The 57,671-nt window shown below is 74.2% G+C and carries 30 protein-coding genes and 53 pseudogenes (1 of these 83 running past the window's edge); 54 read left to right on the top strand and 29 right to left on the bottom strand.

All coding sequences use genetic code 11. The features are described from left to right. The 5 genes and pseudogenes from UK94_RS19400 to UK94_RS19385 all read left to right on the top strand — a co-directional run. A protein-coding gene (locus UK94_RS19400; RefSeq protein ID WP_235488788.1) for a HAMP domain-containing sensor histidine kinase crosses the window boundary here: on the top strand, window positions 1-1,406 show its 3' portion. 130 nt of this gene lie to the left of the window's left edge; only the last 1,406 of its 1,536 coding nucleotides appear in the window; its start codon lies beyond the left edge, outside the window; the stop codon is at window positions 1,404-1,406. Window positions 1,407-1,549: 143 nt separating this feature from the next. Next, window positions 1,550-3,296: pseudogene (gene malQ / locus UK94_RS19395) on the top strand (4-alpha-glucanotransferase); the annotation flags it as partial. Window position 3,297: 1 nt separating this feature from the next. After that, a pseudogene (locus UK94_RS58340) lies at window positions 3,298-3,741 on the top strand (hypothetical protein); the annotation flags it as partial. 1 nt (window position 3,742) lies between these two features. Continuing rightward, the coding region (locus tag UK94_RS58335; protein WP_235488737.1) for a hypothetical protein at window positions 3,743-3,979 on the top strand (237 nt) is incomplete at its 5' end. 437 nt (window positions 3,980-4,416) lie between these two features. Continuing rightward, entirely contained in the window at window positions 4,417-4,848 is a 432-nt protein-coding gene (locus UK94_RS19385; protein WP_011603032.1) for a DUF5130 family protein, read from the top strand. A 451-nt stretch (window positions 4,849-5,299) separates the two neighbouring features. On the opposite strand, the gene UK94_RS19380 is transcribed toward UK94_RS19385, so the two are convergent. Then, the gene (locus UK94_RS19380) at window positions 5,300-5,620 is read right to left on the bottom strand and encodes a helix-turn-helix domain-containing protein (RefSeq protein ID WP_011603033.1); all 321 of its coding nucleotides are present in this window, start codon (window positions 5,618-5,620) and stop codon (window positions 5,300-5,302) included. Between the two features lie 267 nt (window positions 5,621-5,887). Here UK94_RS19380 and UK94_RS58330 point away from each other — a divergent pair. From UK94_RS58330 to UK94_RS74390, 4 pseudogenes are all read left to right on the top strand, one after another. Beyond that, window positions 5,888-6,078 (top strand): annotated as a pseudogene (locus UK94_RS58330) (MFS transporter); the annotation flags it as partial. 1 nt (window position 6,079) lies between these two features. Further along, a pseudogene (locus tag UK94_RS58325) lies at window positions 6,080-6,566 on the top strand (MFS transporter); the annotation flags it as partial. 28 nt (window positions 6,567-6,594) lie between these two features. Continuing rightward, window positions 6,595-7,031 (top strand): annotated as a pseudogene (locus UK94_RS58315) (MFS transporter); the annotation flags it as partial. Window position 7,032: 1 nt separating this feature from the next. Continuing rightward, window positions 7,033-7,297, top strand: a pseudogene (locus UK94_RS74390) (MFS transporter); the annotation flags it as partial. A 177-nt stretch (window positions 7,298-7,474) separates the two neighbouring features. Here the strand turns inward: UK94_RS74390 and UK94_RS58310 are convergent. From UK94_RS58310 to UK94_RS58285, 6 pseudogenes are all read right to left on the bottom strand, one after another. Continuing rightward, window positions 7,475-7,939: pseudogene (locus UK94_RS58310) on the bottom strand (ERAP1-like C-terminal domain-containing protein); the annotation flags it as partial. 1 nt (window position 7,940) lies between these two features. Next, window positions 7,941-8,177: pseudogene (locus UK94_RS58305) on the bottom strand (hypothetical protein); the annotation flags it as partial. A 1-nt stretch (window position 8,178) separates the two neighbouring features. Beyond that, window positions 8,179-8,390, bottom strand: a pseudogene (locus tag UK94_RS58300) (ERAP1-like C-terminal domain-containing protein); the annotation flags it as partial. 1 nt (window position 8,391) lies between these two features. Further along, window positions 8,392-9,527: pseudogene (gene pepN, locus UK94_RS58295) on the bottom strand (aminopeptidase N); the annotation flags it as partial. Window position 9,528: 1 nt separating this feature from the next. After that, window positions 9,529-9,655: pseudogene (locus tag UK94_RS58290) on the bottom strand (hypothetical protein); the annotation flags it as partial. A 1-nt stretch (window position 9,656) separates the two neighbouring features. Beyond that, window positions 9,657-10,024, bottom strand: a pseudogene (locus tag UK94_RS58285) (aminopeptidase N); the annotation flags it as partial. Window positions 10,025-11,046: 1,022 nt separating this feature from the next. Here UK94_RS58285 and UK94_RS19365 point away from each other — a divergent pair. The 7 genes and pseudogenes from UK94_RS19365 to UK94_RS19355 form a co-directional block, all read left to right on the top strand. Further along, window positions 11,047-12,204: pseudogene (locus UK94_RS19365) on the top strand (AI-2E family transporter); the annotation flags it as partial. A 1-nt stretch (window position 12,205) separates the two neighbouring features. After that, a partial coding sequence (locus UK94_RS74385) for a hypothetical protein (protein ID WP_268761516.1) occupies window positions 12,206-12,273 on the top strand: 68 nt, incomplete at its 5' end. A gap of 95 nt (window positions 12,274-12,368) precedes the next feature. After that, window positions 12,369-12,513, top strand: a pseudogene (locus UK94_RS58280) (disulfide bond formation protein DsbA); the annotation flags it as partial. A gap of 1 nt (window position 12,514) precedes the next feature. After that, window positions 12,515-12,775: pseudogene (locus tag UK94_RS58275) on the top strand (disulfide bond formation protein DsbA); the annotation flags it as partial. Window position 12,776: 1 nt separating this feature from the next. Beyond that, window positions 12,777-12,850: pseudogene (locus UK94_RS58270) on the top strand (disulfide bond formation protein DsbA); the annotation flags it as partial. Window position 12,851: 1 nt separating this feature from the next. Further along, a pseudogene (locus UK94_RS58265) lies at window positions 12,852-12,991 on the top strand (disulfide bond formation protein DsbA); the annotation flags it as partial. Window positions 12,992-13,010: 19 nt separating this feature from the next. After that, window positions 13,011-13,499, top strand: a complete 489-nt coding sequence (locus tag UK94_RS19355) for a ribose-5-phosphate isomerase (RefSeq protein WP_041939008.1) — start codon at window positions 13,011-13,013, stop codon at window positions 13,497-13,499. Here UK94_RS19355 and UK94_RS19350 read toward each other — a convergent pair. Next, the gene (locus UK94_RS19350; protein WP_157734342.1) at window positions 13,442-13,897 is read right to left on the bottom strand and encodes a hypothetical protein; all 456 of its coding nucleotides are present in this window, start codon (window positions 13,895-13,897) and stop codon (window positions 13,442-13,444) included. The two genes, UK94_RS19355 and UK94_RS19350, sit on opposite strands and share 58 nt — an antisense overlap. Window positions 13,898-14,818: 921 nt before the next feature. Here UK94_RS19350 and UK94_RS19345 point away from each other — a divergent pair. From UK94_RS19345 to UK94_RS58245, 4 genes and pseudogenes are all read left to right on the top strand, one after another. Continuing rightward, the gene (locus UK94_RS19345) at window positions 14,819-16,291 is read left to right on the top strand and encodes a glycosyltransferase family 2 protein (protein ID WP_235488786.1); all 1,473 of its coding nucleotides are present in this window, start codon (window positions 14,819-14,821) and stop codon (window positions 16,289-16,291) included. A 286-nt stretch (window positions 16,292-16,577) separates the two neighbouring features. After that, window positions 16,578-16,856 (top strand): annotated as a pseudogene (locus UK94_RS58260) (alpha-(1->3)-arabinofuranosyltransferase family protein); the annotation flags it as partial. Between the two features lies 1 nt (window position 16,857). Then, window positions 16,858-18,947 (top strand): annotated as a pseudogene (locus UK94_RS58255) (alpha-(1->3)-arabinofuranosyltransferase family protein); the annotation flags it as partial. Between the two features lie 1,921 nt (window positions 18,948-20,868). Next, window positions 20,869-21,228, top strand: coding sequence for a RyR domain-containing protein (locus tag UK94_RS58245; protein WP_313949550.1), 360 nt, complete (start codon window positions 20,869-20,871; stop codon window positions 21,226-21,228). A 24-nt stretch (window positions 21,229-21,252) separates the two neighbouring features. Here UK94_RS58245 and UK94_RS19330 read toward each other — a convergent pair whose 3' ends face one another. Then, window positions 21,253-21,768 (bottom strand): hypothetical protein, encoded by a 516-nt coding sequence (locus tag UK94_RS19330; RefSeq protein WP_011603044.1) that lies wholly within the window; start codon window positions 21,766-21,768, stop codon window positions 21,253-21,255. Window positions 21,769-22,535: 767 nt separating this feature from the next. On the opposite strand from UK94_RS19330, the gene UK94_RS19325 reads away from it, so the two are divergent. Then, window positions 22,536-23,966 carry a condensation domain-containing protein gene (locus UK94_RS19325; protein WP_231861571.1) on the top strand — a complete coding sequence of 477 codons (1,431 nt, stop codon included), beginning with the start codon at window positions 22,536-22,538 and terminating at the stop codon, window positions 23,964-23,966. 53 nt (window positions 23,967-24,019) lie between these two features. Here the strand turns inward: UK94_RS19325 and UK94_RS19320 are convergent. Together UK94_RS19320 and UK94_RS58240 are read right to left on the bottom strand one after the other, a co-directional pair. Then, window positions 24,020-25,423: pseudogene (locus UK94_RS19320) on the bottom strand (glycosyltransferase family 4 protein); the annotation flags it as partial. Window position 25,424: 1 nt separating this feature from the next. After that, window positions 25,425-25,808, bottom strand: a pseudogene (locus tag UK94_RS58240) (glycosyltransferase family 1 protein); the annotation flags it as partial. A 210-nt stretch (window positions 25,809-26,018) separates the two neighbouring features. On the opposite strand from UK94_RS58240, the pseudogene UK94_RS58235 reads away from it, so the two are divergent. The 6 pseudogenes from UK94_RS58235 to UK94_RS58210 form a co-directional block, all read left to right on the top strand. After that, a pseudogene (locus UK94_RS58235) lies at window positions 26,019-26,244 on the top strand (polysaccharide biosynthesis protein); the annotation flags it as partial. A gap of 1 nt (window position 26,245) precedes the next feature. Then, window positions 26,246-26,811 (top strand): annotated as a pseudogene (locus UK94_RS58230) (polysaccharide biosynthesis protein); the annotation flags it as partial. Between the two features lies 1 nt (window position 26,812). Beyond that, window positions 26,813-27,400, top strand: a pseudogene (locus UK94_RS58225) (polysaccharide biosynthesis protein); the annotation flags it as partial. Between the two features lie 1,099 nt (window positions 27,401-28,499). After that, window positions 28,500-28,947, top strand: a pseudogene (locus tag UK94_RS58220) (hypothetical protein); the annotation flags it as partial. Window positions 28,948-29,077: 130 nt separating this feature from the next. Next, window positions 29,078-29,583, top strand: a pseudogene (locus UK94_RS58215) (hypothetical protein); the annotation flags it as partial. Window position 29,584: 1 nt separating this feature from the next. Next, window positions 29,585-30,089 (top strand): annotated as a pseudogene (locus UK94_RS58210) (hypothetical protein); the annotation flags it as partial. A gap of 13 nt (window positions 30,090-30,102) precedes the next feature. Here the strand turns inward: UK94_RS58210 and UK94_RS19305 are convergent. Both UK94_RS19305 and UK94_RS19300 read right to left on the bottom strand, forming a co-directional pair. Beyond that, window positions 30,103-30,591: a GNAT family N-acetyltransferase gene (locus tag UK94_RS19305; protein ID WP_041939011.1), complete on the bottom strand. Its 489-nt coding sequence runs from the start codon at window positions 30,589-30,591 to the stop codon at window positions 30,103-30,105. Window positions 30,592-30,651: 60 nt separating this feature from the next. Then, a complete protein-coding gene (locus UK94_RS19300) occupies window positions 30,652-30,921 on the bottom strand; it encodes a DUF1778 domain-containing protein (RefSeq protein WP_041939012.1) in 270 nt (89 codons plus the stop codon). Window positions 30,922-31,044: 123 nt separating this feature from the next. On the opposite strand from UK94_RS19300, the pseudogene UK94_RS58205 reads away from it, so the two are divergent. The 4 genes and pseudogenes from UK94_RS58205 to UK94_RS58190 all read left to right on the top strand — a co-directional run. After that, window positions 31,045-31,239, top strand: a pseudogene (locus UK94_RS58205) (aldo/keto reductase); the annotation flags it as partial. 1 nt (window position 31,240) lies between these two features. Further along, window positions 31,241-31,550 (top strand): annotated as a pseudogene (locus tag UK94_RS58200) (aldo/keto reductase); the annotation flags it as partial. Between the two features lies 1 nt (window position 31,551). Then, window positions 31,552-31,636: pseudogene (locus UK94_RS58195) on the top strand (aldo/keto reductase); the annotation flags it as partial. A 1-nt stretch (window position 31,637) separates the two neighbouring features. After that, the coding region (locus tag UK94_RS58190) for an aldo/keto reductase (protein WP_235488733.1) at window positions 31,638-31,842 on the top strand (205 nt) is incomplete at its 5' end. 4 nt (window positions 31,843-31,846) lie between these two features. On the opposite strand, the gene UK94_RS19290 is transcribed toward UK94_RS58190, so the two are convergent. The 3 genes and pseudogenes from UK94_RS19290 to UK94_RS58180 all read right to left on the bottom strand — a co-directional run. Beyond that, window positions 31,847-32,632, bottom strand: a complete 786-nt coding sequence (locus UK94_RS19290) for an ABC transporter permease subunit (RefSeq protein WP_011603053.1) — start codon at window positions 32,630-32,632, stop codon at window positions 31,847-31,849. After that, window positions 32,629-33,140, bottom strand: a pseudogene (locus UK94_RS58185) (ABC transporter ATP-binding protein); the annotation flags it as partial. The pseudogene UK94_RS58185 and the gene UK94_RS19290, both read right to left, overlap by 4 nt. A 1-nt stretch (window position 33,141) precedes the next feature. Next, window positions 33,142-33,849 (bottom strand): ATP-binding cassette domain-containing protein (locus tag UK94_RS58180; protein ID WP_235488731.1); only part of this gene is annotated, 708 nt, incomplete at its 3' end. A 510-nt stretch (window positions 33,850-34,359) separates the two neighbouring features. Here UK94_RS58180 and UK94_RS19280 point away from each other — a divergent pair. The 3 genes and pseudogenes from UK94_RS19280 to UK94_RS58170 all read left to right on the top strand — a co-directional run. After that, window positions 34,360-36,309: a SpoIIE family protein phosphatase gene (locus tag UK94_RS19280; RefSeq protein WP_011603055.1), complete on the top strand. Its 1,950-nt coding sequence runs from the start codon at window positions 34,360-34,362 to the stop codon at window positions 36,307-36,309. A gap of 170 nt (window positions 36,310-36,479) precedes the next feature. Then, window positions 36,480-36,725 (top strand): annotated as a pseudogene (locus UK94_RS58175) (DUF4230 domain-containing protein); the annotation flags it as partial. Between the two features lies 1 nt (window position 36,726). Beyond that, a partial coding sequence (locus UK94_RS58170; protein ID WP_235488728.1) for a DUF4230 domain-containing protein occupies window positions 36,727-37,061 on the top strand: 335 nt, incomplete at its 5' end. An 87-nt stretch (window positions 37,062-37,148) separates the two neighbouring features. Here the strand turns inward: UK94_RS58170 and UK94_RS74380 are convergent. From UK94_RS74380 to UK94_RS74375, 5 genes and pseudogenes are all read right to left on the bottom strand, one after another. After that, window positions 37,149-37,263: pseudogene (locus UK94_RS74380) on the bottom strand (hypothetical protein); the annotation flags it as partial. Window position 37,264: 1 nt separating this feature from the next. Further along, the coding region (locus tag UK94_RS58165; protein WP_268761514.1) for an alpha/beta fold hydrolase at window positions 37,265-38,219 on the bottom strand (955 nt) is incomplete at its 3' end. A gap of 41 nt (window positions 38,220-38,260) precedes the next feature. Beyond that, a pseudogene (locus UK94_RS58160) lies at window positions 38,261-39,404 on the bottom strand (AMP-binding protein); the annotation flags it as partial. A gap of 1 nt (window position 39,405) precedes the next feature. Beyond that, window positions 39,406-39,783, bottom strand: a pseudogene (locus UK94_RS58155) (AMP-binding protein); the annotation flags it as partial. A 1-nt stretch (window position 39,784) separates the two neighbouring features. After that, window positions 39,785-39,878, bottom strand: a 94-nt coding sequence (locus UK94_RS74375) for a hypothetical protein (protein ID WP_268761513.1), incomplete at its 3' end; no start/stop codon positions are given. Window positions 39,879-41,018: 1,140 nt separating this feature from the next. Between UK94_RS74375 and UK94_RS19265 the strand changes: the two genes are divergently transcribed. Then, on the top strand, window positions 41,019-41,675 hold a 657-nt coding region (locus tag UK94_RS19265), incomplete at its 5' end, for an Hsp20 family protein (protein WP_313949549.1). A gap of 160 nt (window positions 41,676-41,835) precedes the next feature. Here UK94_RS19265 and UK94_RS58145 read toward each other — a convergent pair. The 4 genes and pseudogenes from UK94_RS58145 to UK94_RS58130 all read right to left on the bottom strand — a co-directional run. Further along, window positions 41,836-41,992 (bottom strand): annotated as a pseudogene (locus tag UK94_RS58145) (exodeoxyribonuclease III); the annotation flags it as partial. A gap of 13 nt (window positions 41,993-42,005) precedes the next feature. After that, a pseudogene (locus UK94_RS58140) lies at window positions 42,006-42,372 on the bottom strand (exodeoxyribonuclease III); the annotation flags it as partial. A 1-nt stretch (window position 42,373) separates the two neighbouring features. Continuing rightward, window positions 42,374-42,446 (bottom strand): annotated as a pseudogene (locus UK94_RS58135) (hypothetical protein); the annotation flags it as partial. A 1-nt stretch (window position 42,447) separates the two neighbouring features. After that, window positions 42,448-42,732: endonuclease/exonuclease/phosphatase family protein (locus tag UK94_RS58130; protein WP_235488727.1), on the bottom strand; the 285-nt coding region annotated here is incomplete at its 3' end. Between the two features lie 59 nt (window positions 42,733-42,791). Between UK94_RS58130 and UK94_RS19255 the strand changes: the two genes are divergently transcribed. The 15 genes and pseudogenes from UK94_RS19255 to UK94_RS19220 all read left to right on the top strand — a co-directional run bounded on the left by UK94_RS19255 (window position 42,792) and on the right by UK94_RS19220 (window position 51,914). Then, window positions 42,792-43,529, top strand: coding sequence for a dihydrofolate reductase family protein (locus tag UK94_RS19255; protein ID WP_011603061.1), 738 nt, complete (start codon window positions 42,792-42,794; stop codon window positions 43,527-43,529). A gap of 115 nt (window positions 43,530-43,644) precedes the next feature. Continuing rightward, on the top strand, window positions 43,645-44,514 hold the full coding sequence (locus tag UK94_RS19250) for a DUF1206 domain-containing protein (protein WP_041940298.1): 870 nt from the start codon (window positions 43,645-43,647) through the stop codon (window positions 44,512-44,514). 171 nt (window positions 44,515-44,685) lie between these two features. Next, window positions 44,686-44,975: pseudogene (locus tag UK94_RS58125) on the top strand (MFS transporter); the annotation flags it as partial. Window position 44,976: 1 nt separating this feature from the next. Then, window positions 44,977-45,109: pseudogene (locus tag UK94_RS58120) on the top strand (hypothetical protein); the annotation flags it as partial. A 1-nt stretch (window position 45,110) separates the two neighbouring features. Beyond that, window positions 45,111-45,478: pseudogene (locus UK94_RS58115) on the top strand (MFS transporter); the annotation flags it as partial. A gap of 1 nt (window position 45,479) precedes the next feature. Then, a pseudogene (locus tag UK94_RS58110) lies at window positions 45,480-46,056 on the top strand (MFS transporter); the annotation flags it as partial. A 110-nt stretch (window positions 46,057-46,166) separates the two neighbouring features. Next, window positions 46,167-46,861, top strand: a pseudogene (locus UK94_RS58105) (type III glutamate--ammonia ligase); the annotation flags it as partial. A gap of 1 nt (window position 46,862) precedes the next feature. Beyond that, a pseudogene (locus UK94_RS58100) lies at window positions 46,863-46,964 on the top strand (hypothetical protein); the annotation flags it as partial. A 35-nt stretch (window positions 46,965-46,999) separates the two neighbouring features. Continuing rightward, a pseudogene (locus tag UK94_RS58090) lies at window positions 47,000-47,456 on the top strand (hypothetical protein); the annotation flags it as partial. After that, a complete protein-coding gene (locus UK94_RS58085) occupies window positions 47,441-47,590 on the top strand; it encodes a hypothetical protein (RefSeq protein ID WP_235488720.1) in 150 nt (49 codons plus the stop codon). The pseudogene UK94_RS58090 and the gene UK94_RS58085, both read left to right, overlap by 16 nt. A gap of 69 nt (window positions 47,591-47,659) precedes the next feature. Then, window positions 47,660-48,420, top strand: a pseudogene (locus UK94_RS19235) (glutamine amidotransferase); the annotation flags it as partial. A gap of 27 nt (window positions 48,421-48,447) precedes the next feature. Then, window positions 48,448-49,188, top strand: coding sequence for a glutamate synthase (locus UK94_RS19230; RefSeq protein ID WP_200912858.1), 741 nt, complete (start codon window positions 48,448-48,450; stop codon window positions 49,186-49,188). Between the two features lie 12 nt (window positions 49,189-49,200). Further along, window positions 49,201-49,880: pseudogene (locus UK94_RS74370) on the top strand (glutamate synthase-related protein); the annotation flags it as partial. A gap of 1 nt (window position 49,881) precedes the next feature. Next, window positions 49,882-50,658, top strand: a 777-nt coding sequence (locus UK94_RS58075; RefSeq protein ID WP_235488718.1) for a glutamate synthase-related protein, incomplete at its 5' end; no start/stop codon positions are given. Continuing rightward, the gene (locus UK94_RS19220; protein ID WP_055750950.1) at window positions 50,655-51,914 is read left to right on the top strand and encodes an FAD-binding oxidoreductase; all 1,260 of its coding nucleotides are present in this window, start codon (window positions 50,655-50,657) and stop codon (window positions 51,912-51,914) included. The genes UK94_RS58075 and UK94_RS19220, both read left to right, overlap by 4 nt. Before the next feature lie 29 nt (window positions 51,915-51,943). On the opposite strand, the pseudogene UK94_RS58070 reads toward UK94_RS19220, so the two are convergent. The 4 pseudogenes from UK94_RS58070 to UK94_RS74360 form a co-directional block, all read right to left on the bottom strand. Then, window positions 51,944-52,085: pseudogene (locus UK94_RS58070) on the bottom strand (DNA-binding protein); the annotation flags it as partial. Between the two features lies 1 nt (window position 52,086). Next, window positions 52,087-52,192 (bottom strand): annotated as a pseudogene (locus UK94_RS74365) (DNA-binding protein); the annotation flags it as partial. A 47-nt stretch (window positions 52,193-52,239) separates the two neighbouring features. Continuing rightward, window positions 52,240-52,470 (bottom strand): annotated as a pseudogene (locus UK94_RS58060) (helix-turn-helix transcriptional regulator); the annotation flags it as partial. Window position 52,471: 1 nt separating this feature from the next. Further along, window positions 52,472-52,768 (bottom strand): annotated as a pseudogene (locus tag UK94_RS74360) (hypothetical protein); the annotation flags it as partial. Between the two features lie 2,798 nt (window positions 52,769-55,566). Here UK94_RS74360 and UK94_RS19205 point away from each other — a divergent pair. The 4 genes and pseudogenes from UK94_RS19205 to UK94_RS58045 form a co-directional block, all read left to right on the top strand. Then, on the top strand, window positions 55,567-56,184 hold a 618-nt coding region (locus UK94_RS19205), incomplete at its 5' end, for an Hsp20/alpha crystallin family protein (RefSeq protein WP_235488715.1). A gap of 125 nt (window positions 56,185-56,309) precedes the next feature. Then, window positions 56,310-56,600, top strand: a pseudogene (locus tag UK94_RS58055) (FHA domain-containing protein); the annotation flags it as partial. Between the two features lie 96 nt (window positions 56,601-56,696). After that, window positions 56,697-57,230: pseudogene (locus UK94_RS58050) on the top strand (FHA domain-containing protein); the annotation flags it as partial. A gap of 1 nt (window position 57,231) precedes the next feature. Further along, window positions 57,232-57,671 (top strand): ABC transporter ATP-binding protein (locus tag UK94_RS58045; protein ID WP_235488713.1); only part of this gene is annotated, 440 nt, incomplete at both ends.

The raw sequence follows: 57,671 nt of genomic DNA, 5'->3' as shown, positions 1-57,671 counted from the left end.
ACTCGCTGGGCCTGGGACTCGGCCTGCAGGCCTTCAGCTTCGGCCTGGAGGGCCAGTTCCTCGACGCCGGCGGCAACCCGCTGCAGAACGCCGTGTCGTCCTGGAACAGCGTGCGGATCCCGGTCGACGCCGCCGACGCCGAGGTCGCCCGCCGGGAACGGACCCAGAACCTGCGCACGATCACCGTCGACGGCCAGTCCTACCGGCTGGTCACGGTCCCGCTGCAGCGCCCGGCGTCCGGCGGGGCACTCCAACTCGCCCGTCCGACCACCGATGTCGACCGGACGCTGCGCGATCTCGGGCTGGTGCTGCTCGTCGTCGGGGTCGTCGGGGTCGTCGGCTCGGCGCTGGCCGGGCGGATCGTGGCCCGGGCGGCCCTGAAACCCGTCGACGCCGCCGCCGCGGCCGCCGAGGAGGTGGCCCGCACCCAGGACCTCTCGGCGCTGATCCCCGTCACCGGGGCCGACGAGATCACCCGGCTCGCGGAGAGTCTCAACAGCATGCTGCGGGCCCTGGAGGCCTCCAGGGCCCGCCAGCGCCAGCTCGTCGACGACGCCAGCCACGAGCTGCGCACCCCCCTGACCAGCCTGCGGACCAACATCGAGCTGTTGCTGCGCGCCGAGGCGAACCCGCACCGTGCGCTGCCCGCGGCCGACCGCGCGGCCCTGCTGCGCGATGTGGACGCCCAGATGCGCGAGCTGTCCGGGCTGGTCAGCGAGCTCGTCGAGCTCGCCCGGGACGAGGTGCCCACCGAGGATGTGGAGCGGCTCGACCTGGCCGAGATCGTCGCCGCCGCCGCGGAACGCGTGCGTCGACGCGCCACCGGCAAGGGCATCCGCATCGAGGTCGACGCCGCGAGCTCCCCGGTCGACGGCCGGGCGAACATGCTCGAACGAGCCGTCACCAACCTGCTCGACAACGCGGTGAAGTTCTCGCCGCCGGCGTCGGTCGTGCGGGTGCGCACCCGCGACGGCGAGGTCACCGTCGCCGACGACGGCCCGGGCATCGCCCCGCAGGAGCGGGCTCAGGTCTTCGATCGGTTCTACCGGGCCACCTCGGCGCGTGGGCTGCCGGGATCCGGGCTCGGCCTCGCGATCGTCGCCGACGCCGTGCAGACCCACGGCGGCACCGTGGTCGCGGAGGGCTCGCCGAGCGGCGGGGCCCTGCTACGGATGCGGCTGCCGCCGGCGATCCCCGACCCCTCGGACCCCCGAGACGCGCTGACCCTCGCGGGCGGCCTCTCGGCCACGGATGCCGATCTGGCGTGGCGGCCGCCGCCGTCTCCCGACCCGGTCTCCTCACCCTGGAGCCGCACCGGCGCCGCTCCTACCACAGGCTCGCCGGCCCCGACGCCGGCGGACGGTGCGTCCCGGCCGGGTCCCGCGGCGGAGAATCCTGGTCCGTGAGCCCAGACGATTCCGCCCGGTCCGTGCCGCCCGACCATTCCGTGCCCGTGCGGTCACGTGCGGCACCTGGGCCGGGAGCACCTGGGCCGGCGGCGGNCGGTCCGGTGGCACCGGCCCCGGCGGCCCTGGGTGTCGATGCGGCGGTGGCGCAGCCCGCGGACCCGGCCGAGGAGTGGACGGCACCGGCCGTCCGGGAGCTCGCCGAGCTTGCCGAGGTGGCCGGAGTCGCGACCTCGTACCGCGACGCCGAGGGGGCGCTCGTGCGGGTCGCGCCGCAGACCGTACGGGCGGTCCTGCGTCTGCTGGGGATCGACCCGAGCGACCCGGCGGCGGCCCTCGCCGAGGCCCGGGAGGCGCCCTGGCGGCGCCGGCTGCCAGCCTGCGCCGTGGTGTCGGCCGCTGCGCCGCGCCCGGTCGTCGTGCACCTGCCCGCGGGCGCCGTGGCACGGGCCGAACTGGAACTCGACACCGGCCGGCGGATCCCCCTCGACCCGCCGGGCGAGCCCACCGAACGCCGCAGCCTCGACGGCGAGTCGTGGGAGGCCCGGCCGCTCGCCCTGCCCGCCGGGCTGCCGCTGGGCGACCACGTGCTGCACGTCGCGGTGGGGGCGCGGCGTCTGCGCTGTGCGCTCGTCGCCGTGCCGGACGCGGTGCCCGGGCCCTCGGCGCTCGCCGAGCCGGCGCGGGCCTGGGGCTGGATGATCCAGCTCTACGCGCTGCGGTCGGCGTCCTCCTGGGGCATGGGTGACTACGCCGACCTCGCCGACCTCGCCGACTGGTCCGGCCGGGCGGGTGCGGACGTGCTGCTCGTCAATCCCCTGCATGCCGCCGCCCCGACCCTGCCGGTCGCCGCGTCGCCCTACTCACCGGTCAGTCGCCGCTTCGCCGCGCCGCTCTACCTGCGACCCGAGGCGACGCCCGAGTACGCGCGGGTCGACGAGCAGACCCGGGCCGCCGTCGACGAGCTCGCCCGTGCGGCCCGCCGGGACGGTCGTCCGGACGGCCTGCTCGACCGCGACGCCGTCTGGCGGGCGAAGTCCACCGCGCTGGAGCTGCTGTTCCGGGCCGCGCGCGGCGCCGCCGACCCCGACGCCGTCGACCCGCAGGCCGTCGACCCGCAGGCCGTCGACCCGCAGGCCGCCGACACGGATGCTGCCGTTGCGGGGCTGGCCGACTTCGCGACCTGGTGCGCGCTGGCCGAGCGGCACGGGCCGGACTGGCGGGCGTGGCCCGCGCAGCTCGCGCATCCCGGCACACCCGCCGTCGCCGCCGCCCGCGTCGAGCTGGCCGACCGCATCGCCTTCCACGCCTGGCTGCAGCGGCGCTGCGACGACCAGCTCGCCGCGGCGCAGGCCGCCGCCCGCGGCGCCGGGATGGCCGCGGGGATCGTGCACGATCTCGCGGTCGGGGTCGATCCGGGCGGGGCGGACGCCTGGGCCCTGCAGGACGTCCTCGCCGTCGACGCCACGGTGGGGGCCCCACCCGACACGTTCAACCAGCAGGGCCAGGACTGGGGACTGCCGCCCTGGCGACCGCAGGCGCTGGCCGACACCGGGTACGCACCGTTCCGGCAGATGGTGGCGGCGGTGCTGCGCCGCGGCGGGGGGCTGCGGGTGGACCACATCCTCGGCCTGTTCCGGCTGTGGTGGATCCCGTCGGGGGCCGGAGCGGCGAACGGCACCTACGTCCGGTACGACGCCGAGGCGATGCTCGGGCTGGTTGCCCTGGAGGCCGCGCGGACCGGTGCCGTCGTCGTGGGCGAGGATCTGGGCACCGTCGAACCGTCCGTGGCGACCACGCTGGCGCGTACGGGGGTGCTCGGGTCCACGGTGCTGTGGTTCGAGCAGGACGACGCCGGCCGCCCGCTGCCGCCGGCGCGGTACCGGGCGGNGACGATGGCCAGCGTCACCACGCACGACCTGCCCACCGCGGCGGGCTATCTCGAAGGTGAGCACGTGCGGCTGCGGGCCGGGCTGGGCCTGCTCGGACGGTCCGAGCAGGCGGAGACCGCCGGCTGGCGCGCCGAGCGGGACGCGTTGCTCGACCTGCTGCAGGCCGAGGGGCTGACGGGGCTGGCCGAGATGACGGGGCTGGCCGAGATGACGGGGCTGGCCGAGGTGACGGGGCTGGCCGAGGTGACGGGGCTGGCCGAGGTGACGGGGCTGGCCGAGGTGACGGGGCCGGCCAAGGTGACGGGGCCGGCCGAGGTGACCGGGGGCGGGGCGCAGTTCACGACAGCGGCCCGTACCGAACTCGCCTTCGCCCTGCACCGGCTGCTGGTGCGCTCACCGTGCCGCATCGTGCTGGCCGCCCCCGGCGACGCCCTCGGCGACCTNCACCAGCCCAACCTGCCCGGGACGGTCGACGCCTACCCCAACTGGCGGCTGCCCGTGCGCGACGCCGACGGCGAGGAGGTCACGGTGGAACGCCTGCGCACCGACCCCGCGGTGGCGCGACTCGGCGCGTTGCTGGCCGAGGTCCGCGGCGCATCCGGTACCGGTGGGGCCTTTCTCACCCCCGGGCGGGGACCGTCGGCACCCCTGAAAGAGGACCCTCGACCCACTTCCCGGTAACCTTCGCTGCGTGACTCCACGTCAACCGCGCTGGTCCCGCTGGCTGCCCCTCGCCGGTATGTTCCATTCGCCGCGAGGGTCGGGCGGCCGCCCGGCGTCGCGTCGCGGCACCGCCCTGCGCCGGGTGTTGACCATCGGCGGCCTGTCGCTGTTCGCGCTGCCGGTCTTCGCGGCCACCGCCTCCGCGGGGGAGATCGGGACCAAGTACAACCCCGACCCGCTCACCGCCCTGCAGACCTGGGGGATCTACGGTGGCGCGATCGTCGGCGGGTTCCTGGTCGCGATCCTGCTCGCCGCCTGGTCCAGCCGCAAGAGCGGGCCGACGCGCTACCGGCCGGGTCAGNCCTGGGAGCACGACGAGGTCTGGATCGGCACCAAGCCGGAGGAGATCGAGGGCGAGCGGACCCCCAGGGCCGTCCCCGGCGCGGGTGGTGCCAGTGGCAACTGGTGAGGCGTTCACCTCGGAGCAGCTCGAGCGGCTGAACCGGGCGCTGGAACTCGCCCAGAAGCACAGCGGCGTCCGCTTCGGCGTCCGGCTCGGGTCGGTGCGCGGCGACGTGCGGCTCGCCGCGGAGCGGATCCTGTCGACCCTCGTCGAGGACCCGGCCCGGGATCCCGCCGTGCTCATCCTCGTCTCGCCGGGGCAGTGCTTCGTGCGGGTCGCCACCACGCCGGCCGCCCGCAAGCGCATCAGCGACTCCGCCTCCGGGCTCGCCGCGCTCACGATGACGTCCAGCTTCTCCCTGGGAGACCTGGTAGGCGGCCTCACGACCGGCATCCGCCAGCTCGGCGAGGCGGCCGGCCCGGCCGCCCCCGCCCACGCAGCCCCCATCTCGTCCCCCGCCGCCGGCAGCCCGGCGGCCCACTGACGCGGCGAGTCGCGCCGGGCCCACCGCCCGGCGACTCGCTCGTCCGCACCTGACACGCGCGACGACCGTCCCGCCTGCCACGCGCCGCGATCGCCGCGTCGGCCTCGCGGTCGTCCCGGGCCGGTGCACCACCGCGGGTTTCTCGGACCCGCTGGATTGCTGTGCCCTCCGGAGTGACCATCGTCGACGCCGGCGGTGTACTCCCTGGGGCTTCACCGCCAGTTCCTTCTGCTCGCTGTCCGCCGATCCGCCACTGGCGCTGGTCTGCCTGACCAGGACCGCACAGTGCCACGTCGCCTTCGCCACCGCGACCCAGTGGGCCAGCCAGGTGCTGGCAGACCGGCATGCCGGCCTGCTTCGACGGTGCGCGACCCGGGATGCGGACAAGTCCGCCGGCGTTGAGTTCCGGCTGGACGGACGCGGGGTGCCGGTCCTACCGGGCGCCGTGGTCCTACTGGCCGGCGCCGTCGGAGCGCAACACGGCCTCGAGCAGACCTGGAAACCTGACGGCGAGATCTTCCCGACGCAGAGAGAGCAGGTTCTCCCGGCCGGCGGGGCGCTGCCAGATCACGCCGCTGTCGCGGAGCACCCGCCAGTGATGGGTCAGGGTGGACTTGGAGATCTCGGTGCGCAGGCTCGCCCCGACGGTGCCGCAGGAACGCTCGCCCTCCTCGTCGAGGATGCGGACGATCTCCAGCCTGATCGAGTTGCCCAGCGCCGTCAGGACGCTCTCCAGCCGGATCTGCTCACGGAGCGGGTGCTGGCTCAGCATGACGGCCAGCGTAGTCGAACGATACGACGGTACGCGAACGGCAGGACTGCAGGGAAGCGGTCGCGGCGCGGATAGACCGCCGTCCGAGGACACTGCGTCGACATCGACCTGCGTCACGGTCGAGTCAATTGTACGTTTGAACTCGTACAGTCGTACTGACAACGGATCTCGTCGAACAGGGGTGCCCGCGACATGTCCACGCCCTCGACCGCGCCGGCCGGCTCGCCCACGACCGGTCATCGCCATCTCGGACTGAGNCTCGCGCTGTTGGCCCTCGCGCAACTGATCTTCTCGCTGGACCTGAACATCGTCTTCGTGGCCCTGCCCGACATCAAGGAGACCCTGCACTTCTCGGGGCAGACGGAGCAGTGGGTGGTCAGCGCCTACGCCGTGTTCGCCGGGGGGTTCCTGCTGCTGGGGGGTCGGGCGGCCGACCTGCTGGGCCGGCGTCGCATGTTNGTGCTGGCCCTGGCCATCTACGCCGTCTCCTCCTTCGTCGGCGGCCTGGCGGGCGCGCCGGCGGTGCTCGTCGTCGCCCGCGCGGTGCAGGGAATCGGCGCCGCGTTGCTGCTTCCGTCGACGCTGTCCCTCATCAACACCCTGTTCGAGGAGGGTCCGCGGCGAAACCGGGCGCTCGCGGTCTGGGGCGGCGCCGGAGCCAGTGGCCTGACGGTCGGCGCGGTGCTCGGCGGCGTCCTCACCCAGGCGTTCGGGTGGTCCGCCGTCTTCTTCGTCAACGTGCCGCTTGCGGTCCTCGTCGCCCTGGCGGCCCTCGCCGTCATCCCCGCCGACGCGCCGCGTCACGCCGCCCGGCGCTTCGACCTGCCCGGGGCTCTGACGGTGACGGCGGGCGCGACGATGCTGGTCTTCGTACTCGTCCAGGGCCCGGAGTCGGGCTGGACCTCGGGTGGCGTCGTCGCCGGCGTCGTCGCCGCCGCGATCCTGCNGCCCGCATTCGTCGTGCTGGAGGCCCNCACTGCGGATCCCCTGCTGGCGCTCCGGTTGCTGCGTAACCGCCCGCTGACGGTCGCCATCACGGTGACCTTCATCTACATGGCCACGTTCGGTACGTTGCCCTACTTCCTGACGCTGCTGCTGCAGGAGGTGCACGGCTACAACGCGCTGCGCACCGGCCTGGCCTTCCTCATCCCGTCCGTCGCGATCGCCACGGGCACCCAGGTGGGCGAACGGATGACGAACGCCGTCGGCGCCCGCCTCACCCTGCTGGCCGGGTTCGCCTTCGGCGCGGTGGGAACCGCCGTGCTCGCGCTGGGCTTCGACAGCGCGCGGTCGTTCTCCGTCCTGCTGCCCGGGCTGATCCTTTCCGGCATCGCCCAAGGCGTGGTCTGGACGGCGATGTGGATCGCGGCCGCCTCGGGAGTGGCAGCGCGGGAACAGGGCGTCGCCTCCGNCATGGCCTCCACCACCCTGAACATCGGCAACGCCGTCGGGCTCGCCGTCCTCGTCGCCGTCGCCACCGCGGACATAGCCGACCAGCAGGGAGATCGCCTGCGCGCCGATCTCGCCGACGGTGCGTTCACCGCGGTCCTGCTCACGGCCGCCGGTATGGTCATCGGCCTGCTCCTGGTCGCGTTCGCTCTGCCGCGGACACCGGCGGCGGCGACCGTGCCGGCGCTCGACCTCGACGAGCCGGTCCCGGTCACGGAGGCGAGGTGACCCCAGCGGTGGGACACGCCGGCGGGGCGGACCCCCCGACCCTGCGGATCGCCCTCCTCGGCCGCCCGGCTTCCGCACGCCCGCACGGCGGGCACGCACGATCGGTTCCGGCCCGCTCGACGTCGGCCGAGACGCCTGCTACGGCGTCTCGGCCGACGTGGGCCGAGTCGCGGTCGCCTACGCCCCGGCGGCGGCGTCCTTGGCGCGGGCGGCCAGCGCCCGGACGAGGCCGTCGCGGCCCTCGAGCAGGGCGCGGCGCAGCGGCGGTGTCGGGTTGCGGTCGGCGAGGTACGCGTCGACCCTGGCCACCGTCTCCGGCTCGATGACGGAGGACGGGAAGAGCATCTGGGTGATGGTCGAGGCCGTGTCGAAGCTGCGGGTCTCCCAGATCCCGCCGATCTCGTCGAAGTAGCGGTCGACGTACGGCCGGGTCACCTCGAGCTGGTCGGAGATCCAGAAGCCGCTCATCGTCGCGACGGCCAGGTGGTTGGACAGCTCGTCAGAGTCCATCACCGCGGACCACGCGGCGGCCTTCGCCTCGGCGCTCGGGCGGGCGGCCCGCGCGGTGGCCGCGCGCTTCTCGCCGGTGGCGGTGCGGTCGCGGGCGAGCTCGGCGTCGATCTCGGCGTCGCCGTAGACGCCNCGGGCCACGAGCTGGGTCAGCAGCGTCCAGCGCAGCTCGGTGTCCAGGACGAGACCCTCGATGACGTCGGTGCCCTCGAACAGTGCCCGCACCCGGGCCACCTGGTCGGCGTCCTCGGCGCGGGCGAACGTGGTCGTGTAGACGAGCTGCACGTCGCTGCCGGGCGGCGCGGACCGGGCCAGCTCCTCGGCCCGCTCGGTCAGCGCCCGCAGGGCCGGCGTCCGGTTCGCCGGCTCGNCGTAGGCGTCGATGGTGAGGTCGGCCTTGGCAAGCAGCGACTGCACCACGCCGATGTCGTCCTCGGCGGTCACCCCGGACAGCACGAGCCGGACGTAGTCGCGCGCGGCGAGCTCCGCGTCGCGCGTCATGTCCCACGCCGCCGCCCAGCACAGCGTCCGCGGCAGCGACTGGGAGATCGCGCCGATCGACTCGACGAGGGTGGCCAGCGAGNGCTCGTCGAGCCGGACCTTGGCGTAGGTGAGGTCGTCGTCGTTGAGCAGGATGAGATCCGGCTGGCGGGCACCGACGAGCTTGGGCACCTCGGTCAGCTCGCCGGTCACGTCCAGCTCGACCCGTTCGCGGCGGACGAGCGCACCGAAGGTGTCGCGGTCGTACAGGCCGATCGCGAGCCGGTGGGGACGCAGCGCCTTCGACGCGGTCGGCGGGGCGCTCGGGGGCTCCTGCACCACGTCGAACGAGGTGAACAGGCCCGAGGAGTCGGTGAAGAAGCGCGGGCGCAGCGTGTTGACGCCCGTCGTCTCCAGCCACTCGGCGGACCAGCTCGTCAGCTCCCGGCCGCTGGCGTTCTCCAGCTCGTCGAGCAGGTCGCGCAGGGAGGTGTTCGCGTACTCGTAGCGGCGGAAGTACGTCCGCAGCCCGGACAGGAACTCCTCCTGCCCGACCCAGGCGACGAGCTGCTTGAGCACCGAGGCGCCCTTGGCGTACGTGATGCCGTCGAAGTTCGTGCGCACCGCGTCCATGTCGGGGGCGTCGGCGACGATCGGGTGGGTGGAGGAGAGCTGGTCCTGCCGGTAGGCCCAGCCCTTCTCCGCATTGGCGAAGGTCGTCCAGCCGTTGGTGAACCGCGTGGAGCTCACCTGCGCCAGCACCGACATGTAGGTGGCGAACGACTCGTTGAGCCACAGGTCGTCCCACCAGCGCATGGTGACCAGGTCGCCGAACCACATGTGCGCCATCTCGTGCAGAATCGTCTCCGCGCGGCGCTCGCGGCGGGCCTCGGTGACCTTGGCCCGGAAGACGTACTCCTCCAGGAACGTCACGCAGCCGGCGTTCTCCATCGCACCGGCGTTGAACTCCGGCACGAAGAGCTGGTCGTACTTGCCGAACGGGTACCGGTAGTCGAACACGCGGTGGTAGAAGTCGAAGCCGGCCTTGGTGATCTCGAAGATCTCCGCCGGGTCGAGGAACTCGGCCAGCGAGCGCCGGCAGTACAACCCGAGGTCGATGCCGTCGTGGCGGTCGCGGACCTCGTGGTAGGGACCGGCGACGAGCGCGGTGATGTACGTCGAGATCACCGGCGTCGGGAGGAACCGGATGGTGCGCACGCCGATCGCGGCCTCCGCGACCNCCGCGACCGCGCTGTTGGAGATGGCCGACCACTCGGCCGGCACCGTCACCGTCAGCGTGAACGTCGCCTTCAGGTCGGGCTGGTCGAAGCAGGCGTACATCCGGTGCGCGTCGTACGTCTCGAACTGNGTGTACAGGTAGACGGCCTCGTCGACCGGGTCGACGAAGCGGTGCAGCCCCTCCCCGGTGCGCGAGTACACGCCGTCGCCCACCACGGTGAGCCGGTTGGACTCGGCGAGGTCGTCGAGCCGGATGCGCTCGCCGTCGAACACGGCGGCGGGGTCCAGCGACCTGCCGTTGAGCACGACCTCGTCGACCTTGGCGGCGGCGAGCTCGACGAACGTCGACGCCCCCGGCTCGCGGGCGGTGAAGGTGACCGCGGTCGACGTGCGGAAGGTCCCGGGGCCGGTCGTCAGGTCGAGTTCGACGTCGTAGGACGCCACGTTGAGCAGGCGGGCGCGCTCGCGCGCCTCGTCGCGGGTGAGATTGTTGGGCACCCGGTTCCTCTCGGCAGGCACGGACTTCTCGGCTGGCACTGCATTCCCGCGAAACGTACCCGCGAACGGGCGCGTTCGGCGTGTTGTCGGGCACGCAACCGCGCCGGCCGGGGCGACCCGCCGCGGCGGCCCGTGGCCCCGGACCCGCACTCCCGCGCCCTGGACCCGCGTGTTCCCCCACGGCGCGCCGCCACGTGGAGTTTTGCCGCCACGTGGAACACCTGCCGCCGCACGGACCCGCCGCCGCGCGGACCCGCCGCCACACGGACTCGCCGGCGTCGGTCGGCCCAGGTGGCCGCGGCACGGTCGTTGCCGTCGGCCCAGTCTCCCACGCGACGGGCAGGGTCTCCCGTGTGACGGGCGGGGCCGGCCACGTGACGGGCGGGGTCGGCGGGGTGACGGACGGGGTCGCTCACGTGCCGGGCCGGTCCGGATGCCGCCGGTGGAGGTGGTCCGCCGGGGCCACGCCGGGCGGCGGTGCGCCGGGGCAAGCTCCGGATTGTGGNGATTCACGCGGGGTAGGTCCTCCGTCCCCGGGCCCGGTGCGGCACCATGGCGACATGTCCCGCACGCGCGGGGCGCTGTGGGTACGGGAGCCGGAGGGGGCGCGGGTGAGGCGGGTGGCCGGGCTGGGCCGCGTGCCCGTGCGTCGGCGTTCGGACGGGTCCGGGACGGGTGCCGGGGGAGCGCCGGCCGGCCGACCGGACCCGGGCACCGGCGGCGCGCCACCGGACTCGCGTGGGAATGCAGGTGCCGCAGCGGGCGGCGGTCCGGGCACCGGTGGCGGGCCCGAGTCGGCCCCCGGNGGTGGTACTGCTGTCGGCGGCGGTACTGCTGCTGGCGGTACTGCTGCTGGCGGTGCGGCTGCCGGCGGTGCGGCGGCGGAGGATCCCGCGCGTTCCACGGCGCACACGAGCTCCGGGGCGCATTCGATGAGCTCTGGGGCGCATTCGGCGAGCTCTGGGACGCATCTGGCGACCGAGGCCGCGGGCGATCCCGGGTCCGGGGCCACCGTGGCCGGGGTGGGCAGCGGCCTGCGGCAGGGGATCGTCCCGCGCCGGCTGCGGATGCTGCGGGCCGCTCGGGCGGCCCGGCTGGACGAGTCGGGCGAGACCGGGTCGTCGGCCGCCATCAGCTCCGCACAGGGCGCCGCCGCCATCGGCTCCGACTCGTCACCGTCGACCGCCGCTCGCGCCGAGGAGCACATCCCGGTCTCGCTGCGGGTGTCGGCCGGCTGGTCGTGGCGCCTGATCATCATCGGCGCGGCCGTCTACATCCTGCTGATGGCGATCGGCCGGGTCCGGGTCGTGGTCATCCCGATCATCGCCGGGCTGCTCATCGCGGCGCTCATCCACCCGCTGGCACATCGGTTCCAGCGGCTCGGCCTGCCGCGGCTCGGTGCGGCGTTCGCCGCGCTGTTCGTCTTCTTCGCCGTGCTCGCGGGGGCCGCCGTCGCCGTCGGGTTCAACGCCGCCAACGAGATCCCGACGGTCAGCGACCAGGTCAGCGAGGGCGTCGAGCAGATCCGCGGCTACCTGACCAACGGGCCGTTCCACCTGTCCCAGAGCCAGATCGACGATCTCGTCGACGACATCCGTCGCAACCTGGCGAACAACCGGGGACGGCTGGTCTCCGGGGTGATCTCCGGCGCGTCGGTCGCGGCCGAGGTGATCACCGGTCTGCTCGTCGCGCTGTTCTCGACGTTCTTCTTCCTCTACGACGGCGATCGGATCTGGGACTGGATAGTCACCCGCTTCCCCGCGGGGGCGGAGGACCGGGTGCGCGGTGCCGGCCGGGAGGCCTGGCTCACGATCACCGGCTACATCCGCGGGACCGTCTTCGTCGCCGCCGTCGACGCCTTCGGCATCGCGATGGGGCTGGTCGGTGTCGGCGTGCCGCTCGTCGCGCCGCTGGCGCTGCTGACCTTCTTCGGCGGTTTCGTGCCGATCATCGGGGCGACGGTGGCCGGCGTGGCGGCGGTCCTGGTCACGCTCGTCTCGGGCGGGGTGACCGACGCCTTGATCATTCTGGCCGTCGTGCTGGCCGTGCAGCAGATCGAGGGGCACCTGCTGCAGCCGCTGGTCATGCGCCGGGCCGTGCGGCTGCATCCGCTCGCGATCGTGATCGCGCTGTCCGCCGGCGGCGTGCTGGCGGGCATCCCCGGGGCGATCGCCGCCGTGNCGTTCGTCGCCGTGGTGAACCGGGTGGCCGGATATCTCGCGGCGACCGGGAAGCGTCCACCGCCCTGACCGGTTCTACCCCGGCGAGCGCAGTCGTCGATCGAGGAGGCCTTCCATGACCACCGAGACCCTGTCCACCCCGGCGCCCGCACCGGGAGCGGCGNCAGCCGAGGACGATCCCGGCACGGTTGTCGCCGACCTCTGGTTCGACCCGCTGTGCCCGTGGGCGTGGTTGACGTCGCGCTGGCTGCTGGAGGTGGAGAAGGTCCGCCCGGTCCGGGTCCGCTGGCACGTGATGAGCCTCTCCGTNCTCAACGAGGGGCGCGACGACCTGCCCGAGCAGTACCGGGAGTTGCTGGCGAAGGGGTGGGGCCCGGTGCGGATCTGCATCGCCGCCGCCGAGCGGCACGGTGAGGGCGTCCTCGCCGCGCTGTACACCGCGCTCGGCCGCCGCCGGCACGTGGAGAAGGCCGAGTTCGACGAGGCGACCTTCGTCGCCGCCCTGACGGAGGCGGGCGCGGATCCCGCGCTCGCCGCCGCGGCGAGCTCGACCGAGTGGGACGCGAAGGTGNGGGCCAGCCACGCCGACGGCATCGGCCGCGTCGGCATGGACGTCGGCACCCCGGTCGTCGCGGTCGGCGAGAACNCGTTCTTCGGGCCGGTCATCACCCCGGCACCCAAGGGCGCAGACGCCGGCCGGCTGTGGGACGGAGTGCTGCTGGTCGCAGGCACGCCCGGCTTCTTCGAGCTCAAGCGCTCCCGGGACGTGGCACCGATCTTCACGTGATCAGGCATGATGACGCATCATGCGCGTCCATCTAGGTTCCGACCATGCAGGATTCCACCTGAAGGCGGCGCTCGCCGAGCGCCTGGTGGAGCTGGGCCATGCGCCTGTCGACCATGGTCCCGTCGAGTACGACCCCGACGATGACTACCCGCCGTTCGTCCTGGCGGCGGCGCGGGCCACCGCGGCCGAGCCGGACAGCCTCGGCATCGTCATCGGCGGTTCCGGCAACGGCGAGGCGATCGCGGCGAACAAGGTCGTGGGGGTGCGCGCGGCGCTGGTCTGGAGTGAGCAGACCGCGACGCTGGCCCGTCAGCACAACGACGCCAACGTGCTCAGCCTCGGTGCCCGCATGCACACCGTCTCCGAGGCGCTGGCGTTCGCGGAGGTCTTCCTCACGACGCCGTTCAGCGGCGAGCAGCGGCACGTGCGCCGGCTGCGGATGCTCTCCGCCTACGAGCGCACGGGCGAGGTCCCCTCGGCGTCCGGCACCGCCTCCTCGGCGTCCTGACCGGCCGGCCGACCCGGCGGGGCGGGGGCCGGCGGGCGGGGCGCGGGCGCGGGTCGGCGAGGTCCGGCGGACCGCCCATCGGGTCGCCGCGGTGGCCGCGGTCGGCGGCCTTCGCCCCGTCCGTCCGCCGCAGCCTGCCCGTCCGCCGCGGCTGGCCCGGCGGCCGTCGCCTGCCCGGCGGCTACCGGGGTGGTGCGCTGGCCACGGCGCAGCACGACCACCCGCTCCGCGTCGGCGAGGTCGTCCTCGCTGGGCTGGGCGGCGTCGCGCGCCCGCATCGCCGTCGCCGGGGGCAGCCGCGAGCGTCCGGCGCCGACCAGGCCGCGTAGCTGCGCGTCGGAATCGCCGACCTGGGGCGAGCGCACGCGCGGGCGGCCGGCGCGTTCCGACTGCGGCATGGACCCTCCTTCGGCTGCCGCCCCGCGGCGCCACCGGGCGGGCGCGGCCACCTCGACGAGTCTCGCGCCGGCCGCCGGCGACGTGATCGTAGCCCGCGGCCGTGTGATACGCCGGTCACATGAGCGGAATCGGGGTCCGATATGGCGCCCCGCGCTGATGACGCTGATGACGCTGATGACGCTGATGACGCAGTGCGATGCCAGCTGCCGTTCTCGTGCCTCGTCGGAGGTCCCGCCCTCGCTCGCGGGCGCCCGGACGCCGGGGCGGGAGACCGCGTCGAGCTCGGTGCGGCCGCTGTGATCGGGCTCGAGCGGCGTGGGTGACGTGGTCGTCCACGGCGGGCGTCGGCCCTGGCGGCGTCGGTCTGCCGGCAGTCGGGACGCCCCTGCCGCGGTGGGAGGCCGTGGGAGCGGCGGATTCCACCAGCCCCGTGGCCGTGGTGAATCGGCGCGAGGAATGCCTGCATAGTGCTCCAGGTGGTCATTCCTTGTTGGTGGGGAGACCGGGCGGATATCTGACCGTCGGGAGTTCGTCGCTTTCCGTGATTGATCATTCTCGTCCGCCCGCCCTGGCGCCGTCCACCCGCTGTCCGATCTGTTCTTCGGTGTCCGTATGCTGGGCGCCGCTGGGACGCCCGATAAGCAATGTATGGCCGATAAGTGCCTGTCGCGGATTCTTCGGTGTCCGTATGCTGGGCGCCGCTGGGACGCCCGATAAGCAATGTATGGCCGATAAGTGCCTGTCGCGGAGCGAAGGGGACGAAGGTCGGGATGGTGGACTTTGGTGCTCATACATTGACACTCTTGGTGAATCGTCTGAAACTGCATGNTGATCTCGTCCAGCCGTCACCAATCGCTGCGCCCTCGTCGGCGTCTGTCACCGGTCCGCCGTCGCAGCCTAGGAGTTGAGTCTTGGACAGCGTGCCCGTCAGCGTCATCATCCCGGCCTACAACGAGGCGATGCGCCTGCCCGGTTTGCTGGCCGAGCTGGTGTCGGTGATGCGCAAGATTCCCGACGCCGAAGTGATCTTGGTTGACGATGGGAGTACCGACGGCACCGCCGCCGTCGCGGAGGGGTATCTCGCCGAGGTGCCGGGTGGCCGGGTGCTACGGCTGCCGTGGAACTCGGGCAAGGGTGCGGCGGTGCGCGCCGGTGTGTCGGTTGCGCACGGTGCCTCGATCGTCTTCATGGACGCCGACGGCGCCTCGGACGTCAACGACCTGCCGTTGTTGCTGGCCGCTCTGGAACATGCCGAGGTGGCGCTCGGCTCGCGCCGCATCGGCGCCGGCGCGGTGCGTAGCAGCGGTCGCCGGGTCGGTAGCTGGGCCTTCAACCAGATCACCCGGTCGCTGGCGAGCCTGGATGTCGCCGATACCCAGTGCGGATTCAAGGCGTTCCGGGGGCAGGAGGCGAAGCTGCTGTTCAGCCTCGCCCGCTCGACGGGATTCGGCTTCGACGTCGAGGTGCTCTCGATCGCCCGCTCGATCGGCTACCGCATCGCCGAGGTCCCGATCCACTGGGCGGAGATCCCCGGCGGCACGTTCCGGGTGACCCGGCACACGCCGGCGATGATCGTCGACGTGGTGCGGGCCCGCCGCTACCTGGGCCGCGCCGCGCCCGGCCTCGTGGTGCCCGCCAACCCTGTGTCGACCGTCCAGCCCGTCCCGACCGTCCAGCCGGTCCGGCCCGAGTCGGCCGTCCAGCTCGGTGCGGCCGGCCAGAGCCACTCGCCTGCCCAGCCCGCTACGGCCGCTCAGCCTGCCTCCGCTGTCCCGCCCGTCTCCCGTGACCCAGCCGTGTCGCGTGGCCCGGCGGTCCCGTCCGACTCGTCCGCTGCGCCGGCGCGCGGGGGCGCGGCGCGGCGCGGGGCCCCGGCGGCGCGTCCCGACCGTGCCGATGGGCTCGGTCGGCCGGTTGTCGGCGCGGTTGCGCGTGGCCCGCTGTCGCCGCCGCGCCGCCCGAGGCCCGAGACGGTCCAGCCGGCGGCGGCGCGCCGGGGGGACCCGCCTGCGGGCGTTGCGGGCTCCGATCGCTCCGCGGCGGACCGCTCTCCGGCGGACCGCTCTCCGGCGGACCCGGTCGTGCTCGGCTCGGCCGCCGAGCCCGCCGGCGCGGGCCGCACGTCGGACGCCGGGGGTGCCGCGTTGGTGCTTCCGAGTGCCACGATGAGCCTCCCGAGCGCGGGTGTGAGCCGGCTCGCTGGCTCGAGGGTCGCCCTCGCGCACCCCGGGGAGACCGTCGAGGAGCCCGTCGTGACCATCCCGACGCCGGGCGGGGAGCCGACGACCGCCGCCACGGCCGCGCTGGCCGCGGTGCTGGCGACGACGGTGGGCCGCGGCGAGCTGTCGGCGCGTCCCGCGCCCGAGCGGGACGGCGCGGCCCGCTCGTCGTAGCGGTCGCCCCACCGGCCGCCCGACCGTCGTCGCCGTCGTTGCTTCCACGCCGGGACGAGATGCCATCGGGTGTTATCGGCCGGGGAGGGGCGAGACATCCCGGTTCCGGTGCCCTGGGTAGGGTCGGGCATACCTGTTCTCGACCCTGGAGTCAGCGATTCTCTCCCCCGCCCGCGGTCCCGTCGCGACGNCGACCGGCCCGCGCGCGTACCGGTCATCCGCCGCCTTCACCTCCGCCGCCTCGTCGCCGCGCGCCCGCCGGACCTCGCGGTGGCCGCTGCTCGGGATGGCGGTGGGGTTCGCGGTGCTCTACCTGCTCCAGGCGCCCGGCCGGCTGACCGCGGACACCAAGCTGGACGTCCCCCTCGACCCGTGGGGCTTCATGGGCCGGGCCACCCATCTGTGGAACTCCCTCGCCGAGTTCGGGTACCTGCCGAACCAGTACGTCGGCTACCTGTTCCCGATGGGGCCCTTCTTCGGCCTGGGCAAGCTGGTCGGCCTGCCGCCCTGGGCGACGCAGCGGCTGTGGATGGCGCTGCTGCTCACCGTCTCGTCGTGGGGCGTCNTGCGCCTCGCCGACGCGCTGCGCCTCGGCGTGCCCGCCACCCGGGTGCTGGCGGGGCTCGCCTACACGCTGTCGCCGATGTTCCTCGGCAAGATCGGGGCGACCTCCGTCGCGCTCGCGGGCGCGGCGATGCTGCCCTGGATCACCCTGCCGCTGATCCTCGCGCTGCGCCCCGACGGCGCCCTCGGCGCGGACACCGGCACGGCCGCGGCCCCCGGCCCGCCGGACGGCTACGGGTATCCCGACGGGCAGGATCCGGCCGCCGACCCGGCGCGGCGACTGTCCGCGCGGCGCGCCGCGGCGCTGTCGGGCCTCGCCGTCGTGGGGACCGGTGGCACCAACGCCACCGTCACCCTGTGCGTGCTGCTCTGTCCGGCGGTGGTGCTCGCGTTCGCGGGCGGGACCCGCCGGGCCTGGGCGCTGCGGGCCTGGTGGGTGGTCGCGGTCATCCTCGCCACGATGTGGTGGCTGCTGGCGCTGATGGTGCAGGGCCGCTACGGGCTGAACTTCCTGCCGTACACCGAGACCGTCCAGACGACGACGGCGACCACGTCGGTCGCCGAGACGCTGCGCGGCGCGACGGACTGGATGGCCTACCTCCAGCTTCCGCGTCCCTGGCTGCCCGCGGCGACCGAGTACGTCTCCCGACCGGTGCCGATCGTCGGCTCCGCCGCCGTCGCCGCGATCGGGTTGTGGGGCCTGTCCCGGCCGGACCTGCCGGCCCGCCGGTTCCTGCTGGTGACGCTCGCCGTCGGCACCGTCTCCGTCGCCGCCGCCTACCCGGGCGACCCGGGCAGCCCGCTGTCGGGCGTGGCGCGCGACCTGCTCGGCAACCAGCTCGGCTTCCTGCGCAACGTCTATAAGTTCCAGCCGGTGGTGCGGCTGCCGATCGCGCTGGGCGTCGGGCACGCGCTGGTAGCCCTGCCCGTCCGGGTCCGCCGCGCGCCCACGCGGCTGCGCCGCGCCGCCGGCCGGCGGGGCTGGGCGCGCCCACGGGCCGGCGTCACGACGGCCGCCGCCGCGGTGACGGTGGCCGCGCTCGTCTGCGGCATGACTCCCGCGCTGTCCGGCCGCGCGTTGCAGCCCCGCCCGTTCACGCAGGTGCCCGACTACTGGGTGCAGGCCGCCGACTGGCTCGGCGGGAACCCGCAGGGCGGCCGCGCGCTGGTGCTGCCCGGTTCGCCGTTCGCCGAGTACGACTGGGGCCGCCCCCTCGACGAGCCGCTGCAGTGGCTGGCGAAGACACCCTGGGGGGTTCGCAGCCTCATCCCGCTCGGCGGAGCCGGGGTGACCCGGCTGATGGACGGCATCGAACGCGAACTGGCCGCGGGCTCCGCGCCGGGGCTCGCCGACGCCCTGGCCCGGGCCGGCATCGGGCAGATCCTGCTGCGCAACGACCTGGAGCAGAAGGACTGGGACATCCCCCCGTCCACCGACGAGCTGCACCGGGCGCTGCGTTCCTCCGGACTGACGCTGGCCGCCTCCTTCGGCCCGCAGGTGCCGGCACGCGCCTCGGCGAAGGAACGGCTCGTGCCGGAGCTGCGCAACCCGAAGCAGAAGGTGCCGGCGCTGGAGATCTGGACGGTGCCGACGGGCGCGAAGCTTGTCCAGTCCTACGCCGCCGACAGCGCCGTCGTCGTCTCCGGCGGACCCGAGGCGACGGTGCAGCTCGCCGCGCAGGGCCTGCTCGGCGCGGACCGGCCCGTCGTGCTCGCCGCCGACCTCGCCGGCCCGTCGGCCGCGGCGACGGCGCCGACGAGCCCGAACGCGATCAAGGTTGCGCCGGGGGAGGTGATCGGCCCGTCGACCGCCTGGGTCGACACGGACACCCTGACCCGCCGGGACAGCACGTTCGGCATCGTCCACGACGCCACCTCCTACCTGCTCGGGCCGACCGGCAACGCCGTGGGCAGGACCGGGGAGCCCAACCAGTGGGCCGAGGACGACGTGGCCGGTCACCAGACCGTCGCCGGCTTCGTCGGTGGCATGTCGGTCACGGCCTCCTCCTACGGCTACGACCTGCTCGCCGCGCCGGATCTCGCGCCGCCGGCCGCCGTCGACGGGTTCACCGCGACAGCCTGGACGGCGATGNGCAAGAAGGGCACCACCTCCGCCGGCCAGTGGATCCAGCTCGACGTCGGTCACCGGATGGCCGTGCCCTACATCGACATCCGGCTGCTGTCGGAGGGCCCCTGGCGACCGGCCGTGCGGGCGATGCGGGTGACCAGCGAGTCCGGTGCGGTCGTGACCGAGGTGTCCCCGGTGGAGGACGTCCAGCGCCTCGCCGTCCCGCCGGGGGAGAGCCGCTGGTACCGGATCACGTTCGAGCGGGTCGACCGGGAGAACGACGACACCCTCGGCGCCGGCATCCGGGAGATCACCATCCCCGGGGTCACGTTCGAGCACTACGCGCAGCTCCCCGACGACNTCGGCCGGCTGTTCGCCGGGGCCGACCAGGGGACCGTCGCCTTCTCGCTGGCGCGGGAGCGGGTCGACCCGGCGCAGCCGTTCGGTGGTTCGGAGGAGCTGGCGCTGTCCCGCCGCTTCGACGTGCCCCGTGAGATGACGTTCACCGTGAACGGTGCGGCGAGCTTCCTGCCGCCCCCCCGGGGGACCCCGCCCGCCGACGACGAGCCGCTGGTCGTGCCCTGCGGTAGTGGTCCCAGCCTGATCGCCGACGGGAAGCGTTACCCGTTGCGGATCACCGGGCGCAACAGCGACGTCACCTCGGTGCTGCCGGTGAAGGTCTCGCTGTGTACCGACGGGGGCCGCCTCGCGCTGCCTGCCGGGACCCACCAGCTGCGCGTCGACCAGGGCCCGACCTCGATCCTCGTCGACTCGCTGGCGCTGGTCGGCGCCGGGCGCCAGCCGGATGGGCAGGCGGCCCGCGCGACGCAGGTGCGCCAGTGGGGCGCGGAACACCGCAGCGTCCAGATCGGGGCGGGTGAGCGGGCGTTCCTGGCCGTGCGGGAGAACGCGAACACCTCGTGGACCGCGAAGCTCGACGGCACCACGCTGACGCCGGTGCGTCTCGACGGCTGGCAGCAGGGCTGGATCGTGCCGGCCGGCGCCGGCGGCACCGTCGTCATCGACAACGTCCCCGGCACCGAGTACCGGCGCAACCTGATCGTCGGGCTGCTGCTGCTCCTGGTGCTCGTCGGGCTCGCCGTGCTGCCGGAGCGGTTCCGGCTGCGGCGCCGCTCCAACGAGAACGGGTACCCGGCCTTTCNCCCGCTGCCGCGGGCGACCCGGCTGCCGGGGGCAGCGTCGCCGGGCCGTGCCGTGCGGGTGCTGTGGACGGGGCTGGCGATGGTCGCGCTGGCCCTGGTGGCCGGCCCGGTCGCCCTGGCGGTGCCGGTGCTCGTCTGGTTCGGGCGGTCGCGTCCGCAGGTGCTGGGGTGGCTTGCCGCGATCGCGATGCTCGGCGCGGGCATCGGCGTCGCGGCGGAACCGAACAGTCAGCCGGGGGCGGGGCACGGGGCGTTCGGGGTGCCCGTGCAGGTGCTCGGCGCGCTGGCGTTCGCCGCGGCGCTCGCCGCGCTGGTCGTCTGGGTCTGGCAACGGCCCACGGACCCGGACGTTACCGAGGCCGGCGGTGGCGGTGGCGACGGTGCTGGTCTCGGGGGTGCTGGTCTCGGGGGTGCTGGTTACGACGGTGGGGGTTTCGTCGCTCGGGCTGGCCGTGTCGGGCGGCGGACTTCCGGTGGCGGCCCATGGTCGGCAAGCAAGAGACTGGACTAGCGGCGCCGCAACACCGGCAGTTCGAACCTCGGCCGCCATCCGTTTCAGAAGGAGTCACCGGGCCATGACAGTGGTTGTGAGCGGATCCTCGACCCGGCAGTCCGCAACGGCCCCCGCATCCGTGGCGGCCACCCCACCGCTGTTCGACGTGGGGTGCGTCGAGCGGATGGCGCAGGCGATCCACCGCCGCTACCTCGACCATGAGCTCGGCAAGCGGCACGAGGCGGGTTCACGCCCGGGCCTACGACCGTGGGCGGAGCTGGCCGAGNCGCTGCGGGAGGCCAATCGCGCGCAGGCCGCCCAGTACGCGGCGATCGCGCAGGCCCGTGACTGGTCGATCGTCTCCGCCGCGGCGGACGGCGACCCGTTCACCTTCACCGACGCCGAGATCGAGGAACTCGCCCGCGACGAGCACGTGCGGTGGCGCCGCCACAAGGAGCGCCAGGGCTACTCCTACGGACCGCTGCGCAGCGACGCCGGGCCGGACAAGCGACACCCGTCGATGGTGGACTGGGAGGAGCTCACCGAGGAGGACCGCGACCGCGACCGTGACGTGATCCGCAACATGCCCGCCGTGCTGGCACACGCGCGGCTGCGGGTGACCCGCCGACCGGAGGCCGACGCGGGCTGAGCCGCCTCGAGTCGGTCGGCTGAGTCAGTCGAAGCCGTTCGCGCGCAGCCACCGGCGCCGCCGGCGGGCGAGCAGGAGCCGGATGACGCGGGGCCGGCGGGCGTGGTCCTCCTCGAGGATGCGACGGACGACGGTCGCGTCGCTGACATAGCGGAAGCCGTCCTCGTCCGCCGATTCACCAAACCCCATCTCGGCCAGATCCTGCCGGTCCGGGGTCCTGTCCACCCAGCCCAGCAGGAACTCGGCGGCGGCGGGGAGTTCCACCGCCGCGGCGGTGAACTCGTGGGAGGGCTCAAGACGCAGCAGGCTCGCCGTCCGCCAGAGCGGGGCGAGCGCGCCTAAGTCGTCGCGGCGGTCCATGCTGCGCAGGCTGGCGAGGGCGACGGCGAGCAGCCCGAGGCGCAGCAGGTCGGGGTCGCCACGGCGGACCGCGAGCGAGGCCATCCGGATCCCGAAGGCCCGCAGGGTCTCCGCCTCCACCTCCGGGCGGATCAGGTCCAGTAACTGCTCGAGACCGCCACCGCGCCGTACCTTGCGCAACAGTGTGACGATAGCGAGGTCGCGTTCATGGGGGATTGTTTGGTCGGCGTAGTGCGCCGATGATTCTCCAGTGAGGCAGACGAGGTCCGCGAGCTCAATCCGGCCCGACGGGCACCTCTCGTCCCCGGTCATGGCGCTCCTCTCCGCAATGGGTCGGTCGGCGCTCGCGCCAACCCTGGACGCCCCAGCCTGCGATGGCGGCGACCGGCGCCCACCCGAACGGCCGCCACCGGTCCGTGCCCGGGCGGGCTCGCCGGTGCGGTCCTGCGACCCGGTGGCCGAGCGCCCCGATCGCGCAGAGTGTCGCCACGATGACCGGGAGGATCATGGGGGCATCCTCTCAGGTCCCNCCGGAGACGACCAGTAGGTAGCACTGGGTGACAGGGTGCCNGTTTCGGTACGGGGGGTAGGACGACGGTGCGGGCCGCACGCGACCTTTGGGATCTGTTACGCCCACATATTGGCTACTTTGCGTGAGTGGNGGCCCGGCGTGCGGAGGGGACATGCGTCCTGCTCGGCGCCGTTTTTGTGGCCTCTGCCTGCCATGTCCCGGTTCGGGGTCACCTTCCGGGGGCGGGTCCGGATGGTCCGGCGGTGGGTGACCTCGGCCCCGAGCGGGCGATTTCTCCTGGTTACGCTTGACCTGCTCCTCGACGGCGACGCGCGCCATCGCCGTGAAATCGCGAAATCCCCTGCAGAGAGGCCGGCCTACGACAATGGGATTGGCGCAGGACGGCGGGGCTCCGGCACCGCCGATACCCGATCGGGTGTTGACTCCCGGTGAGCAGATTCTCGCCGCGTCGGACCGGGCGAGTGCGCCGCTGACCTGCGGGCTGTTCGTCCAGTCGACGGGGCGGCTGGACCCGGCGCGGCTGCGGGCCGCGGTGTGGACGGTGATCCGTCGTCATCCGATGGCCCGCGCTGTGCTCTACGGATCCCGCCAGCACGCCTGGCGGTTCCCCGCCGAACCGACGGCAGATCCGGTCGGTTTCGTCGACGACGGAACCGACGGGTGGCGCATCCACGAAATCCTGTCCTCGGCGCCGTTCGACCTGCACCGCTACCCGCCGATCCGGGTGGCGCTGATCCGGCGGGCCGACGGCGACCAGCTCAGCGTGGTGGCCCACCACCTCGCCTTCGACGGCCTGCGGCTCGCCGCGCTCGTCGCCGAGATCCTCGACCACTACCGGGAGGCGGCCTACGACGCCGACCGCGACGGCGCCGTCGCGTCGGGCGAGGGACACCGCGGCGTGCCGGCGGGCGTGGCGCCGCTGGCCCGGGCCGGGGTGCCCGGCTGGGCCGCGCTCGTCCGCCGGTCCGGGCGCTACATCACGCCGCTGGCGGTGGGGGGCGACGGCTACGGCTTCCACCCGCTGATCCTGGCGGCGCCGGACGAGCGGCGGACGTTGCCGGACGGCCGGCGGATGACCATCAACGACCTGCTGATCGGCGCGGCGCACCTCGCGATCGACCGGTGGAACTCCCGCCGGGGCGGCGAGTCCAGCCGGCTGCGGATCCGGATGCCGATCGACCTGGGGTCGGCGTCGTCGTTCGCCGCGGTGCCGTCCTCGTCGTCCTTCCCCGCGGCGTCCGAGATCAGCGGCAACCGGACCGGTCAGACGATCATTTCGAGCGAGGTCGCCGACCGGGTGGACTCGCTGCAGCTCGCCGTGCGCGTGGTGGACCAGACCGACCTGGCCAAGCAGGTCGTCCCGCCGGCCGTGCCGGGGCTCTCCGGCGCGCTGGGGATCGCCGCGGCCCGGTTCGTGCCCGGCCCGTGGCGCAGCACGCTGCTGCGCTGCGGGGTCGCCGCGGGGCGCCCGGTGCTTGCCCCGACCGCCGCGGTCAGCAACCTCGGTCGCTTCGACGAGCTGGCTGGCGCCGCCGGGCGGCCGATCAGCGCCGTGTACTTCACCGGGACGGCCGGGATGCCGCAGGGGTTGTTCATCGGCGTGCTCGGGATGGGCGACAGCCTGCACGTCACGTTCGGCTACCACCGTCACCTTCTCGGCCCGGGCTCGGTGCCGACCTTCGCGGATCTGTACCGGGCCGCCTTCGTCGAGCTGAGCGACACCGGTGCGGCCGTGCCGGCGGCGGCGACCGCGCCGACCCCCGCCGTGGCCAGGGCCCCGCGGCCGGACCGCGCGGCGGCCCCCGCGGTGACCACCCGCCGCGGCGGGGCCGTCCCGTCGCGTTGAGGCGAGGCCGGGCGGCGCGCCGACGGGCCGCAGGCGCCGCCCGGCCGGGCCGCTCACCCGCGGCCGGCGGACGCCCCCCGGCCGTCGGACACTCCGCCGCCGGCGGACACCCTGCGGCTGGTGGGCACTCGGGCGGCCGGCGGGAAACCGGAGGCCGGCGGTGCGTCGGCCCCCGACGCCAGCTCGCGGCTCGCGGCGAGCAGCAGGTCCTCCCCGGTGCCGGGACGCAGCCGAGGCTCGGCGGACACCCCGGCCCGGGCCAGCGCCGCCCGCGCGGCGGCCTCGCCGGCGCCGTAGAGGACGGCGACCGCCTCGGCCCCGTCGGGATCCGGCCGGTACACCAGGTCGGTGCGGCGCAGGGCGGGGCGGGGCGCGCCGGCCGGCAGCGTGAACGTGGCGTGGGTGAGCTCGTCGTCGACCCGGCGGCGATCGCGTGCCACCCTCCGCCCCCGGCCCGCGCTCGACGGCCGCGCCTGCCGGTCGATCTCCGCGGTGACCACCCGGGCGAGCAGCTCGGCGCCGGCGTCCCAGGTGAAGCCGGCCGCCCAGGCGCGCGCGGCCGCGCGCAGCCGGGCCGCGGCGGGTGGATCGGCCAGCGTCCGCAGCGCGGTGCCGATCGTGCCCGCCAGCGGCACGCCCTCGTCGACGAGCCAGCCCGTCGTCCCGTCCCGGACCGCGTCGCGCAGCCCCGGCACCCGGAACGCCACCGCCGGCACCCCGAGGGCGGCCGCCTCCAGCACCGACAGCCCCCAGCCCTCCCCGTGCGAGGGGTTCACGGTCAGCCAGGCCGAGGCGAGCAGCCGGTCGCGGGTGGCCGCGTCGGTGTAACCATGCCACCGAACAACGTCGCCGCCGGGGGAGTCGCCGCCGGGGGAGTCGCCGCCGGGGAAGTCGCCGCCGCGGGCGTGGCCCTCCCCGAGGGCGCCGCCGGCGGAGGCGGTCGTCAGCCCGAGCGCGACCGCGCGGGCGACCAGTCGCTGCCGGTCGGGGCCATCGCCGACGACGTGGACGGTCAGACCCGGATGGGCGGCGACCAGCGCCGGCAGCGCGTCGAGGAGCAGGTGCAGCCGCTTGTGCGGCACGAGCCGACCGACGCACACGATCGTCGGCTCCGCGGCGGGACGCCCCGTCCCCCGGTCCGCCCCATCCGCCGAGGACGCCAGTCCGCCGGTGGTCATGGGGGAGGGGACGGATGTGGTCATGGGGGAGGGGACGGAGGCGGTCACGCCGTTGGGGACGAGGAAGCGCGGGCCGGGCAGGCCCAGCACCTCGCGCGCCTCCGTCCGGGTCGAGGGGGAGACGACGACCACCGGGCGACGGCGGTAGACCAGCCGGCTGCCCGGCGCCTCCAGCACCTGCCCGACCCTGGCCACCGGACCCGGGAAGTACAGCGGGAACTGCTTCTGGTGGACATGGTGCAGCACCTGGACGATCGGCGTGGACGCCGGCAGGACCAGNGGGCTGAAGAACGGGATCCCGTTCTGACAGTCGACGACCGCGTCGACCCGGTGGCCACCCCGGCCGAGGCCCGCCAGCCGGCCCAGCACGGACGGATAGACCCCGAAGGTGCCACCGCCCCGGCGGACGTCCACCCCGGCCACGTGCTCGGCCACCGGGAGCGACTGCCCCTCGCCCCCGGCCGGCCGGGAGGTCAGCAGCGTCACCCGCGCGCCGGCCGCGGCGAACCGCTCGGCGATCGACTGGCAGAACAGCTCGGCCCCCCCCGGCCTGCGGGTGGTCCTGATCACGCCAGTTGAGGAAGACGACATGCCGGCCGGCGAGGGTGGGCAGGTACCGGTGCTCCCCGAGCCTGGCGGGATGCGGCGTGCTGGGGCTTCCGATCACCGGTGGCGTTCCTCTCGGTCCGATCGACAGGGCTTAGCATGTTCGCCTGCAACCTACAGATGTCGGAAAAATCGGCGGGCACATACCATTGCCGGTGTTCCGCCACGGGTGATCGACGTGTTCCGTTCCCGATGGGGAGACTGATGGCGAAGCCCTCGCGAGAGGCTGTGTCCGGCCTGTTGGCCGGCCCGGCAGCCCTGGCGGTCNCCGGCATGCTCGTCAACGGCTGCAACCTGCTGATGAACCTGATCGTCGCGCGCGCCCTGGACTCCGATTCCTACGGCGCCGTGTCCGTTCAGGTGAGCATCTTCCTGATCCTGTCGGTCGCCGGAAATGCCCTGCTCATCGCCGTTGTGCAGCACGAGACGTCCGGAACCGGTGACACTCGCCGCGAGCAGTGGTCCTGGATCCGCCGGCTGCGCGGGGCCTGCGGNGTCGCGATCGTCGTCGCCACCGTCGCCGCCCTGGCGCTGTCCCGTCCGGCGGCGGCGCTGATGTCCTACCCCCACCCGGTGGCGATCGCCGAGGCCACGATCGGGGCCGCGTTGTGGACGCTGCTGTGCGTCGAGCGCGGCCTGATGCAGGCCCGCGGCGCCTATCCGCGGCTGGCCGTGAACTTCGTGGTCGAGGGCTTCGTCCGGATCGGTCTGGTGATCGCCTTCGTGGTCTCGGGCATGGGGGTCAACGGCGCGGGGCTCGGCATCGTCATCGGCGTGATCGTGGGCGCCGAGCATGCCCGCTGGGCGGTCGCCCGCACCCCGCGGCTACCCCGTCCGGCGACCGTGCGCACGTGGTCGGCGCCGCTGCCCGACGACGGCACCGCGGCGGCCACCGGCCCGATTCCGATGCCGATTCCGGCCCCGCGGGCCAGCGCCCGCCAGAGTGTCATCGCCGACACCACCGTGGCGCTCGGTGCGCTCATCCCGCTGGCCCTGCTGCAGAACATGGACGTCGTCATCGTCGGTTGGCTGGGTACGGACGGGGTGGGCGGCTACGCGGCNATCTCGACGGCCTGCAAGGTGCCGGTCTTCATCGGGCTGGCGGTGGCCAACTTCCTGCTGCCCGAGGCGGCCCGGCGGCGCAAGGAGGGCCGTCCGGCCGGGGCGACCCTGGCCGTGGCCCTCGCGTTCGTCGTCACGCCCGGCCTGTTTCTCGCCGCGATCGGTCTGGTCGGGGCGAAGTGGCTGCTGGGCCTGGTGTTCGGGCCCCACCTGACCGGCGCGGCCCCCGCCCTGTGGGTGTTGGCGCTGAGCATGACGCTGTTGGCCGTCACGCTCATGTTCACCACCTACCTGCTCGGCGCGGGGGTGCGCCGGGTGGTCGGGGTGCTGGCGGTCGCCACGGTGGCGACGGCGGGAGCGCTGGTCTCGGCCGGCGGCGGCTCGATGGCGACGGCGACGGCGGCGCTCGCCGCCGAGTCGGTGACCGCACTCGCGGTCGGGCTGCTCGTGGTCCAGCTCCATCACGCCGACCGGCAGGCGGCGGGCAGGCAGGCTAGTGAGGCCGGGCGCGGCGGCGAGGACGCGCCGCTCGGCGCCGTCTCGATCAGCGACGCGCGGCCCGAGGAAGGCTTCCCCGCGCCGGTCTAGGCGCCCCCGGACGGGCGTGGTCCAAAGACCATGTCCGATATGTCGTCCTGATCTGTCGGGTACGGTCGTCCTACTCGGCCGGGGCCCCCCACCCTCCGGCCTCGAGAGGGCCCACCGGCGTTGAGAGGCGAGGCCACCGTACATGCCAGCCAAGATCCGTTCGGATGCCGACGGCGGTGAGCGCGGGCGCACCACAGTCGGCAGATCTGGCCGCCGTCGCGGCAGGGACACCCACGACGGCCATGACCGAGCAAGCCGTCCCGACGCCGCTTCTGCGGACGCCCCTGACCCGGACGCCGTTGCTTCGAATGCCCCTGACCCGGATGCCCCTGACCCGGACAACCCTGACCCGGACAACCCCGGCCTGAACAACCCTGGCTCGGACGCGCGCGATGCGGACCCCGTGGCCCGGGATCGTGACCCCACTCGCCGCAGCGCCACCCCCGGCGACGGCAACCACGACCACGACACCCTGCCCGGCCGCGGCAAGCAGGTCCGGATCGGCAGGCAGGTCCGCTTCGGGAAGGGCCACGCCTCCGCCAGCGGCCAGGCCTCCCACGACCGCCCTGGCTCCCACGACCGTCATGCGCCCGGCGACCGCGCCGCCGGCGACCGTCATGCCGCCGGCGACCGTCATGCCGCCGGCGGCGGCCGCGCCATCCACGGCGGCCACAGTGCCAAGGACGGCGCCGACGGCGGTGCGAGCAGCGATGATCACGACACGCTGCCGGGTCGTACCGGTGCCTTCGTCCTCGCCGACACCGACCAGAACGAACACGGTCGCCGGGCCCGTCGCCGGGCCCGCGCCGGTCGGCGGGACCGTGCCACCGAGGCCACCTGGATCGGGGCCGCGGACCTGCCCGGCGCCGACCAGCCGGAGAGCTCCGCCAAGCCGGNCGCGGCCGCGGCCCCGGCTCCGGCCGCGCCGGGCGACGGGGCGGGCGAGCAGGCCGGGGCGGGCGACAGGGCCGCGGGTGCGGAGCACGCCCGGCTCAGCCGCCGGCGGCTGCTCGTGACCGCCGTGGGGCTCGGCGCCGCCGCGGGTGGCGGGCTCATCGCCGGGCGGCTGCTGTCGTCGGATGGGTCGGTGCCCGGCGGNCTGCCCCGGGGCCAGCCGTCCACTCCGGTCGGCGGGGTCACGGCCGGCCCCTCGGTGCAGGCCGGCTCGGTGACGAAGCTGCCCGAGAACCTGCTGACCATCTACGGCGCGCCCGGCAGCTTCGGCAACTTCGACGGCGGCCAGACGACGGTCCGGGTCACCGAGGTGCCCGGGTGGGGCTTCGGCCCCGGTCAGGCCGCGTTCATGTCCGCGGTGTCGGCCGACGGGACCGTGTTCGTGACGACCACGCCGTTCTCCGACGACCAGTCGAAGCTGACCGGTACCGACATGGAGATCGAGGTCTTCGAGCCGGACATCGAGCGGTTCACCCGGCTGGTGATCCCCTCGACGAAGGGCCGGCTGAGCCTGCCCCGGCTCGATCCGAACTACCGCGGCGTCGGCGGCGGGGACACCTCCGACGTGATCGTCGTGCCCGGCCCGGACGGCGNCCAACGGGTGCTGTTCACCTCGCTGATGCCCTACTTCGGCTGGAACACGGCCGTCGACGGGGAGCTGCCGAGCGTCGGCCAGCTCCGCCGGGACCAGCCGACCGCACGATGGGTCTACGACCCGCAGGNGTCCTGGACGGCGCAGCAGCTCGCCACCGCGACCTCGCCGTCCCTCGCCGCCCGGGCCTTCCCGGTGCTCGGCCCGCTGCAGCCGCGTTCCTCGCGCGGCCCGGCGTCCATCGCCCGCCTGCCCCGCAGCGGGCACCTGGTCATCGCCCAGTACCTGGGTGCCGGCGGCGGCGGAACCGACAACGGGGCGCTGCTCGTCGTCGACGTGGCCGGCCGGGTCCTGGCGCACTGGCAGTATCCGCAGGTCCGGCCCCTGGGCATCGCCCTGGTCGTCAACCCGCGAGAGGTTGTCGCCGACCCGACCAGCGAACCGGACGACGAGCGGTTCGTCCTCATCAGCGACGTGCGGGGCCTGGACTACAGCACCCAGCCGTTCCCGATCCAGGAGTTCTCCTACTCGGCGTCCCGCGGCACCATCACCCCGTGCAGCACCGCGGTGCGGGCCGTGCAGGACGGGTCCCGGATGGAGTCGGCCGTGTTCGGCGCGGACGGCACGCTCTACGTGGNGCGGACGAAGAGTGACGGCCTGCGCGCCGAGACCGTGGCCGTCTACCCGAAGCTCGGCCGCGAGCGCGGCCTGGTGACCCGCGCGCCGGCGACCGGCAACTGGCCGACGGACACCTGGGGCATCGCGAACCAGCCCGACTACCTGGTGGCCGGCACCGACCAGGGCGGGCTGGTCCGCAGCATCACCCTCGATCCGCGGACCGGCGCGATCCTGCTTGCCGGCCTCGACGGGCTGGTGCAGGTCGTGCGGCCGGCGGGGCGCGGCGCACGGATGACCTTCCGCACCGAGCCGCCCATCGACGTGGGCCTGAACATGCTGCGCGGTCCGTCGACCCGCTACGTCGGGGTGCGCCGCGGCGCGGTCGACCCGTTGCGGCGCAGCCTGTGGCTGCCCGTCAACCAGATGGTGCTCGACGGCCTGCCCTGGCCGTACCCGCCGTTCAAGCTCGACCAGTGGCTGATGCGGGTCGACCTCGACGTCCTGCTCGGCGACGACCAGGGGTGACGGCTGCGCGGGCTCAGCCGCCGGCCACGGCGCGCAGCGGCAGCGCCAGCAGGTGGGGATCGAACCGGGCGTCCCGGAAGCCGACATGGCGGTAGAAGGCGCGCCCGGGCTCCCGCATCGCATGGGCGAGCAGCAGGGGTAGCCCGACCATCCGATGCACGGTGAGGGAGCGCATCACCGCGTCGCGGACGAGTCGGGCGCCGATCCCGCGGCCCTGGTGGCGCAGATCGACGGCGAGCCGGCCGACGAACATGGCCGCGACCGGCTCGGTCGGCCGCCGCGAGCGCCGGCGCGAGCCGGGGATGCGTTCCACGGCGGCCGTCGCCAGGCAGTAGTAGCCGGCGATCCGGTCGGCGTCGAGGATCACGAACGTGTTCGTGGTCCTTTCCTGCTGGTGTTCGAGGGCGTGGTGGCGCAGCCAACCGTCGAGCAGGTCGTCCCCGCTGTTGAAGGTCGTGCGATCCATGGCCTCGGTCAGGGCCGCGGGTTTGGTCAGGGGCACTGCGTGACATCCTTCTTGCCGGGTCGGGGACGCGGTCGGGAGGCGGTGGGCGGTGGCGGACTACTCCGCGCCCGGCTCGTCGTCCAGCAGCCGGCGCAGCCGGGGGGTGTCCGCCGGTGGCCCGTCGAGCAGCGCCTCGAACGCGCCCCAGTCCGTGTCCGCCACGCGAAACAGCCGACGGTCGGCCAGGACCTCCTGGGCGTACCGCTTCATCGCCTCGACGGCGAAGTCCTCAAGCGACAGGCCCTCACCCTCCGCGGCGGACCGGATGACGTCCGCCGAGTCCGCGGGTAGCTGCACGGCGAGTCTGTCGTCCCTGGCGGCACTCATGCTGGCAGTCTGCTCCCCGCGCGTCCGGGCTCGCTCGCTGGGTCTGCCTCACCGTGACAGAAAGGTCTGCGCGCCGTGCCGCCTTCGCCCGTTCCCACCGTCCCCCTCGCGCACGGCGCCCGGATGCCCCAGCTCGGGCTCGGGACCTGGCCGCTGGACGACCACGCGGTCCAGGGCGTCGTGGAGCAGGCGATCGGGCTGGGCTACCGGCTGATCGACACCGCCCACAACTACGGCAACGAGAAGGGGGTCGGCGCCGGTCTGCGCGCCGCGGGGGTGGCCCGCGAGGAGCTGTTCGTCACCACGAAGTTCAACAAGNGCTCACACAGCGTGCGGGGGGTGCGTCGGGCAGCCGCGGAGAGCACCCGGCGCATGGGCCTCGACTACGTCGACCTGTTGCTCATCCACTGGCCCAACCCGTGGCGGGACCGGTACGTCGCCGCCTGGAAGGGCCTCGTCGACCTGGTGAAGGACGGTCAGGTGCGGGCCATCGGCGTGTCGAACTTCAAGACGACCCACCTGGACCGGCTGCTGGCCGAGACCGGGGTCGCCCCGGACGTCAACCAGATCCAGCTCGATCCGCGGCTCGGCCGGGGCGCGATCCGCGCCTACCACGCCGAGCACGGCATNGTCACCGAGGCCTGGAGTCCGCTGGGTGCCGGCACCGGCCTGCTCGACGAACCCGTCATCGCCCGGATCGCCGCCGCGCACGGCCNCACACCCGCGCAGGTCGTGCTGCGATGGCACGTCGAGCTCGGCGTGGTGGCAGTGCCGAAGTCGGCCAGCCCCGCCCGGCTGGCCGAGAACATCGACGTGTTCGACTTCAGCCTGACCGCGGCGGAGATCACAGCCATCTCCGACCTCGACCGCGGGGCCGCCGGCGAGGCCGACGCCCTGGACTCCGACGTCTTCGGCCACTGATTGATCAGGCGGTCATGTCCCGCCGCCGGAAGACCACCAGGGCGAGCAGCACCATGGCGCCGGCGTAGACCACCCCGCGCAGCAGGGCGTCGGCGTAGGGCGTGGGGTCGGCGGCGCCGCCGGTGGCGATCTCCTGCATGAGCTGCACCGGCAACCAGGAGCGCGCCGGGTGGTAGATGCGCGCGATCAGCATCTCCACCGGAAGCGCGTAGGCGAGCGCGACGGCGATCGCGGCCGCGGGCCCGCGCAGCAGGATCGCGGCCAACGCCCCGATCGCCGCGTAACCCAGCGAGCCGAGGCACAGGTTGACGAAGCCGGTGCCGAGATCGGCCAGCCCCGCCCCACTGCTCCAGGCCGCGGTGGACACCCCCCGGGCCGGCGCCAGCAGGAACGACAGCCCCACGGAGACGGCCGTGGCCGCGCCGACGACCAGGACGACGAAGGCCGCCAGGGCGAGCAGCTTGCCGGTGAGCAGCCGGGCCCGGTGGGGTTGGGCGACGAGCTGGTTGCGCAGGGTGCCGTGACTGTAGTCGCCAGCCAGGGCGGCGGCGACCACCGACAGCGCCACCACCCCCAGCAGGATGCTGACGGCCTGCACGCCCTGGATCAGGCCGTCCGACCGGGACAGGGCGACGGCGGTGACGGGATCGCCGTCGAAGTCCCGGTGCCCGACCGAGAAGAAGGTCAGCACGGTGCCAAGGAGGGCACACGCGATGACGGCGCCGAGCGTGCCCAGCAGGAACCGGGGCCGCAGCAGGGGCACCCATTCGGCCCGGAACGCCGTGATCACGTGGCGCCCCCGCGGCTGTGGGCCGGGTCGAGCCCGGCGCCCGCGGGCGGCGGCACGCTCCCGTCCGGCGCCTGCCCGGCCTGGGCGGTACGGACCAGGTCGCCGTCGATCTCTCCGGTGACGCGCAGGAAGGTCTCCTCCAGGTTGGGGCGATGGGTGCGCAGCGAGCGCAGGGTGATACCGGCGTGCATCGCGAGCCGGTTGAGGTGGGCGGCCAGCCCCTCCGGGGCGTGCGCGGTCACGACCGGCAGGCGACCCCGGGTGGCCGAGGCGTTCGGGGGGCCGGTGCGCAGATCGATCTCGACGCGCAGGCCCTTGTCACCGAGCAGCCCGGCGAGCCGGCGCGCGTCGCCGTCGTGCTCGGGGATCATCAGGATGCGGGGGTCCTCGGCCGCGAGCAGGTCGGTGACGTGGCCCTGGAACAACATCCGCCCGCCATTGATCATGACGAGGTGGTCGCAGATCTGCTCGACCTCGGTGAGCAGGTGGCTGGAGACGAAGATGGTCANCCCCCCGCCGGCGAGCTGGCCGAGCAGCGCCCGGATCTCCCGGATGCCCGCCGGGTCCAGACCGTTGGTCGGCTCGTCCAGGATGAGCAGGCACGGGTCGGGCAGCAGGGCGGCGGCGATGCCGAGGCGCTGCTTCATGCCGAGGGAGTAGGTGCTGAACCGGTCGTCGGCCCGTTCGCCCAGTCCCACCTGCCCCAGCACTTCCTCGACGCGGCGCTGCCGGCGGGCCCGGTGCCAGCCCCCGATCCCGCGCAGGACCGCGAGCTGATCGAGGTTGCGCCGGCCCGACAGGCCCGGGTGGAACGTCGGGCCCTCGATCATCGCGCCGACCCGGTGCAGGTAGCGGTCCGGCTCGGTGATCGGCTCACCCAGGACGTGGCCGTGGCCGGCCGACGGTCGGATGAGGCCCAGCAGCATCCGCAGGGTGGTGGACTTGCCGGCGCCGTTGGGCCCGACGAAGCCGGACAGCGCCCCGCGGGGCACCTGGAGGTCGAGATGGTCCACGGCGCGCCGGGCGCCGTAGCGCTTGGTCAGCCCGCGGGTCCAGATCGCCGTGTCGACGTGGGCCAGGCCCGCCGACCCGGCCGAGACGGCCGGCGAGGCGGCCCTCCCGTGGGCCGGGTCGTGGTGCGAAGGGGCCGGGTCGTGGTGCGAAGGGGCCGGGTCGTGGTGTGCGTGGGCCGGGTCGGTGGCCGAACCGGAAGTCATCGTGGTGCTGCTCCCACCCTGTGTGTCGGATGCCCGCCGCAGGGGCGCCCCGCGACGGCGAGCGTCGGGGAGTGCGACCGGGGCGGCCCAGGAGCGCTCGTGGCCCGGTCGAGTGGCGTGCACCCGCGAAAGTCAGGGGGCGGCACGTCCANGGATGTCAACGACCAGCCCGCGGGCCGGGTTCCGGCTCCACGGCGTCACCTGTTGTTTTCCCGCCGGTTGACCTCGTCACGCGCCGAGGTTCGGCGGAGAAGAGTAAATCGGNCATTTGGCTGCATTGCCTGACCGACTTCGTNTTTCGTACCACCGATGACTCGGCTGCCTTTCTGGACGCGATCTGGCGGTACCGCCGGGCATGTTCCCGGTCGCCCGGTCCGCATTCCTCGGCCGTCGGGTGCTCCGGACCCGTCGGGTTGCACGTCGGGACTGCCCGCCGGACGGCCGCCGGGTCAACCGGGACGCCCGTCACCCGGCACAACCCGCCCCCGACGGGTGGACGACAATCCTGGCGTGGGCGAAACGGCTGGCCTCCGGCGCGGCATCCGGACGCTGACGCTGCTCGCCAGCGTCGCGATCATTGTGATGCTGGTGCTGGCCGTGGCCTCCGCCCTGCGGTCGCAGCACGCCGCCACCGAGCGGGGCAAGCACCTCGACCCCGCGGCCACGACCACCGCGATGCTCCTCGCGGACATCGTCGATCAGGAAAGCGCGCTGCGCGGCTACATCGTCACCCGCGACCGCGGCTTCCTGAAGCCGTTCGACGACTCCCGGCGTTCGGTCCCCGCGCTCAACGCGCGGCTGGACGACCTGCTGGCCGACTTCCCCGACCTGCGGGCGCAGCGGACCCGGGTGGACGTCGCCTACGGGACCTGGCGGCGCGAGGTCGTCGAGCCGGAGCTGGCCGCGATGGCCCGCGGCGACGTGGCCGGGGCCGCCGGCATCGTCCGCGCGAACGCCCGCCGGGACTTCGACGAGCTGCGCCGCCAGACCGCCCGCCTCGCCGGACAGATCGACCGCGAGCAGGTCGAGGCGTCCGGGCGGGTCGAGAGCTCCTCCGTGCTGCTGCTGAGCTCGCTGGCCAGCGCGATGTTCGTCATCCTCGGCGTCCTGGTGACGATCATGATCGTGCTGCGCCGCTGGCTGCTGCGCCCGATCGGCGCCCTGCAACGGTCGGTCAACTCCGTGGCGGCCGGGCGTTACGACACGCGGATCCCCTCGGTGGGCCCGGCGGAGATCGTGGCGCTGGCGGCCGACGTCGAGACGATGCGCGCCCAGCTCGTGCGCCTCGTGCGGCAGAACGAGCGGTCCTGGGAGGCGCTGGCGCAGCAGGGGCCCGCCGTCATCGCCCTGCGTGACGCGCTCACCCCCTCCCTGCTGCGCGCCCGCGGGCTGATGCTGCACGGGCGGGTCGACCCGGCCCAGGGGGAGCTCGCGGGGGACTGGTACGACGCCTTCGAACTGCCCGACGGGCGCGTCGCCGTGGTCGTGGGCGACGTCTCGGGCCACGGCGCCGCGGCGGGCGTCTTCGCCCTGCGGCTCAAGCAGCTCCTCGACGCCGCACTGTCCACCGGCGCCGGGCCGGCCGCCGCGGTGGAATGGGCGGTGGAGAACCTCGGCGAGACCGAGGAGATGTTCGCCACCGCCATCATCGCCGTCGTCGATCCACGCAGTGGGGAGCTGCACTACGTCAACGCCGGCCACCCGGACGCGCTGCTGCTGCGCCGGGCCGGGCCGGCCTGGGCGATGGCCGCGCCGACGACACCGCCGACGACACCGCCGGCCATCGGTCTGGTCACGGCGCCGGCGACACCGCCGTTCGGCGCGGCCCGCCCGGCCGCGCCGCCGGCCATTCCCCGCCCGGCCGCGCCGGCCGACCCGACGCCCGTCTCCGCGGCCGACGCCAGGGCCGACGCCGCGGTGGACGTCCCGGTCGACGTCTCGGCTGACGCCGCGGAGCCGGCCCGCAGGCGGCCGGCCGGCGGCGCGGCGGGCAACGCCGGCGCCGGTGGAACCCGGCCGTCGGCGAACATCAGCGCGATCGTGGGGCCGGCGGCCGGTGCACGCCGCGGGCCGGCGAACCCGCCGCCCGCGCCGAAGGGGGGCCGCCGGCACGCCGCCGCCCAGATCGTGCGGCTGCCGCCGACGGGTCCGCTGATGTCGGGACTGCTCGCCGCGCCCGGCGCGTGGGAGATCCGGACGTTGCACCTCGAACCGGGGGACGTGCTCATCGCCTACACCGACGGGCTGGTGGAGGCACGCGACGCCGCCGGGAGCCAGTTCGGCGCGCACCGGCTGATCGCGGAGATCCTGCGTGACCCCGGCCGCACCCCGGTGGGCCTGCTCGACGACGCCTTCGACGCCGTGCGCCGGCATGCCCCGGGCCGGCAGGGCGACGACCGCACCGCGATCATCCTGGCTCGCACCAGCGAGCCGGCGACGATCACCGACGGGCGGTCGTGACGCCGACAATGGCGTGGTTACCGCGGTTTTCGGGTACATCAACGACTATGAACGACGAGCCCGGCACGGACCGGCCCACCCGCTCGAACCGGACCCTGCGCTCCCTGCCGACCCGCTTCAGCCCGCTGCGGCTGATCGCCACCATCCTGCTCGCCGTGCTCGTCGTCGGNCTGATCGCGGTGGTGGCCGGGTGGCGGCCCAGCCTCAACCCGTTCAAGGAGCGGACGATCGACCGCAGCTCGCCGGCGGTGCTGCGTTCCCTGGAGGACCTCAGCTCGTACCATGCCGCCGGCGCCCACTTCGAGGTCGTCGTCGATCTCGAGGACGACACCAAGTGGATCCCGGCGGCACTCAAGGGCGAGCGCACGCTGTTCGTGGGGGTCGGCACGGTCGACTCGACGGTCGACTTCGGTCACNTCGACGCCGATGCCGTCACGGTCTCACCGGACCGCCGATCGGTGACCATCGAGCTGCCCAACCCGACCCTGTCCACGCCGGTGCTGGACCTCGACCACAGCTACGTCGTCGCCCGCCAGCGCGGCGCGCTGGACCGGGTCGGCGGCCTGCTCGGCGGGGTCAGCAGCGACAAGGCGCTGTACCAGAAGGCCTCGTCGAAGATGACCGACGCGGCCAGGACCGACGGCCAGGTCATCGAGCTGGGCAAGAAGAACACGACCGCCATGCTGCGCGGTCTGCTGGGCGCGCTGGGCTTCACCGACGTCCGCGTGACCTACGCCGCCGACCGCCGCTAGCCACGCGGCGTCCCGGCACCGCCCGATCGCCGGGCGGTGCCGGGACTCGGCCGCCGAACCCGGCTACCGAACGCGGCTACCGAACGCTCAGCGCCGAGCCGCCTGCTCGGCCACCACCCGGTCGATCTCCGCCTGGAAATGCTCGGAGATCTTTATGACGTGCGGTTCCCGAAGCAGATAAAAATGTTCACAAGGGACGTAGNGCGTGTCGTGGCTGCCGGTGAGGAAGGCCGACCACGCGTCCGCCGAGTCCGGATTCTCGGCCGATCGGTAGACGAGGGTCCGGCCGGCCCACGGCTGCGGCCGGTAGAACCGCTCGAGCAGCCTGCCGTGATTGAAGAAGACGTCAAACTGCTCCATTCCGCCAAACTGCACCACGCCGGTCAGCGGAATCTGCACCATTTTTTTGAGCGTCGCGATGTTGGTGAAGTTCGCCCGCTGTTCCGGCAGCAGCCGCTGGGTGAAGCGGGCCAGGCGGTGGCGGTAGGCGCGGGCGTGCTCCTGCGCTCCTCCGGGCGCCGTCGGCGCGTCGACCGCGGTCGCGGTCTCGGCGGCCGGCACCGCGCCGTCCTCCTCACCGGGCGCGATCCGCAGGGAGGACGGCATGTAGGTGTCCATGATCGACAGGAAACCGACCTCGTCGCCGGCCGCAGCGAGCTGCTGGGCGATCTCCATTGCGATCAGACCGCCGAGGGAGTGCCCGGCCAGCAGGTAAGGGCCCCGCGGCGCGATGATCCGGATGATCTCCAGATGGCGGCGGGCGGTCTTCGCCACGCTCCAGTCGGGGAAGCCACGCCGTTCCAGCCCGTGCGCCTGGAAGGCGTAGACCGGCTGGTCGTCGCCGAGCCGGCGGGCCAGCGAGTGGAAACCGAGCGCGAGCGCGCCGGCTCCGGCGAAGCAGAACAGCGGCGGGCGCGAGCCGGTGGTGCGCAGCGGCACAACGGTCGGGTGGCGGGGGCCGGCCTGCTGGGCCAGCGAGACCGTCCGGGCGAAGGCGCCGAGCGTGGGGGAGTCGACCAGGGCCGACGAGGGCAGGGACACCCCAAGCTTCTCGCCGACGAGGGTGAGCAGCTCGTTGGCGGCCAGGGAGTCGCCGCCGAGCTCCATGAAGTCGTCCTCGATCCCCACCTCCTCGAGGTCCAGGACCCGGGTCCAGATGTCGGCGACGACGATCTCCCACTGGGTCCGCGGCCGGGCGNAGCCGGCGGGGGCCGCGGGCGGGGGCGGCAGGGCACCGCGGTCGACCTTGCCGCGCTCGTTGCGGGGCATCTCCGCCAGCGCCACGATCGTCGTGGGCACCATCCACACCGGCAGCCGTTCGCGCAGCGCCCGGCGGATGCGCACCGGGGACAGCGTGTTGCCGTGCACCGCCGGGACGACGTAGGCGACCAGGCGGTTCTGTGACCCGGTGGTCACCGCGGTGACCACCGCCTCGGCGATCTCCGGGGAGTTCAGCAGGGCCGCCTCGACCTCGCTCGGCTCCACCAGGTACCCGCGGATCTTCACCGCGGCGTCGCGCCGGCCGAGCAGCACCACCGTGCCGTCGGGCTCGAAGCGGCCGAGGTCGCCGGTGCGGCAGGTGGTCCGGCCGTCCGCGCGCGGGGTGAACTTCTCCGCCGTCAGCTCCGGGCTGCCCCAGTAGCCCGCGGACAGGTACGCCGAGGTCACCTCGACGTCGCCCGACTCGCCGGGCCCGGCGATGGAGCCGTCCTCACGGCGGAACACCACCTCCTTGCCCGGTGCGGGCAGCCCCGCCGGCACGGTGCCCGCGGGCACCGGCGCGTCGGGGGGGATCTCGAAGAAGCCCAGCGAGGCGATCTCGGAGGCACCCGACCAGTTCACGTAGGTACACGACGGCGGCACGTGCGGGCGCAGCGCGGCGATGTCGCGGCCGTACGCGGCCTCCCCGCAGGTGGTGACGATCCGCAGGTCGGCGAGGACCTCGTCCGGTCCGAGCGCGCCGAGCAGCGCCCGCAGCAGCGACGGGGTGGTCTGCAACGCCGTCAGCTGCTGGGCGTTGATCCAGTCGCCGAGACCGGCCAGCCCCGCCGACCGCGGGTCGTAGGCGTAGAGGCCCGCGCCGTTGAGCAGGCCGAACACGACGACGGTGATCCCCGCCGCGAACGAGTACGGCAGCACCAGCGCCAACCGGTCGCCGGGCGCGAAGCCGAGGCGCTGCGCGCCGGCATAGGCGTCGCACAGGAATGTGCCGTGGCTCCACACGACGCCCTTGGGCGCGCCGGTGGAGCCGGAGGTGAACACGATGCAGGCCGGGTCGGTGAGCTGCGGCTCGGGCCACCAGACCGCGTCGGCTCCGTTGGCGGCGATCCACTCGGCGCCGTCNCTGGCCGCGGCCGCGAGGTCCAGCACCAGCCGGGGACCGTCGCCGGCCAGCAGCTCCAGCAGCGGCTTCGGGTCGACCGACGCCGCGGCGCTCGCCTGCGCGTCCGACGATCCCACCGGCCGCAGGCCCACCGCGGAGCGGGCCACGGAGCCGTCGCTCAGGTCGGTGAGCAGCGCGACGCAGCCGGCCTGACGGATGATCTGAGCCATCCGTCCCGCCGGCACCATCGGATCGAGCGGGACGACGGGCCGGCCGGTCTTCATCGCCGCCAGGACGCCGAGCAGCCCCGGGACCCCGTGCGGCAGCAGCGTCGCCACCGGGCCGTCCTCGGTTGCGTCGAGGCGCCCCAGCACGGCCACCGCGATGTCGTCCGTGCGGNGGTCGGCCTCGGCGAACGTCATCGCGACGCCCGGGGACACCACCGCCGGGGTGTCGGGCAGGTGCGCGGCGACCTCGCGGAACCGGCTGACCACCGAAGCCGGTAGATCATCGAAGTCCAACGCGGGGAAGGGGATGTCACCCCCGGGCGTCGCGACCGCCAGAGCCGCGCGCCGATCGCTCTCGTTCAATGCCACTCCTTGTCCTCTGTGCTGCCGGCGCCATCGATCCGTGACAGATGACCCTCGACCACGTGCACTCGCCGATCGTGGGATCGTCAGTCGCGCGCGATCGGGCGGTCCGTCGGAAACGCCCCGAGGGGCCGTCGCCGCGGCGACGGACGGGCGGGGCTGTCGGCGGGATGCCGCCTGACGGGAGTGGGTCGTTCTGGGCGACCCCGCCAAGGAAACACGTGCGGCGCTGCAACCGTTCGCTCGAGGTACACGAACAGCCTCCCCAGCATGCAGTCCGGTATAGCGTGGGACTTTATACCACGATGGTGTGGCTTACTTGTCGTCACCCCTCGTAACCTTGACGGAAGTGTCGGTTTACCCGCTCGTAATCGGGGCCGACCTTTCTCCACTCCGTAAGGATTTGCTGGTCTTGCCGGGTATTCCGGCTACGGCGCGAACCGGTCACCCGGTGCTGATCTGCGCTCCTCGGGCATTCTCCCGTCGGGCGCGTCGCGGCCCCCGGGGCCGCCATCCCCGGAGCTGGCGCTCCGGCGGTCGGCGTGTCCATCGGTCGCCGGCGGGTCGCCCCCGACCGCTCCCGGCCGTCCGAACGCCCCTCGAAAGCTCCCGAACGTCCCCGAACGTCCCCCGAACGCCCCAGGCACCACCGGCGGCCGGCGGCGGGTGGCTGACTCCCGCGCCCGCCCGGAGGTGCGGGTCGTTCCGGGTACGCGGGCCGCGCGGGCGTTCCCTCGTGGACCTGCCCCGGTCGGGGGATGGGTGAGCCCCTCTCGGGTCAGCCCGAACGGGCCGGGTGCGGTGCCGCGGCGGCGGGGTTCGGGTACCCCCGCGGACGATCGTGGAGGTCGCCCCGGCGTCCGTGGGGCCGCGGGATCGCGACCTCGGTGTCACCTGGGTCACTCTCCACCAGAAGTGCTGCCGAGGCTTGCATCCCGAAGATTGAGCGTCCTAGACTCATGAACTGTGAACGACGGACGGGCTGAAAGCGAAGGCGGCTCGGCGAAGGATCGCCGGGATGCGCCTCGAGGCGGCCCGGTCCGNCGTGGCACCCAGAGATCGATCGAGACGAGGGAGGCCCTTGTGAGCACCTACCTGTGGGACCCGTTCGCGGCGCTGGGGCGGATGGACCGGGAGTTCGACGAGATCGTTCGGCGCGCGTGGGGCACCCGCCGCCCGGCGCTCGCCGGCCGCTCCTCGAGCGCGGAGCTCGCCGTTCCCTCGGCCGACGTCGTCACCGAGGGCGAGGATGTGCTGATCAACCTCGAGCTGCCCGGGGTCGACGTGGAGCGTGACGTGGTCGTCGAGATCGACCGCGGCCGCCTGGTCGTCCGCGGCCGGCGCGGCGGGCAGCGCGAGCAGGAGCGCGCCGGTCGTGTCCACCGCGAGAGCTGGTCCGGCAGCTTCCGCCGGGAGTTCCGGCTCCCCGAGCGGGTCGACGCCTCGCGGATCTCCGCGGGCTACGACCGGGGCGTGCTGACCGTCCGGCTCGCGGGCGCTGCGGCCGAGCCGAAGGCGACCCGCATCGCCGTCACCGCGGCGAGCGGCGACCACAAGCCGACCGCCGTGGTGCAGCCGACCGCCGTGGTGCAGCCGGTCGACGCGGCGAAGGCGGTCGACGCGGCGACGCCGGCCGGCGTCGCGAAGCCGGCCGAGGTCGCGCCGGCCCAGCCCGGCGAGGTTTCGACCGCGTCGGCGTAGCCCGCGGCGCAGCGCGAGAGTGGGCGGCCCGAGTCCGCGGACCCACCGGCCGCGTGGCGGCGCGCCCGGGGTGCGAGTCCCTCCACACCCCGGGCCGCCGCACCCCGGGCCGCCGCGGTATCGGGCCCGGGTCGGGTGACCTCCCGGGCCCGCGTCGGCGTCAGCGGCGGCGCAGCGAGTCGCCGGTGGCGGACGACGACCGGCCGCCGCTCGCCCGGCCCGTCGAGCCGCGGCTCGACGGCGGCGGCACCATGGGGCCGACGTCCCCGTCCGGCGCGACGTCCAGGTCGACGATCACCGGCGCGTGGTCGCTGGTGNCGGTTCCCTTGNGGGCCGCCCGGTCCACCCACACCGCGCGCACCCTGTCCGCCACGTCGGCGGACGCCAGCGTCAGGTCGATGCGCATGCCGAAGTTCTTCGGGAAGCAGAGCTGGCGGTAATCCCAGTAGGTGTAGACGACGTCGTCGGGCCAGCGGGTCCGCAGGACGTCGACGAGACCGGCGTCGACGAGCTCGCCGAGGGCGGCGCGTTCGGCCGGGGTGACGTGCGTGGCGCCCTCGAACTGCGCGACGTCCCACACGTCGGCGTCCGTCGGGGCGATGTTGAAGTCGCCGAGGGTCATCAGGGGGCCCCGGGTCACCTCCGCGGCGACGACGTCGCGCAGGGCGGCGAGCCAGGACAGCTTGTAGGCGTAGTGNGGGTCGTCGACGGTGCGCCCGTTCGGCACGTACAGCGACCAGACCCGAACGCCGTCGCAGGTCGCGGCGATCGNGCGGGGTTCGGGATCGGGGAAACCCGGGCCGCCCGGCAGGCCCCGTACGACGTCGTCGAGGCTGCCTCGCGACAGGATCGCCACGCCGTTCCACCGGCCGTCGCCGTGATGGGCGACCCGGTAGCCACGCCGGAACAGGTCCTCGTCGAACAGCTCGAGGAAGGCGTCGTCCGACAGCTTCGTCTCCTGCAGGCACACCACGTCCGGTCCGGCGCGGTCCAGCCACTCGATCAGCCGGGCCTGCCTGGCCTTCGCGGAGTTGATGTTCCACGTCGCGATCCGCACAGCAGGTCACGGTAGTCCCGTGCCGCGGCGGCCCCGCGGCCGCTCCCGATCGGCATGCCATGCTGACGCGCGTGGACGGCGTACGCACGGTGGTGGGGCGCCCCCCGGCGCTGCGTCCCTACGTGATCTGTAGCTGCGCGATGTCGCTGGACGGCCGGATCGACGACTGCTCGCAGGCGCGGCTGATCCTCTCCGGCCCGGCGGACCTCGAACGGGTCGACGAGGTGCGCGCCGGGTGCGACGCGATCCTCGTCGGAGCCGAGACCGTCCGGCGGGACGACCCTCGTCTCGCGGTGCGCGCCGAGCATCGTCGTGCCGCGCGGGTCGCCGCGGGCCTGCCGCCGACGCCGGTCAAGGTGGTGCTCTCCGGCGGCGGCGACCTCGATCCGCGGTCCCGCGTGTTCGGCACCGACCCGGTCGACACGCTCGTCTACCGGCGCGCCGGCAGCGCCGCCCCGCCGCCGTCCTGGTCCGCGGCGCCGCGGGTGAGCGTCGTCGACCTGCCCGGTCGGCCGTGGGTGGACGTCGCCGCGGTGCTCGCCGACCTCGACCGCCGGGGAGTGCGCCGCCTGCTGGTCGAGGGGGGAACCTCGGTGCACACCGCCTTCCTCACCGCCGGCCTCGTCGACGAGCTGCACCTGGCGGTTGCCCCGTTCTTCGTCGGCGAGCGGGACGCGCCGGCATTCGTCGGCCCCGGCGCGTTTCCCCAGGACGTCCGCTCCCCGCTGCGGCTGGCCGAGGTCCGACAACTCGACGATGTGGTGCTGCTTCGGTATCTGGCGCCGACGTCGGCCTGACCGGGCCTCGTCCGGTCGTCTCGTCCGGTTTTGGGCGGCCCCGGTTTTGCGGGTCCCCGGNCGGGCATCGCTTCCTCCGGATCAACCGATCCCATGGTCCGAGGGAGTGATCACTGTGTCGGTGCAGACCGGCGGCCGGCTGCGGCACGCCGTCACCAGCGGCGGCGACGCTGGCAGCCAGGCGAAGGGCGCGGCGCGCCAGGCTCGCCACAGCCGGACGGTCGACCTCACCGCCCGCATCGGACTCGCCGGACGGGGCCTGGTCTACGTCCTCATCGGCGTGCTCGCCCTCCAGGTCGCCTTCGGCCTGAGCAACGCCCAGACGAACCGCAACGGCGCGCTCGGGGAGATCAAGGACAAGCCGTTCGGGTCCGCGGTGCTGGTCATCATGGTCATCGGCTTCCTGGGGTACGCGGCCTGGCGGCTGCTCGAGGCCGCGGTCGGCGTGCAGGACGAAAGCGACGAGAAGAAGCGGACCGCGAAGCGGGTGGTCTCCGCGGCGCGTGGCGTCGTCTACCTGGTGATCGCCGGCAGCACGATCAGCTTCCTCGTCTCGGGCGGCGGCGGGTCCGGCGAGCCGGCGCCCTGGACCGCGCGGGTCATGCGCAACGACGCCGGCCGGGTGCTCGTGGGGATCGTCGGCCTCGTGGTCGTCGGCATCGGCATCGGCATGATCATCCGTGGGGCGAAGCGGAAGTTCGAGGAGAAGCTGAAGATCGGCCAGATGGGCTCCCTCGCCCGGAAGATCGCCAAGCCCGCGGGTCTGGTCGGGTACATCGTGCGCGGCGTCGTGTTCGGGCTGGCCGGGGTGTTCGTGACCAAGGCGGCGATCGAGTTCGACCCGAAGGAGGCCAAGGGCCTCGACGGCACGCTGAAGACCCTCGCCGGGCAGGCGTACGGCCAGTGGCTGCTCACCGTCTGCGCGATCGGCCTGGTGCTGTTCGGTGTCTACTCCTTCTTCGAAGCCCGTTACCGCAAGCTCTGAGCGGCGGCGGTCCGCGCGGCGGCGGCCCCGATCGGTGCCCACGGGTGCCGGCCGGGGCCGCCGTCGTGTGCCCGGGACCACGGGCGGATGTCCGGTTGGGCGCGGTAGCGTGCGTGCTGCCCGGGACCGGCGACCGCCGAGCCGTGGATCGGCTGAGCGGAGGGGACGCGGGTGCGCGCAGGCCGGTCGCCGGACGGGGCATCCCCGCGACGGCGCCCGCGCCCGGCCGCGCTGCTCGCCGACCTCTCCCCGCTGCGGGAGCACCCGGCCTACCGCCGGCTGTGGGTCGGAGAGACGATCTCCGCCCTCGGCTCCCAGATCACCGCCACCGCGGTGCTGCTGCAGGTCTTCGCCGTCACCCGCTCGTCGTTTCAGGTCGGCCTGGTCAGCCTGGTGGCGCTGGTGCCGCTCGTCGCCGGCGGGCTGTTCGGCGGCGCCATCGTGGACGCGGTCGACCGCCGNCGCCTCGCCATGATCACCTCTGGTGGCCTGGCAGTGGTCTCGGCGGCGTTCCTGCTGCTGACACTCGCCGGCGCCGTCGACGACGTCGCCTGGCCGCTGATGTGCCTGGTCGCCGTGCAGTCCGCGCTGCTGGNCGCCGACCAACCGGCCCGCCGGGCGATGACGCCCAACCTGATCCCGCTCGAGCACCTGCCGGCCGCCAGCGCCCTGGCCCAGATCGGTGGCACGGCCGCCGGGGTGTTCGGCCCGCTCATCGCCGGCGTGTCCGTGGCCGCCGGCGGCTTCTCGATTGCCTACGCGATCGACCTGGTCACCTTCGCCGCCCCGCTGTACGGGCTGGCCCGGCTGCCGGCGATGCCGCCGCGCGGCGGCGGGCGCGGCGCGGGGGTGGCCAGCGTCGCCGAGGGACTGCGGTTCCTGCGCGGGCAGCCGGTGCTGTTGATGACCTTCGTGGTCGACATCATCGCGATGGTGTTCGGGATGCCGCGGGCGTTGTTCCCGGNGCTCGCCGAGGGCCGCTTCGGCGGGGGGAGCGCGACGGCGGGCGCGATGTACTCGGCGGTCGCGGTCGGCTCCCTGCTCGCCGCCGGGCTGTCCGGCCCGCTCGGCGGAGTCCGCCGCCAGGGGCTCGCAGTGGTGGTCTCGATCGTGCTGTGGGGCGGGGCGATCGCCGGCTTCGGCCTGGCCCACGACATCGCGCTCGGCCTGGCGCTGCTGGCGCTTGCGGGCGCCGCCGACATGGTCAGTGCCATCCTGCGCAACGCGATCCTCAACGTCGCGACCCCCGACGAGATGCGCGGGCGGCTGCAGGGCGTGTTCCTCGTCGTGGTCACCGGCGGGCCCCGGCTGGGGGACCTGGAGGCCGGTAGTGTCGCGGCGGTCACCTCACCGGCGTTCTCCGTGGTCAGCGGGGGACTGGCGGGCATCGGCTGCCTGCTGCTGGCGACAGCCGCGGTACCCGCGCTGATCCGCTACGACGCGAGGGCCGCGGTCGCGCAGGCACGGGCGCGGTCCTCGCCGCCGCAGGTGCCCCGTCCGTCCGAGGGCGGCGCGCGGGACGCCCTCGATCCGAGCGCCTGACCCTTCGCGCGGACGAGGGCTCCGGGCCGTGGCGACACGCGGGGCGACGCAGCGCAACGTTACGGAATCGTTACTGTGGCGCCGTTCCGCCGACACGGTCCTCTCGTCGAATGTCAGTTGACGATGGTTCATGTGGGGAGACATGTCGGGGGTGGTCGACCGTGGCCGGCACGTCGGGCTCCCCGGGCGTGTCCCGCTCCCCGGGCGTGTCCCGCTCTGCGGGCGTGTCGCTGGCGGAGCGGGCCGCCGCCGACGGCACGACCTTCGTCCTGGCGACCTTCGTCGACCTCGACGGCAAGCCGTGCGCCAAGCTGGTCCCGGCCGCGGCGCTCGACCGCGCCCAGGCCGACGGGGTGGGGTTCGCCGGCTTCGCGGCCGGTGGCACCGGCCAGGTGCCGAGTGATCCGGACATCATCGCGATGCCCGATCCGGACTCGTACGTGGCACTGCCGACCGTCCGGCCGGGGCTGGCGATGGTGCAGTGCGACCCGCACGTCGACGGCGCGCCGTGGCCGTTCGCGCCGCGGATCATCCTGCGTCGGCTGCGCGAGCGCCTCGCCGGCGCCGGGATGTCGATGCAGGTCGGCGCCGAGTGCGAGTACTTCCTCGTCCGCCGCGGACCCGACGGGACGATCGTTCCCGCCGACGCCGAGGACGCCGCCGCGAAGCCCTGCTACGACGCCCGCGACCTCACCCGGATGTACGACCACCTCACCGAGGTCTCCGCCGCGCTGAACTCCCTGGGCTGGGACAACTACGCCAACGACCACGAGGACGGCAACGGCCAGTTCGAGCAGAACTTCGGNCACGCCGACGCTCTCACCACGGCCGACCGGGTCATCGCGTTCCGTTACCTGGTCCGGATGACGGCCGAGCGGCGCGGGATGATCGCCACCTTCATGCCCAAGNCGTTCACCGGGCTGACCGGCAGCGGCATGCACCNGCACGTCTCCCTGTGGGCAGGCGAGCAGGCGCTGTTCCCGGACGACTCCGACCCGCGCGGCCTGGGACTGTCCACGCTCGCCTACTCCTTCGTCGGCGGGGTGCTCAGCCACGTGCCGGCCCTGCTCGCGCTGCTCACCCCGACGGTGAACTCCTTCAAGCGGACGGGCGCGCCGCCGCCGAACTCCGGCGCCACCTGGACACCGAGCCGGGCGACCTACGGCGGCAACGACCGGACCCACCTGATCCGGGTACCGGACGGGGATCGGGTGGAGATCCGGGTGGTCGACGGCGCGGCGAATCCCTACCTGGCGATCGCCGGGCTCATCGCGGCGGGCCTCGACGGCATCGACGCCGGGCTCGACCCGGGCCCGGTCGGGGCCGCGCCGCCGCCGTGGCCGCGGAACTGCCGCCGACGCTGCTACATGCCGTGGAGGCGTTCGTGGCCGATCCGGTGATCACCGGGGTGCTCGCGGCCGCGGGCGGCGCCGGCGTCCCGGCGTACTACGCCGCGCGGCGGCGGGCGGAGTTTCTGGACTGGCACAGCCGGGTGGGTTCCTGGGAGACCAGGCGTTACCTCACGGCGTTCTGACGGGCGTTGCGCCGGTCGCGACGTCGGCGGGCGACGGGAGTGTCCGCGGGCGAGAGGAGAGGCGTCGGCATGTGTGGCATCGCGGGCCTGCACCTGAAGGACGACACCTACCGGCATCGGCTCGGCGCCATGATCGCGGGCATGCTGCGCGGTGTCGCCGAACGCGGCCCGGACTCGGCGGGGGTGGCCATCCACTCCGACGGGCTGGAGGTCCTCAAGGCGGTCGGTGACCCGGTCGCGTTCGCCACCCGGATCGGCCTCGCCGGCCGGTCCGGGGTCCGCGCGCTTGCGCACACCCGGATGGCGACCGAATCCGCGGTCACCGCCGCGCACTGCCACCCGTTCGCGGTCCGCCCACCCGCGCCCGCCTGCGGCGCACGGGCGACCATCCCGGCGACGCCGATCGGCCCCGCCTCCGGTGCCGCGACGCCGATCGTCCCCGCCGCCGTGCCGGGGCTGGGAGCGACGCCGGTGGACACGACGCTCTGCCTGGTCCACAACGGGTCGTTCGCCAACCACGCCACCATCCGGCGCCGGCTCGCCGAGGCGGGCGTGACCACCGAGACCGACAACGACTCCGAGGTCGCCGCCCACTACCTCGCCGCGCGGCTGGCCGCCGGCGACGACCTGGCCGCGGCCCTGCGCCGGCTCACCGCGACCTTCGACGGCTTCTTCACCCTCGCCGTGACCACCGCGGACAGTTTCGCGGTCGTCCGCGACCCGATCGCGTGCAAGCCGGCGATCATCGCCGAGACCGACCGGTGGGTGGCGATGGTGTCGGAGTACCGGGCCCTGCTCGGCCTGCCGGGACTCGCCGACGCGGCGGTGTANGAACCCGAGCCGGAGGAGGTCTACCTGTGGGCGAACTGACCGGCGCCACCGGTGCTGGCGCCGAAACGGCCGAGAGGGCGGCGCCCGCAGAGCTCGTCCTCGACCTGGCCGAGATGGCGACCCGGCACGTCAACGCGGCGCTGCGGTCGCTGCCGGACGGCGCGCGGGCCCGGCTGGTCAACCCCGCCGGCCGGCACAACCTGGCGGTGGGGCTCACCCGGGCGGTCCGGGTGACGATCGCGGGACCCGCCGGCTACTACGTCGGCGGCCTCGGCGAGGCGGCCGAGGTGACCGTGGACGGTCCGGTCGGCTGGGGCGCGGGGGAGAACCTGATGTCCGGCACCGTGCGGGTCCGGGGCGCGGCCAGCCAGAGCGCGGCCGCGTCCGCGCACGGCGGGCTCGTCGTCGTCGAGGGCGACGCGTCGCTGCGCGCCGGGATCTCGCTCAAGGGCGGGCGGCTCGCGGTCGCCGGGGACGTCGGCCGGTACTGCGCGTTCCTGGCCCAGGCAGGGACGATCCTCGTCGGCGGCGACGCGGGCGAGGCCCTCGGCGACTCCCTCTACGAGGCGGTGATCTACGTGGCCGGGCGCGTGCGCAGCCTCGGCACCGACGCCCGAATCTGCGACCTCACCGCCGCCGACGTCGCCGCGGTGCGGGCCCTGGCGGCGCAGGCCGGCTTCGACCACGTCGATCCGGAGAACGTCACCCGGGTGGCGTCGGCCCGCCGGCTCTACCACTTCGACACCGCCCATCACGGCGCCTACTGATCGGAGTCGACGATGCCCCACCCCGACACGATCGACGGTCGGCACCCGCAGCCGCACCCGCAGCCGCACCCGCAGCCGCCGCCCGCGGACGAGCGGTACCCGCCGCACCACACCTTCGGCCCCCCGGTGCTCGCCGAAATCCGCGAGCGGGCGGAGCTGGGGCGCTACCCGATCCGCGGCTGGGGCGCGCGACGCGCCGTCCCGGACTTCGACGACCTGCTGCTGCTCACCGCCAGCGCCTCGCGCTACCCGCTGGAGGGCTACCGGGAGCGCTGCGACACGCGGACCGTCCTCGGCGCCCGCCGCGCCGCCCGCCCGGTGGTCCTCGACATCCCGATCACCATCGCGGGGATGTCGTTCGGCTCGCTGTCGGCGCAGGCGAAGGAGGCGTTGGGCCGCGCGGCTTCGTTGGTCGGCACGTCCACGACGACGGGCGACGGCGGAATGACGCCGGAGGAGCGGTCGGCCTCGACGACTCTGGTGTACCAGTGCCTGCCGTCGCGCTACGGCTTCAACCCGGCGGATCTGCGCGCCGCCGACGCGGTGGAGATCGTGCTCGGCCAGGGGGCGAAGCCGGGCGGCGGCGGGATGTTGCTCGGGCAGAAGGTCGGTGCCCGGGTGGCGGGAATGCGCACCCTGCCCGAGGGGGTCGACCAACGCTCGGCCAGCCGGCACCCGGACTGGACGGGGCCNGACGACCTCAAGATCAAGATCGAGGAGATCCGCGAGGTCACCGACTGGCAGGTGCCCGTCTACGTCAAGATCGGCGCGACCAGGGTGGACCACGACGTGCGCCTCGCCGTCGCCGCCGGGGCCGACGTCGTCGTCGTCGACGGGATGCAGGGTGGCACCGGTGCCACCCAGGACGCCTTCATCGAGCACACCGGGATCCCCACCCTCGCCGCGGTGCGCCTCGCCGCCGCGGCCCTGGCCGACCTGCGGCTCACCGGCGAGGTGGGACTGATCATCTCGGGTGGCATCCGCACCGGCGCCGACGTCGCCAAGGCGCTCGCGCTCGGCGCGGACGCCGTCTCCCTCGGCGTCGCCCCCCTCGTCGCACTGGGCTGCAACGCCCCGACCTACCGCCGCCTCGACGACCCGGACGAGACCCCGGCCGACGCGACCCTCGCCGGTGTGCCCTTCCCCGGCGTGGAGGTCGACGTGACGCCGGAGTACGCCGCGCTCGGCACCGCGCCGGGCCACTGCACGCACTGCCACACCGGCCGTTGCCCGGTCGGCGTCGCCACCCAGGACGACGAGCTGACCGCCCGCCTCGACCCGCGGCTCGGCGCCCATCGGGTGGCCAACTACCTGCGGGCGCTGGCGATGGAGACGACGATGCTGGCCCGCGCCTGCGGCAAGAGCGACGTGCACCGCCTCGAACCCGAGGATCTCGTCGCGCTCACCGTCGAGGCGGCGGCGATGGCCGGGGTGCCGCTGGCCGGAACCGACTGGATTCCCGGCCGATGACCGTGCAGGGGAGCGCCGACGTCGTCATCGTCGGCGGCGGCATCGAGGGGGCCGCGGCCGCCTGGGCGCTGACGCGCAAGGGCGTGTGCAACGTGCTGGTCCTCGAACGGGCCACCGTCGGCTCCGGGGGGACGGGCCGGTCCAGCGGCATCGTCCGCTGCCACTACGGGGTGCGTTCGCTCGCCGTGATGGCCTGGCACGGCGTGCAGCTGTTCACCCACGCCGCCGAGATCCTCGGGGTGGCCGACGGGGTCGGCTTCGAGCAGGTCGGCTATGTCGTCGGGGTCGGGCCGGGGGACGCCGCGGCGCTGGCGGCCAACGTCGAGGCGGCGGCGGCGGTCGGCATCGACACCCGCCTCGCCGATCCCGCGGAGGTCGCCGAGCTGTGGCCGGCGGCGAACCTCGCCGACTTCGCCGCGTTCGCCTACGAGCCGCGCGGCGGCTACGGCGACGCCTACCGGACCTGCCACGCCTATCTGGCCGCGGCCCGCCAGGGCGGGGTCCGGGTCCGCCAGGGCGCCCCGGTGACACGCATCCTGACCTCGGGCGAAGGCAGAGGCGAAGGCGAAGGCGGGGATGGGGACGGGGGCGCCGGCGTGGGCGAGAGCGGGCGAGTGGTCGGGGTCGAGCTCGCCGACGGCAGCCGGATCGCCGCCGGCGCGGTCGTGCTCGCGGCGGGCGTGTGGTCGGCGGCGCTGGCCGCCGGGGTCGGCATCGACCTGCCGTTGCGGGCCCAGCGGGAGCAGATCCTGATGGTGGCGCCGGGCGCGCCGGTCGGGCCCGTGCCGGTGCTGTCCGACCTGGTCGGCCTGCAGTACGTGCGCCCGGAACCCTCCGGCGACCTGCTGGTCGGCAACAGCGACCACAGCCGCCCGCAGTGGGTCGACCCCGACGCCTACCCGGGTGTCGCGGACCCGCAGTACGTGGAGCGTGCCGTCGGCCGGTTCGCCCATCGCTTCCCAGGCCTGCCCGAGGTGGCGCTGTCGTCGTCCTACGCCGGGTGCTACGACGTCACCCCCGACTACAACCCGATCATCTCGGCGACGCCGGTCGACGGACTGTTCGTCGCGGCGGGGTTCAGCGGCCACGGGTTCAAGATTTCGGTCGCGGTCGGTGAGCTCGTCGCGGATCTCGTCGTCGACGGGGACTCCAGCCATCCCCTCATCCCCGCCGCCGACTTCCGCCTCTCCCGCTTCGCGGAGAACGCCCCCCTGGTCAGCCCGCATCCCTACACCTGCGCCGGCCAGATGCGCTGAACCGGCCGCGCGGTGCACGCGGCAGGGCGTCAGGCGACGTCGTGGGAGCCGTAGGCGGTGACCGACAGGAAGCGGATCGGGAGCTTCAGCAGGCGGACCGGGCCGTGCGGGCCCTGGCCGTCGAACATCAGCGCGTCGCCGGGGTGCAGCACGTAGCGAGCCTCGCCGTGGNCGTACTCCAGCATGCCGTCGAGGACGTAGAGGAACTCGGTGCCCTCGTGCTGGAACAGCGGGAAGACCTCGCTGGCCTCGGTCAGGGTGACCAGCAGGGGCTCCATCCGCCTGCTTCCTTCGCGCAGGGTGCCCAGCAGCTCGTAGAGGTGGNCGACCCGGCTGCCGCGGCGCACGATCCGGGCGCCGTGCCCGGCGGGCACGAACACCGCCTCCCGCTCGTCGTCGACGCCGCGGAACAGCGCCGTCACGGGGACGCCGAGTCCGGCGGCGAGCCGGCCCAGGGTGGACAGGCTGCAGGACGTCTGGGCATTCTCGATCTTCGAGAGCATCGCCTTGGACATCTCGGTGCGCCGCGCGAGCTCCGCGACCGACAGCGCGGCGGNGAGGCGGTACTCGCGGACCCGGGCGGCGATGACCTGTTCGAGGGCCTGCTCGCCCGGCTCGGTGGACACAGCATGCAGCGTAGGGCGTGGCGACGTGCGCGTGGCCGGCCCGGCATCGCTGCGCGGCCACGCGAGGCGGGCCGGCCGGGATCGCGCGCGGGCGGCCCGGCCCGCGGCCGGTGCTCGGACTGGCCGATGTGGCCGAGGCTGGGACTGGCAGAATCTGCCGGCCGCACCGGTCAACTCGGCACTTCGCGGGAGTCCGTGAGCGTGGCTGAGCCGGCACGCTCGGAACATATGGAACAGATGACGTTCGCGGCCGCCGTCCGCGCGGTCAACGACACCCTGTCCCGCCGGTCGGCGCGCCACGGCGGGACGCCCTGTCCCGCCGGGCCGCGAGCGGTCCAGACCGGCGTCCTCGCCGCCTGCGACCTCGGCTGCNTCGACGACGCCGTGCCCCTGCTGGAAAGGGTCGTCGACCGTCTGGGCCGGCGGGATCCTGTCGTTGCGCACGGCTACCTCGTCCGGGTCGTGCGCTCGGCCCTCGGCGAGCTGCACCGCGACCGGCGGCGCGCCCACGGCCTGCAGCAGCGGCCCGAACGGGTGCCCGACGCGGCGTGGGCGCACGAGGCGCTGCCCGAGCCCGCCGACCGGGCCCTGCTGGCGCACCTGATGACGTGGCTGGGCAGCGATGTGCCCGCCGTCGACGGCACCGGCTGGCCCCTGTCCGCCTGGGCCGACCGCTACGGCACCACCCCGGCCGAGATGGCGGCCTGGATCCACCGGGTGACGGCGGCCGTCGAGGCGACCTCGCCCCGGCGCCACCGGCGCTACCTCGCGCGACCGCTGGCCGACAAGGCGCCCGTCGTGCCGCCGGTGAGCGCCTTCGCGGGCGGCGGCGCGCGGCTCGACGGGCGCACCCGGGAACCCGACCGGTGGGATGACCGATGGGGCGGCCGGTGGGATGGCGAGGCTGACGGGCGCGCCGGGCTGGCGTCGGCCCGGGTGCTCTGGCCGGCGGACGGTGAAGCGGCGCCGGCCGCCGAGGCGGTGCGGCGGGAGGTCGCCGGCTACCGGATCGTCGGGCTCACGGCGACCGTCGCCGGCCTGCACGGCACGGGCGCCGTCGCGGTTCGCGCGCTGCGCGTGGCGCTGGTCGAGGCGTTCGGCCCGGCCGCCGCGCGGGCCGCCGACGACGACCTGGCCGACGCGCTGCGGCGCGCCGCTCAGCCCGCGGCGCCGATGGCCGAGGGCAACGGACCCGCTGACAGCGGTGTCGCCGGAGATGCCGGTGCGGCCGGAGATGCCGAGGTCACCGGAGATGCCGAGGTCACCGGTGCTGCTGAGGTCACTGGTGCCGCTGAGATCACCGGTGCCGCCGGCGGCCGTGGCGTGGGATCGTTGCTGCTCGCGGCCTGAGCGCCGCCCGTGACCAGAGCCGCGAACGGGTCGCTCAGCCGAGCCTGCGCCGGGACGAGCGCGCTGACCGGCCGGTCGCCCGCGAGCTGGCGCAGGGCGTCGAACGCCGCGTCGACGGAGGCGTCGAAGTAGGCGTCGAGGAAGCGGGGATCACCGGCCCGCAGCACCGAGCCGTCGGGCGCGCGCGGGGCGGGCGCGGGCACGTGCAGCAGTCGGGGATGCGGCGCGAGCAGCTCACCCCAGGCCCGGCACTGCGCGGCCAGCTCCGCCGGCGCACTACCCGACAGCGCCGCGATGATCTCGATGAGCTCCGGCTCCGGCACCACCATGACCACCCGCACGTCGGGCCCGGCATCCCCGAGCAGCCGCGCGCTCGGCGCGCTCGGCTGCGGTGGCTCGGTGAGCACGTGTGCCCAGACCCGGCGCGGGGAGTTGTCCGGGCGGCGCAGCCAGTCCTGCATGATCTCGTCGGCGAGGGCGAAGTCGAGCTGCGCCCCGCCGTGCACCGACCGGGCCGCCCGGGCGAAGCTGCCCAGGCCCCAGCCGAGCGCCTTGGCCAGCAGCGCCGCGACCGTGTAGGAGCCGGTCCACTGCAGGCCGGTGACGACGATGCCCTGCGCGCCGACCCCGGACGCATCGGTGGGGGCGTGGTGGGCCGTGGGCTCGTGCGGCGCCNTGAAGCGGTGGACGATCAGCGGCGGCAGTGGGCCCGCGGGCAACCCCTCGACCAGCAGCGGCGTGGCGTCCCAGCTCGCCGCGGTCCGCTCGAAGACCTCGGCGAAGTCCCGCTCGGCGTCGGCCCGCTCGCTGATCGCGTCGACGCGTTCGAGCAGGACGTGATCGGCGAAGTGGCAGCGGTGGCGCCGTCCTCGCCAGTGTGGCCGCACGGTCACCGACCATCGCCCGTCCGCCGCCGCCGCTGCCGCGAACAGCGCGCCGCCGGTGGTCCGGCCCTCCTGAGCGGCCCGGACGCGAAGCTGCCGCTCCCGCTCCTCGGCCTCCTCGGCCCGGCGGACGAGTTTGCTGATGGAGGGGCTGCGCAGGCCGTAGGAGGCGAGCATGTCGCTCTCGTGGCCGCCCACCGCCCGGGCAAGCTCGATGATCGCGTGCGCCGGAACGGTCGTCTCGTTGCTCAGCCAACGGCGCAGCTTGTGGGTGCCCTGCAGATCAAGCGGGCCGGCCACCCGCTCGGCGAGCGCGGGCAGGCTGATCTGCTCGAGGTTGAGCACCGTCTTCATCGCGTCTGCCCAGCGGGCCTGCCGCGGATCGTCGCCGATCCGGGTCGGCAGACTGTGCGGCTGGAACCGGCGCGCCTGTCGGGCGGAGCCGCGCTGCGGCGACCCCCTGCCGCTCACCGACTCCGCCCCACCGCTCCCAGCCCTCTCACCGCTTCCGGCCACCCCGCCCATCTCCGGCCACACCTCACTCCCCGGCCACGCCACCATCGTGACTGATACCACCGGTTTGCCGGCCCAGAGTCGCCGGGTATCGACCCGAAGGTAGTTACCCATTCACATTCTGTGATCATGATGGAGGTGGGAGTGATGGCACTCTCCACCCGAGGCACGCCCGACAGCGGGGCCACCCTGGGCCGCTGGGATCCCTTCCGCGAGATCGAGGAGGCCTGGAGCCGGATGGGCAGCCTGCTCGGTGACGTCGCGGGCGGCTCCGGCCGNCCGCTGGGCGTGCTGGCGGGGGCGGCGCTGCCGGTCGACATCGAGGAGACCGACGACGCCTACGTCGTCGAGCTGGAGCTGCCCGGCGTCCGCCGCGAGGATGTCTCGATCGATCTGCGCGACGACGAGCTCCACGTCACCGGAGAGATCGGCGAGCGTGAGCGGACCGGTGTCGTGCGCCGCCGGTCCCGCCGTGTCGGCCGCTTCGAGCATCGGATCGCCCTGCCCGGCGAGGTCGACATCGAGGGTGTCTCGGCCAACCTGGCCGACGGGATCCTCACGGTGACCCTGCCCAAGGCGCGCCGCAGCCGGCCACGACACATCGAGATCACTGTGGGTGACCGCGATGAGATCGGGGCGGGCAGCCGGCGCCCCGCCGAGTTCTCGGAGGGCGCGACGCCGACGGCGTCCGGACGCGTCGGTCAGGGCGGTCTGACCACCGGTGACGAAGGCGTCGACCGCGGGCAGGCAGGCGGTCAGGAGACCGGGTCGGACGCCCGGTTCGCCGGTTCGACGGGCCGGGAGGCCGAAGCGCCTGGCCGGGGGGCTGGGGCAGCCGGTCGGGAGCCCGGAACTCCTGGTCGGGAGGCTGGTTCCGGGGGGCGGGAGTTCCGCTGATCCGCCGCTTGGCGGCCCTGCCGGGTGGATGACGGTCGGCTTTCGGACATGTAGCGGAAGGAGGCCAGAAAACGACCCTCGCGCAGGCACACTATGGTGCGTCTGGCGATCGAGGGAGAGTGCTGGTGTCTGGGACCCCGTTGCGCGTCCACACCCCGGCCGGGGAGGTGACGCTCACCGGCGACGTGTCCGCCGTGGTGGGGCGGGCCCGGTCGGCGGACATTGTCATCAACGACGGGCGGGTGTCGCGGCGGCATCTGGTGCTGCACCCGACGGCGGTCGGCTGGCGGGTCGAGGACATCAGCGCCAACGGGCTGTGGTGCGAAGGTCGCCGGCTGGGCAACGTCGACATCGTCGGTGAGCTGCGGCTACGCCTCGGCGCCGCGGATGGCCCGGAGGTGGTGCTCCTGCCCCAGNCGGTCCGGCCGGTCATCCCCCCGACGGCCCCGACCCGCGGGCCGGACGCGGCACCCATCTCCATCGAGGGCCTGGCGGCCTTCGCGCCCACCCCGGTGACGTCCGCGCCGGTGGGATCGGTCGGTCCCGGCGGGAACAGCGGCGGGCCCGGGGACGGCGGCGTGGGGGGAGACGCGGTGCCGGTCGGGGCCGGGGTGCCGGTGGCGGCGGGCGTGCCGGGGCAGCCGTCGGGTCCGGGCGGCGTCGCGCCGGGGGTCTCGGGGGGCCTGTCGATCGATCAGGCGACCGCGCAGAGCGCGGTGGTGCACGATCGTCGCCGCGTGCATCCGCTCCGTCCCGGCCGGATGCGGATGGGGCGCTCCCGCGACAACGAGATCAACGTCGGGGACCTGCTCGCCTCCCGTCACCATGCCGAGCTGCACATCTCACTCGGCGGGGTGGAGCTGGTCGACCTCGCCTCGGCGAACGGCACGTTCGTCAACGGCCACCGGATCGGCCGCGCCCCGGTGATGCAGCGAGACGTCATCGCCATCGGCCATCACCTGTTCCAGCTCGAGGGCAGCTCGCTCGTCGAGTACGTCGACTCCGGGGACGTCGCCTTCGAGGTCCAGGACGTCTCCGTCTTCGCCNGCACCAAGCAGCTCATGCACGACATGACCTTCCGGCTGCCCGGCCGGTCCCTGCTCGGCGTGGTCGGCCCCAGCGGTGCCGGCAAGTCGACCCTGCTCAACGCGCTCACCGGCTTCCGGCCCGCCGACCGCGGCTCGGTGCGCTACGCCGGCCGGGACCTCTACGCCGAGTACGACGAGCTGCGCCGCCGCATCGGCTACGTGCCCCAGGCCGACCCCCTGCACGACCAGCTCACCGTGCGCGAGGCCCTGCTCTACGGCTCGGAGCTGCGCTTCCCGGCCGACACGACCGCGGACGAGCGGCGCGCCCGGGTCGAGGAGGTCATCGGCCAGCTCGGGCTGTCCGCGCACGCCGACACCCGGGTCTCCCGGCTCTCCGGCGGCCAGAAGAAGCGCACCAGCGTCGCGCTCGAACTGCTCACCCGACCGTCGCTGCTCTTC

Origin of the sequence: Frankia sp. AvcI1, assembly GCF_001420875.1 — a bacterium.
GTDB classification, from domain to species: domain Bacteria; phylum Actinomycetota; class Actinomycetes; order Frankiales; family Frankiaceae; genus Frankia; species Frankia alni.
The sequence above is the reverse complement of the archived record's forward strand: the minus strand, read 5'-3'. Positions and strand labels throughout refer to the sequence as shown.

Bases quoted from the DNA above. Each gene is read 5' to 3' on its own strand.
- UK94_RS19255 (WP_011603061.1), top strand. From the start codon at position 42,792: ATGCTGACGCGCGTGGACGGCGTACGCACGGTGGTGGGGCGCCCCCCG.
- UK94_RS19300 (WP_041939012.1), bottom strand. From the start codon at position 30,921: ATGAGTGCCGCCAGGGACGACAGACTCGCCGTGCAGCTACCCGCGGAC.
- UK94_RS19350 (WP_157734342.1), bottom strand. From the start codon at position 13,897: ATGCCGCAGTCGGAACGCGCCGGCCGCCCGCGCGTGCGCTCGCCCCAG.
- UK94_RS19355 (WP_041939008.1), top strand. From the start codon at position 13,011: ATGCGCGTCCATCTAGGTTCCGACCATGCAGGATTCCACCTGAAGGCG.
- UK94_RS19220 (WP_055750950.1), top strand. From the start codon at position 50,655: ATGACCGTGCAGGGGAGCGCCGACGTCGTCATCGTCGGCGGCGGCATC.
- UK94_RS19380 (WP_011603033.1), bottom strand. From the start codon at position 5,620: ATGCTGAGCCAGCACCCGCTCCGTGAGCAGATCCGGCTGGAGAGCGTC.